Raw genomic sequence first — 57,671 nt, 5'->3', positions numbered from 1 at the left:
GTGACACTGCACGCAGAGTGAGTACTGAAGGTCTGCAGGCGCTGAATTTCCGCCTGGTATTTGCCGGCTATCATCCAGCCGATGCGCACACCCGGTGACAAGGTCTTGGAGAAGCTTGAGCAGTAAATCACCCTCCCCAGCCGGTCGAAGGACTTGAGCGCCTTGGTCCGCCCTACTTCGAACATCAACTCGCCGTAGACGTCGTCTTCAACCACCTGGATATCGAAATCCGAGGTCAGCCGCAGCAGGTTTTTCTGCCGCTCCTCGGGCATGGTGCCGCCCAGTGGATTGCTCAGCCGTGAGGTCAGCACCAGGGCCTTGATGGACCATTGATTGGCCGCCAGTTGCAAGGCTTCAAGACTGATGCCGGTGGCCGGATCACTGGGAATTTCGATGACTTTCAAACCCAGCAGGTCGGCAAGTTGCAGCAACCCGTAATAAGCCGGTGATTCGGCGGCTATCAGATCGCCGGGCCGGGTCAGCACCCGCAGGGCCATCTGCAGCGCATCCACGCAGCCGTGAGTGATGACCACTTCTGACGGGTCGACCACTACACCGGCGTCGCGCATGCGGATCGCGACCTGCCTGCGCAAGGGTTCGAAGCCAGGGCTGAACATGTAACTGAAGGCCCGTGGGCTGTGAAAACGCGTGACCTTGGCCAGCTGCTGATGCAGCGCGCGCACCGGCAAGTAATCCACATGAGGCACGGCAGCCCCTAGGGCGAATACGCCTTCGCGGCGCGACTCTTCGAGCACTTGCTGGATAATGCTGCTGCGTGTGACCAGGCCGGGCCGCTCGACCCGCGCGATATCCGGGGTGGACGCTGTCAGCGCGGGCGTTTGATGGACGTAGTAGCCGGATTGAGGACGCGCCCGGATCAGCCCCTGGTCTTCAAGGTTCGCGTAAGCCTGCAATACAGTCGCATGGCTGACGTTGAGCTGCGAACTCATTTTGCGAACGGACGGCACACGCTCGCCGGGCTGATACACACCACGGCGGATGTCTTCGGCCAACTGCTGAGCGATACGCTGGTAGAGCAAGAGATTGGTCATGACACAGCCTCGAAAAGACCGGTGATTTATTATTTTTGAAAATACAGATGCGTAATAACCGGCACAGATCGGAAGTGTACGGGAACAGTTTGAAGACAGGCCAGCATTGATGGCTGCTGAGTGAAAATAAACGCGGGCAGAAACGCCATAATCAATGCGATTAAAGACAAAAAAGCCCGAGGCCGTTTCCGGCATCGGGCTTTTCATCGTCTATTTATCAGCGAGCTGCGCCCAGCTGACCTTTTTCGTCCGAGAAAACGATCTCGACACGCCTGTTTTGCGCGCGGCCCCGCTCGGAGGTATTGGCATTCACAGGAAACTCCTGGCCATAGCCTTCGACCTGAATGCGTTTTTCGTCGATGCCCAGGTCCATCAGCACATCAGCGACTGCTTGCGCCCGGTCTTTCGAGAGCTTCAGGTTTTCCTGACGATCGCCCGTGCTGTCGGTATAGCCTTCGATGCGGACCACTCGGCGCGGATTGATCTGCAGAAACTGCACAACCTTGAGAATGGTACGGCTGGCCGAGTTTTTCAGCTCGGCATGTCCGGCGTCGAACAGCACATCGCCCAGGGTCATGACCAGCCCGCGGTCGGTTTCGGTGGTGGCCAGGCTGAGGATCTGATCCTCCAGCCAACGGCCCTGCTGCTGGGCGCTGGCCAACTTGGCTTCGCGCAGTGCCAACTGCATACGCTGACGTTCCATGTCCATTTTCGCCAGACGCTCCTGACTCAGCATCAGGTTGCTGTGCTCACGCGCGATCTCGCTGTAGCGGCTGCTGAGGTAGGCGTAGTGAGCGACATCGGCGCCACTCCCCAGGTAACTGGACAGACGCTCGGCGCGAGCCAGCGATTCACCCGCACGAATGACATCCTTGGGTGCACTGCGCAGCACATCGGTATCTTCCTTGACCTTCTGGAAGTCGGCACTGGCCTGCTGCAACGCCTGGCCGCTGTCCTGGTGACCGGCACAACCATAAAGGCCAGCCGCACCCAGCAACAGACACACACTCAGGACACGCGGAATACGCTTCATTGCGCCTCCCCCAGCTGCTTGCGCAAGCGATTGAGGCGGGTATTCAACTGATTGACCTGCTCCTGGCTCTTGAGGGTCAACACTCGCGCTTCAGCCAGGCGCGCATCAAGCTCGGCCTGCTCGGCTTTCATACGCGCGTCCTTGTAGGCATGGCTTGCCATGGAAGCGCGGGCTTCGGCAAACCCTGCCTGAGCGACTTCCATCTCGGGTTGATCATCACTCGCGCCGACCGCCTTGGCCTGCTCCAGCGCCTGCTCGGTCAGCTTGAACTGCTCGGTTGGTACCGGATCACTGGCGCAACCGGCCAGCGTGGCGACTGCCATGACGGCAATTGAAAAACGAATACTCACAAAAACATCCCTACTTGTTGGGTGCGCTGGCGCTGGCGGGTTGCAACAGTTGGGCTCTCCACAACTCCAGGTTGTGCCTGATGACATCGCCCGCAAGGCCAGAGGCGGCCGATTCTGTCATCTTTTTCGCCAGCTGTCCGCGCAACCATGGTTCATTGCAGGCCGAGTTGAACGACAAGGCCAGATAGAAACCCGGCGTATCGACCGGTAGAGGCTGTGCCGTCAGGTCGTTGGAAAGACCCAGCGTCTGCACCATGACCATACCGGCATAACGCCCGGCAAGCACGTAATCCACCTCACCCAATGCCAGCTTCTGAAAGGCAGGTGTGAGTGCGGGCAGGCGCTCCAGGGTCAGATTCTGTCTGGCCAGCACCTCGAAGGAAGGCGTCAGGCGGGTCTTTTCCGACATGGCGCCGGGATGGCCCTGCAGCTCGCTCACGGCGTTGAACGGCACGCTGTGATCGTGACGCGTCCAGACCATGATCTCGTTCTGCACGATCGGCGGATGAATGTAATCCAGCGCTTCGAGTTGTGCGGCATTCAATGGCGCGTCAGCCAGCAGGTCCATGCGCCCGGTGCGCACCTCTTCGAGCGCCTGACTGCGCTTGCCGCCATACAGAAATTCGACCTTGATACCCAGCTCGCCTGCCGCCTGGGTGAGCAGATCGGCATTGGCCCCCATCAGATGGCGCGGATCCTGGGGATCACGCCACAGATACGGCGGCGCGTCCGGACTGCCGGTCACGATCAGACGCTCGCACTTGCCTGCGGCGGATGCCAGCGTCGGCAGCGTGATCAGCCCGAGGAGAAGCGAAGACAGCAGCCGGGAATGCACCATGAAAAGTCCTTTTGATACGCAATAAAAAACCCGCTTCATCCAGGCAGGCGCACCGTAAACCGCTGGTGCGCAAACCCCGAATGGAACGGGTTCTCTTTATAGTGGAAGCGCGTGGCTTAAACCAGCTTCTCCAGCTCGGGGATGGCTTCGAACAAGTCAGCCACCAGACCGTAATCGGCGACCTGGAAGATCGGCGCCTCTTCATCCTTGTTGATCGCAACGATCACCTTGGAATCCTTCATACCGGCCAGATGCTGAATGGCGCCGGAAATACCGACTGCGATGTACAGCTGAGGAGCAACGATCTTGCCGGTCTGACCGACCTGCATGTCGTTGGGTACGAAACCGGCATCGACCGCAGCTCGGGAAGCACCCACTGCCGCACCGAGCTTGTCGGCCAGCGTGTACAGGTGCCTGAAGTTGTCGCCGTTCTGCATGCCGCGACCACCGGAAACGACGATCTTGGCCGCGGTCAGTTCCGGACGATCGGATTTGGCCAGTTCTTCACCGACGAAGCTGGACTTGCCGGCATCGTGAGCAGCCGACACCGCCTCGACAGCGGCCGAGCCACCCTCTGCAGCCACCGGGTCGAAGCCGGTGGCACGTACGGTAATGACCTTGACCGCAGCCGTCGACTGTACGGTGGCGATGGCATTACCGGCATAGATAGGACGAGTGAAGGTGTCAGCGGAAACCACCGAAACGATCTCGGAGATCTGATCGACATCCAACTGAGCAGCGACGCGCGGCAGGATGTTCTTGCCATTGGACGTTGCCGCAGCCAGAACATGGCTATGGCCTGCAGCCAGCTCCACGACCAGCGGTGCGATGTTTTCAGGCAGTTGGTGCGCGTAGGCTTCGTGGTCGGCCACCAGCACTTTCGTCACACCGGCAATTTTGGCGGCGGCGTCGGCAACGGCGCTCACGCCGGACCCGGCCACCAGCAAATGGATGTCACCGCCGATCTTCTGGGCAGCAGCAAGGGTGTTGAGCGTAGCCGGGGCTACGGTCGCGTTGTCGTGTTCAGCGATAACCAGGATCGTCATTTAGATTACCTTCGCTTCGTTTTTCAGTTTCTCGACCAGTTCGGCCACCGACTTGACCTTGATGCCGGCGCTGCGTGCAGCCGGCGCTTCAACCTTGAGGGTCTTGTTGGTCGAGGCCGTGGAAACGCCCAGCGCCTCCGGGGTCAACACTTCGAGCGGCTTTTTCTTGGCCTTCATGATGTTGGGCAGTGAAGCGTAGCGTGGCTCGTTCAGACGCAGGTCCGTGGTCACGATGGCTGGCAGGCTCAGGGAAACGGTCTGCAGGCCGCCGTCGATTTCGCGGGTCACGGCAACCTTGTCACCGGTCACTTCAACCTTGGATGCGAACGTACCCTGCGGGTAGCCGCTCAACGCAGCCAGCATCTGGCCGGTCTGGTTGTTATCACTGTCGATGGCCTGTTTGCCAAGGATCACCAGCTGTGGCTGCTCCTTGTCGACCACGGCCTTGAGCAGCTTGGCCACGGCCAGAGAAGTCAGCTCCTCGGCGGACTCGACCAGCACGGCGCGGTCAGCACCCAGCGCCAGGGCGGTACGCAGTTGCTCCTGAGCCGTGGTCGGACCGATGGTGACGACGACGATTTCGGTGGCTACACCCTTCTCTTTAAGGCGAACAGCCTCTTCAACGGCGATTTCGCAAAACGGGTTCATGGACATTTTGACGTTGGCAAGATCGACGCCGGAGTTGTCCGCCTTGACGCGAACCTTGACGTTGTAGTCGACCACTCGTTTGACAGCTACAAGAACCTTCATGGATTCCTCACTCTCCGGTGAAAAGAAGTCGCCCGGCGGCACCAGGCGATCGATATGTGTCCTCAACAAGCAATCGCAATGCGTGCAGGCCACCCGGACGACTTTAAAAAGCCATATAAAAGCCGGGAGTCACCCGTCAAGCAGCGGCTGGGTGTGTAAAATGCGCCGTGCGACGTTGACCTGTTGCCTGCAGCGCGTCTGCCTGATGCCTTTTGAGAGATTGCCCGCAATCCGGAAACCTCGTTTCAGCCTACGGCAAACGCAAAACCGCCCGTATATTGACCGCAACGCCTTTTCCGGTCAATACGCCAAATCGGCCAGTTCCGAGTCTGGTGTCTTTGATTTATCTGGCCTGCGGCCGATTCAAACAAACGTTTGTATTGGACCCGCGCAGTGGTGTAGATATAATGCGAACCATTAAAAGACGGGACGGTTCAATACCTCCATGCGTCGGCCTGCAGCGACCAAAAAAGCAGTGCCCATAAAAACACCGTGAGCCTTGAGAGTAGGAGATAGCCTGTGGAACGCGAATACATGGAATTCGACGTCGTTATCGTCGGAGCCGGCCCGTCCGGGCTTTCTGCCGCTTGCCGCCTTAAACAGAAGGCCGCTGAAGCTGGCCAGGAAATCAGCGTCTGCGTGGTGGAAAAAGGCTCCGAAGTCGGCGCGCACATCCTCTCCGGTGCCGTATTCGAGCCCCGCGCGCTGAATGAACTGTTCCCCAACTGGCAGGAACTGGGCGCTCCGCTCAACACGCCGGTCAAGCGCGACGACATCTATGTGCTGCGCGATGCTGAAAAAGCTCAGAAAATACCGGACTTTTTCGTCCCCAAGACCATGCACAACCATGGCAACTACATCATCTCGCTGGGCAACCTGTGCCGCTGGCTGGCTCAGCAGGCTGAAAACCTCGGTGTCGAAATCTATCCTGGCTTTGCCGCTCAGGAAGCGCTGTTCGACGAAAACGGTGTAGTGCGCGGCATCGTCACCGGGGATCTGGGTGTCGACCGCGAAGGCAATCCGAAGGAAGGCCTGTACACCCCCGGCATGGAACTGCGCGCCAAGTACACGCTGTTCGCCGAAGGCTGCCGTGGTCACATCGGCAAGCAGCTGCTCAAGCGCTTCAACCTCGACGACGAAGCCGACGTGCAGCATTACGCTATCGGCCTCAAGGAAATCTGGGAAGTCGACCCGGCCAAACATGAACAAGGGCTGGTGGTGCACACCGCAGGCTGGCCGCTGGACGATGCCAATCCGGGCGGCTCGTTCCTGTACCACCTGGAGAACAATCAGGTAGTGGTCGGCCTGATCGTCGACCTGTCCTACAGCAACCCGTACCTGTCGCCGTTCGACGAGTTCCAGCGCTACAAGCACCACCCGGTCGTCAAGCAATACCTGGAAGGCGGCAAGCGCATCAGCTACGGCGCCCGCGCGATTGCCAAGGGTGGCTTGAACTCCCTGCCGAAAATGGTCTTCCCCGGCGGCGCGCTGATCGGCTGCGATCTGGGCACGCTGAACTTCGCCAAGATCAAGGGCAGCCATACGGCCATGAAGTCGGGCATGCTGGCCGCCGATTCGGTGGCCGACGCGCTGCTGGCCGGTAAGGAAGGTGGCGACGTGCTGACTTCCTACGTGGATGCCTTCAAGGCCAGCTGGCTGCATGAAGAACTGTTCGCCAGCCGCAACTTTGGCGTGGCGATCCATAAATATGGCGCGATCAAGGGTGGCGCATTCAACTTCATCGATCAGAACATTTTCGGCGGCAAGCTGCCGTTCACGCTGCACGACACCAAGCCGGATTACGCCTGCCTCAAGCTGGCAGCCGACTCGAAGAAGATCGATTACCCGAAACCCGACGGCAAGCTCAGCTTCGACAAGCTCAGTTCGGTGTTCCTCTCCAGCACCAATCATGAAGAGGAACAACCCTGCCACCTGAAGCTGACCGATCCGAGCATCCCGATCAGCAAGAACCTGCCGCTGTACGACGAGCCGGCTCAGCGTTACTGCCCGGCTGGCGTGTATGAAGTCATCACCAAGGAAGACGGCGAGAAGCGCTTCCAGATCAACGCGCAGAACTGCGTGCACTGCAAGACCTGCGACATCAAGGACCCGTCGCAGAACATCACCTGGGTAGCACCGGAAGGCGCTGGCGGACCTACTTACCCGAATATGTAATGAGCCGCAGCAAGCCTCAATAGAGAAAGCCCCTTTCGGGGCTTTTTTTATTCAGGCAGGGACACGCAGATTGCTGCTCTCCTCCCCCGGGCTGCGCTCGAAGTAGCGCTTGTATTCACGACTGAACTGCGACGCGCTTTGATAGCCGACCTTGAGCGCGACCTGCGCCACCCCCAGGCCCTCGGCCACCAGCAATTGCTGAGCCTTGAGCAGGCGCAGACGCTTGAGGTATTGCACCGGCGACAACAGCGTGCTGCGCTTGAAATGCTCATGAAAGGTCGACGTGCTCATGTTCGCGCAACTGGCCAGCGTGTCGACGTTCAGTGCGTGATCATAATGCTCATGCAGGTAGGTCACCGCAGAAGCAATTCGTGCGAACTGCCCCTGCTGCTCGACCAGCGCACGCAAAACCCCTGACTGCGGTCCACGCAGCGCGCTATACAGCACCTCGCGAATCCGTGCCTGGCCCATGGCCTGACACTCCAGCGGATCATGCAGACAACGCAGCAGACGCTCGACACTGTCGCGCATGCTGTTGTCGATACGCACCGAGGTCATCGATTCCGGCGTCTGCACCTGACTCTCCTGGCCGGTGACCGGGCCCATCGCCTGCACCAGCTCACCGAGCAATACCCGGTCGATGGCCACTGAAACGCCGTAAAGCGGCTTTTCCGGAGTAGCGAAGGTTTCACACTTGAACGGCACAGAGAGCGCCTGAATCAGGTAATGCCCGGTGCCGTATTCGAACGTGCGCGGCCCCAGGCACGCGACCTTGCTGCCCTGTACCACGATCATCAGGCTTGGCTCGTAGATCTGCGGGCTGCTGGCGACATAACCAAACGCCGAAAGCACACGTACCTCCGGCAACGGCGTCGCGACAAACCCCGGGCGCAACGCCAGCGGCTGGATCAGGGACACAAGGGTGGCATTGCCATCCAGCACAACAGGTAAGTTCATGAGCACCGCCTGACAGAGAAACAGACAGTCATATCATCGCAGATTTGCGCCTCAGCGCCGACCCCGAACTATCAGACCGGAGGAATAGGCATGAAACACGGAGGATTCACCATAGCCGCGAAGGGCCCGTATCAGGACAATGGTTCGCCTCTCTTCCGTCACACCTTGCGAGGTCAAACATGTACACAGCTATCGGTTACGCCGCACAGTCAGCTACCGCACCCCTCGCCCCGATGACCTTCGAACGTCGCGCTCTGCGTGCCGACGACGTTGCCATCGAAATCCTTTATTGCGGCGTCTGCCACTCCGATATTCACCAGGCACGCAACGAATGGGGCATCGCCGTCTACCCGCTGATGCCGGGCCATGAAATCGTCGGTCGTGTCACTGCCACCGGCAGCAGTGCAACCCAGTACCAGGTCGGTGACATGGTCGGTGTCGGCTGCATGGTCGATTCGTGCCGCGAATGCTCGGCTTGCAAATCGGACCTCGAGCAGTATTGCCTGGAAGGCCCGACCATGACTTACGCCACGCCAGACCGCGTGGACGGCAGCAACACCATGGGCGGTTACTCGAACAGCATCGTGGTCGCCGAGCACTTTGTCGTGCGCGTCCCGGAAAAACTCGATCCGGCCGCCGCTGCACCGATTCTCTGCGCAGGTATCACCACTTATTCGCCGCTCAAGCACTACGGCGTCAAGGCTGGCGACAAGGTCGGCATTCTGGGCATGGGCGGCCTGGGCCATATGGGCATCAAGTTCGCCAAGGCCATGGGCGCTGAAGTGACCCTGTTCACTCGTTCCGCCGCCAAGGCGCAGGAAGCGCGTCGCCAGGGCGCCGATCATGTGATCGTATCCACCGACGCTGAACAGATGAAGGCTGCTGCCGGGCACTTCGACTTCCTGCTCGACACCATTCCGGTCCAGCATGACCTGAACCCCTACCTGGAAACCCTGCGTTTCGATGGCGTACATATCCTCGTCGGCCTGATCGAGCCGGTCGAGCCGCCGGTACATGCAGCCAATCTGGTGATGAGCCGTCGCGTGCTGGCCGGTTCGTTGATCGGCGGTATCGCGGAAACTCAGGAAGTACTGGATTTCTGTGCCGAGAACGACATCACCTGCGACATCGAGATGCTCGATATTCGCAACATCAACGAAGCCTACGAGCGCATGCTGGCCGGTGACGTGAAGTACCGCTTCGTGATCGACATGGCCACGCTGAAGGCCTGATCGACTGCCGATCAGCCGCCGAGATCGGCCGAGAGTTCCGCTGCGATGGTTTTGATCAGCGGAACCAGCTCGGCCATCTTCTCCAGCGGCATGTAGGGCACGGTACTGGCGACACTGATGCCGGCAACGATCTGTTTGCTGGCATCACGTACCGGCGCTGCAACACAACGGATCGACGGTTCGTTGTCCTCCAGATCGAATGCATACCCCCCTTGTACATACTCCTCGCGCCGCGCCTTCAACTGCTCCCAGGTTTGCTGCTCATGAGCAGGCCATAGCGGATTTCTACCTGTGCTCGGCATGCTGATTTCATACAGCCGTTGCCACTCGGACTGAGCACTGTCCAGCAGCAGCGCCTTGCCGATACCGGTGCGCACCAGCGGCATCCGATGCCCGACCCGCGAACGCATTTCCGGACCATTGCGACCGGGATTCTTGTGCAGATAGAGCACGTCGTCCCCTTCCCGCACTGCCAGATGCACGGTATCGCCGGTCAGCTCCGACAAGCGATCCAGATACGGCCGGGCGAGCATCGCCAGGGGCACCTCTTCACGCGCCTGAAACCCCAGCTCGATCAATTTCGGGCCAAGCAGATAGCCCACCTGAGGAACGACCCGCAGGTAACGCTCCTCGACCAGGCAACTGGCCAGGCGGTGCGTGGTACTGCGCGTGGTGCCGATCAGCCGGGCGATCTCCTTGAGGTCCCGTGCGCCACCGGCAACCGCCTGCACCACCCCCAGCCCGCGCAGCAAGGTCTGAGTCCCGGTGGGTACGGAATCCTTGCCGATGATTTTTTCAGGGGTGATCGAATCGTTGTGCATGAGAGGCCTTGCTCGGATCAAAAGGGTTCGGATCGAAAACCGGCGGCATTATCGCCGCCTGAGTCCAGAGGCGTCGACATCAGAGCTCGATACGCTCCACTTTCCCTACCAGCAGGATGTAGGACAGCGCGCCCAACAGTGCCAGGGCCGAAATGTAGGTGATGGCAGGCGCGAACGAGTCTCCCGATGCCAGAAAGCCGATCACGATCGGGGTGGCGATGGCTGAGAGGTTGCCGATGAAGTTGAACGTGCCACCGGTCAGGCCCAGCAGGCGCGCCGGTGCCAGGGTCGAGACCAGCGACCAGGTGATCGACGCCAGGCCGTTGCCGAAGAACGCCAGCGCCAGAAAGGTGATCACCAGCGGCGTCGAGTCGACGAAGTTGGCACCGATGATCGAGGTCGAGATCAGCAGCCCGGCAATGATTGGCAGCTTGCGCGCAAAGCCTACGCTATGCCCGCGGCGGATCAGCCAGTCGGAGAAGAAGCCCGAGCACAACACACCGACAAACGCGGCGAGGAACGGCAACGACGCCAGCAGGCCGGACTTGATGAAGTCCATGCCCCGGTATTTCACCAGGTAGGTCGGGAACCAGGTCAGGAAAAACCACAGCGTGGAGTTCAGGCAGAACTGCCCCAGGTAGATGCCCCACAGCTTGCGTTTGCTCAACACAATGCCCAGGTCCAGCCAGCTGAACGCCTGCTTCTGTTTTTCGACATCCTTCTGGATGTCCACCAGCCCGCCGCCCTCCTGGATCAGCTCGATTTCCTGCTGATTGACGCCTTTGAAATCACGTGGCTCGCGATACACCGTGTACCAGATCAACGCCCACAGCACGCCGACTCCCCCTGTGGCGACAAACACCATGTGCCAGCCGTAGTGCGCCTGCAACCAGGCCAGCACCGGGGTCAGAAACGCCAGGCCGACGAACTGCCCGGAGGTATAGACGCCGATGGCAGTGGCCCGCTCGCGCTCGGGAAACCAGGTGGTGACTACGCGGCTGTTGATCGGATAGGCAGGTGCTTCCAGCGCGCCGACCGCCATGCGCAGTACGAACAGGGCGATGAAGCTGGCGGCGAAGCCGAGCATGATGGTCGCGATGGACCACAGCAGCAGGGCTGCGGTGTAGAGAATGCGTGGTGGCACGCGGTCCACCAGCCAGCCACCGGGCAGTTGCATGGCGGCGTAGGTCCAGCCGAACGCAGAAAAGATCAGCCCGACATGCACCGGGTCAAGGCCCAGTTCGGAGGTCAGCGCTGGTGCGGCAATCGACAGGTTGCTGCGGTCCAGGTAGTTGATCACCACCGTGATGAACAGCAGCACCATGATAAAGAAACGTTTGCGGGACGGCGTCACCAGGGATGCCGCACCCTCCAGAGTTCGAGTGCGCATGGAATGTAGCCTCTTGTTGGATTTATTGAGGTCTGTGTTTCGATATAACTGAGCTGAAGGCACGCCGGTTCTCGTTCCCGCGCAGAGCGCTCATCGTTATGCACCAGTGCGCTTTTGATTCTGGCCAAAGGCCGTGGGAGCGAACGTGTTCGCTCCTACGCCCTGCGGGCAGAAGCCTGAACGCCCATTTTCCGGGCTCTTCAGGGCTTATGTATGGCGAAGAGCGCAGGGCGCCGAAACGATGGTTAGCGGAGTTGTTGTTCTACCACTCTGCAAAACTGCCATCCGCATGCCGCCAGATCGGGTTGCGCCAGCGGTGGCCGATGGCGGCGCGTTCGATGACGTACTCTTCGTTGATCTCGATGCCCAGGCCGGGGCCGTTGGGGATCTTGACCATGCCTTGGTCGTAGTCGAAGACTTCCGGGTGCTTGACGTAATCGAGCAGGTCGTTGCTTTCGTTGTAGTGAATACCCAGGCTCTGCTCCTGGATGAAGGCGTTGTAGCAAACCGCGTCCAGTTGCAGGCACGCTGCCAGCGCGATAGGCCCCAGCGGGCAATGCAGCGCCAGCGCGACGTCGTAGGCTTCGGCCATGTTGGCGATCTTGCGGGTTTCGGTAATGCCACCGGCATGCGAGGCATCGGGCTGGATGATGTCGACGTAGCCTTCGCTCAACACGCGCTTGAAGTCCCAGCGCGAGAACAGCCGTTCGCCCAGCGCAATCGGCGTACTGGTCAGCGGTGCCAACTCCTTCAGTGCTTCATAGTTCTCGCTGAGCACCGGTTCTTCGATGAACATCAGCTTGTAAGGGTCCAGCTCCTTCATCAGCACCTTGGCCATTGGCTTGTGAACCCGGCCATGGAAGTCCACACCAATGCCGACATTCGGCCCAACGGCATCACGCACAGCGGCCACGTTGGCCAGCGCCAGGTCGACCTTGTCGAAGGTGTCGAGAAACTGCAGCTCTTCGGTGCCATTCATTTTCACCGCAGTAAAACCGCGCTCTACCGCCTCCTTCGCGGCGCGCGCCGTATCGGCGGGCCGATCACCGCCAATCCACGAATAGACGCGAATCTTGTCACGCACCTGACCGCCGAGCAGGTCACTGACCGACACCCCCAGCGCCTTGCCCTTGATGTCCCACAACGCCTGATCGATGCCGGCCAACGCACTCATGTGGATCGCGCCGCCGCGGTAGAAGCCGCCGCGGTACAGCACGGTCCAGATGTCCTCGATGTTGCGCGGGTCCTTGCCGATCAGGTAGTCGGAAAGCTCTTCCACCGCGGCAGCAACCGTGTGCGCGCGGCCTTCGACCACTGGCTCGCCCCAGCCGACAACGCCCTCGTCGGTCTCGACCTTGAGGAAGCACCAGCGCGGCGGAACGATGAACGTGGTGAGTTTGGTGATTTTCATGGGTGCGGTTTCTCTTGTTGATTCTCTTGTTGGATAGCGGCTGCTGCACGGCGGCGTCTGCTGCGCCGTTCAGTCTGCAAGCGCTGCGCTGTGCTGCTTCCAGGCCGCCACATAAGCCTGGGCACGCTCGGTGACATCTGCGACGCTCATGCCGGGTTTGAACAACCCGGAGCCCAGGCCAAAACCCTTCACGCCGGCGTCGAGAAATACCTTCATGTTGTCCGGCGAAATCCCCCCGACCGGCAGCAGAGTCGTGCCCTTGGGCAGGACAGCCAGCCACGCCTTGACCACCGCCGGCGACATCTGCTCGGCAGGAAACAGCTTGAGCACATCAGCGCCTTCGGCCAGCGCGGCAAAGGCTTCGGTCGGCGTCGCGACCCCTGGCGACAGGAACAGCCCGGCCGCCTTGGCCGCACGCAGCACCTTGGCATCGCTGTGCGGCATGACAATCACCTGCCCGCCGGCGTCCTTGACCTGAGTCACCTGTTCAGCGGTGAGCACGGTGCCAGCACCGATCAGGCAATCGGCAGGCAACTGCTGACGCAACAGGCGGATGCTATCGAACGGTTGCGGGGAGTTGAGCGGCACTTCGATGACCCGAAACCCCGCCTCGTACAGCACATCGCCCATGGCAGGCGCTTCTTCGGGGCGCAGGCCGCGCAGAATCGCGACCAGACCATTTTCTTTCAATGCTTGCTTGAGCATGTCAAACCTCTCGAATGTGTTGGGACGAGCGGCGCGCGATCAGGCCGGCCTGAACGGCGACCTGCCAGAGGCCGCGCTCGGTCGCCTGCTCGGCCAATGTCACCCCGGGAAAGCCACAAACGGCCAGCCCGCGCGCATAGCGCGTGCACAGCGAATCGCTGCCGATGAGGATCACCGCAGGCAATTGTTCGTGGTTGTGCAGATGCAGCCTGGCGATGGCGCCCAGTTCATGGCCAATCAACAGGCCGGAAAGATAGTCAGGTTGCGCACTGGCAGCCAATTGCCCGGTCAGGCCGAGCGTTCGTGTGCTGAAAATCGTCGACAGCGACCCCGCAGAGCCCGCGTCGGACAGGGCAATCGACAAGCCGCGGTCAAACGCCTGCTCGTCGAACGCCTCCGAAGGCTGCATGGTGCGTCCCAGAATGGTGTGCGCGCAGAGCGCGGCGTAGACCTCGCCGGTCATGAAGGTATCGAAGTGAACGATGCGACCCCGTTCTACCTGCACCCATTTGGAGTGGCTGCCGGGCAGACCGATCAGCAGAGGCTGGCTGCCCTGCCCGTCTTCGCGCCCTGCCAGCACACCCAGCACCTGGGTTTCTTCGCCACGCATGACGTTGGGCAGGGTCGAGCGCTGCAGGACGCCGGGGATGATGTGCACCGTCACGCCGCGCACGCTGCGCACCGTCTGCAACGCTGCGCTCAGCTCATTGACGCTGGCCGGCGTTTCCCGGTAGGCCGCCTCACGCCAGCCCTGTGCGCTGCCGACCATGCCACAGGCAATCACCAGCAGGTCCGGCTGGGCATCGAGCCAGTCGCCGCACGCCTGGTCAAAGGCCAACTCGAAACCGTCACTGCAGAACTGCCCCGCGATCAGCCGCGGCGTGGTCGGCAACTGCATGATGCCCGCGCTCAATGCGCGCTGTTCCAGTACCCGGCCGTGTTCGCCAAGTCGATAAGCACGAAGTGAGGTTGTCCCCCAATCGAGCGCGATCAATTGCGCCTGCATTGCGTCACCTGTTGTTTTTTTGGAAGTGAGTGCAGGACGACTATAAACCTGTTGTTACACTTATCTCAATATGTAAATTTCAATCCCATATATAGGGATAAAAGGCGATCAATCAAAAGTATCAGGCATTAAAAAACCCGCCTTCCTTTCGGAAAGCGGGTTTGCTGTAAAACCGAGCCTCAACGCTCCAGCAGGATTCTCAGCATGCGACGCAGCGGCTCCGCAGCGCCCCACAACAGCTGGTCACCCACGGTAAAAGCGCCCAGGTACTGCGAACCCATGTTCAGTTTGCGCAAACGCCCCACGGGAATGCTCATGGTCCCGGTCACCGCCGTCGGGCTCAGCTCATGCATGCTGGCTTCGCGATTGTTCGGCACCAGCTTGACCCACGGGTTGTGCTGGCTGATCAACCCTTCGATGTCCGCAATCGGCACATCCTTATTGAGCTTGATGGTCAGCGCCTGACTGTGGCAGCGCATGGCGCCGATGCGCACGCAGATGCCGTCCACCGGGATCGGGCTCTTGAAGCGACCGAGGATCTTGTTGGTCTCGGCCTGGCCTTTCCACTCTTCGCGGCTCTGGCCGTTTGGCAGCGCCTTGTCGATCCACGGGATCAGGCTGCCCGCCAGTGGCACACCGAAGTTCTCGGTAGGGAACGACTCGCTGCGCATGGCTTCAGCCACCTTGCGGTCGATATCCAGAATGGCGCTGGCCGGGTTGGCCAGATCATCGGCCACCGAGGCATGCACCGCGCCCATCTGCCTGATCAGCTCACGCATGTTCTGCGCGCCGGCGCCGGAGGCTGCCTGATAGGTCATGACATTCATCCACTCGACCAGACCGGCATCGAACAGGCCGCCCAGCCCCATCAGCATCAGGCTGACGGTGCAGTTGCCACCGATATAGTTCTTGGTGCCCGCGTCCAGTTGCTGGTCGATAACCTTGCGGTTGACCGGATCCAGCACGATGACCGCGTCATCCTGCATGCGCAGGCTGGACGCCGCATCGATCCAGTAACCCTGCCAGCCCGCTTCGCGCAGCTTGGGGAACACCTCATTGGTGTAGTCGCCACCCTGGCAGGTCAGCACCACGTCCAGGGTTTTCAGCTCGTCGATGCTGTAGGCGTCTTTCAGGGGCGCAACATCCTTGCCCACCGAAGGCGCCTGGCCACCGACATTGGAAGTAGTGAAGAACACCGGCTCAATGAGATCGAAGTCCTGCTCTTCCCGCATCCGCTGCATGAGCACGGAACCGACCATGCCACGCCAACCGATCAGACCTACACGTTTCATCGCAACTACACCTTGAATAAAAGTGGGACCGCCGCTCTGCGCGTACACAGCAGGCGGCGGGCCAGAGAGATTACAGATTCCGCAGCGCGGCGACTACCGCATCGCCCATTTCCTGCGTACCGACTTTGACTTTGCCTTCCGACCAGATGTCGCCGGTGCGGATACCCTGATCCAGAACCAGGCTGACAGCCTTTTCGATGGCGTCGGCCGCATCGGTCAGATTGAAGCTGTAACGCAGCATCATCGACACCGACAGAATGGTCGCCAACGGGTTGGCAATGCCTTTGCCGGCGATGTCCGGCGCCGAGCCGTGACATGGCTCGTACATGCCCTTGTTGGCCGTGTCCAGCGAGGCCGACGGCAGCATGCCGATGGAGCCGGTGAGCATCGACGCCTGATCGGAGAGGATGTCGCCGAACAGGTTGTCGGTCACGATCACATCGAACTGCTTGGGTGCACGCACCAGTTGCATGGCGGCATTGTCGACGTACATGTGGCTCAGTTCGACTTCAGGGTAATCCTTGGCGACCTGCTCGACGATTTCACGCCACAGCTGGCTGGACGCGAGTACGTTGGCCTTGTCCACCGAGCAGAGCTTCTTGCCACGCACCATGGCCATATCGAAACCGACCCTGGCAATGCGGCGGATCTCGCTTTCGCTGTACGGCAGCGTGTCGTAGGCCTGACGCTCGCCATTATCCAGCACCCGCGTACCGCGTGGCGCACCGAAGTAGATACCACCGGTCAGCTCGCGAACGATCAGGATATCCAGGCCGGCGACGATTTCCGGCTTCAGGCTCGACGCGTCGGCCAGTTGCGGATACAGGATCGCCGGACGCAGGTTGCCGAACAGGCCCAGTTGCGAACGGATTTTCAGCAGACCGCGCTCAGGACGGATGTCGCGCTCGATGGTGTCCCATTTCGGGCCGCCGACTGCACCGAGCAGCACGGCGTCGGCCGCACGGGCACGATCCAGGGTTTCATCGGCCAGCGGCACGCCGTGCTTGTCGATGGCCGCGCCACCGATCACGTCGTGGGTCAATTCAAACCCCAGTTGATACTTTTCGTTGGCCAGCTCCAGCACCTTGACCGCTTCGGTCATGATTTCCGGACCAATACCATCACCTGGGAGAATCAGAATCTGCTTGCTCATAACATCCTCGATTTTGTGCATCGGCGTCTTTGACAACGCCTGCTTGAAACGCTCAATACCACAGAAAATTTAGCGTCCGGCCAAAACACTTTTGCCAGCAAGGCGCAATTGCACCTTACTGGCAAACATGCAGCATCCGCTGTTGATCGATCAGTCGCGGAACAGCCATGGCTGGCTGGCGCGGTGCCTGCTCTCGAAACCGGCGATTGCCTCAGCGTCCATCAGCGTCAGGCCAATGTCATCCAGGCCATTGAGCAGGCAATGCTTGCGGAACGCATCGATTTCGAAGCTCAGGACCTTGCCATCCGGACGGGTCACGGTCTGCGCCTGCAGATCGATATTCAACTGATAGCCGGGCGTGGCTTCCACCTGCTTGAACAGTTGATCGACGTCTTCTTCGGACAGGATGATCGGCAACAAGCCGTTCTTGAAGCTGTTGTTGAAGAAGATGTCCGCGTAGCTCGGCGCGATGATTGCGCAGAAACCGTACTCTTCCAGTGCCCACGGGGCGTGTTCGCGGCTGGAGCCGCAGCCGAAGTTTTCCCGGGCCAGCAGCACGCTGGCACCCTGGTAACGCTCGTGGTTGAGGACGAAGTCAGGGTTCAACGGACGCTTGGAGTTATCCTGGTAAGGCTGCCCCACGTCCATATAACGCCATTCATCGAACAGGTTCGGGCCGAAGCCGGTGCGCTTGATCGACTTGAGAAACTGCTTGGGAATGATCTGGTCGGTGTCGACATTGGCACGATCCAGAGGAGCGACCAGGCCATGATGCTGGGTAAAGGCTTTCATACGGGACTCCTCAGTGCTGGATCAGGTCGCGAACATCGATGAAACGGCCATTGACCGCAGCGGCAGCGGCCATTGCCGGGCTCACCAGATGCGTCCGGCCACCGGCCCCCTGACGACCTTCGAAGTTACGGTTGGAAGTCGACGCGCAGTGCTCGCCGGACCCCAGGCGGTCCGGATTCATCGCCAGGCACATGGAGCAGCCCGGTTCGCGCCATTCAAAGCCAGCATCGATGAACACCTTGTCCAGCCCTTCCTTCTCGGCCTGCTCCTTGATCAGCCCCGAGCCCGGCACCACGATGGCCTGCTTGATGGTCGCGGCCACCTTGCGGCCCTTGGCAACATCGGCCGCAGCACGCAGGTCTTCGATACGCGAGTTGGTGCAGGAACCGATGAATACCCGGTCCAGCTGGATATCGGTAATCGGCTGATTGGCTTTCAGGCCCATGTACTTGAGCGCACGCTCGATGGAGCCACGCTTGACCAGATCCGGCTCCTGCGCAGGGTCCGGCACGTTCTGATCGACCGCCAGGACCATTTCCGGCGAAGTGCCCCAGCTGACCTGCGGCTTGATCTGTGCGGCATCCAGCCTGACCACGGTATCGAACACAGCGTCCGGGGCGGACACCAGGTCCTTCCAGGCTTCGACAGCAAGGTCCCACTCCGCGCCCTTGGGTGCGAACGGACGGCCTTTGACGTACTCGACGGTCTTCTCGTCGGTGGCCACCATGCCGACCCGGGCACCCGCTTCGATGGACATGTTGCAGATGGTCATACGGCCTTCGATCGACAGGTCGCGAATCGCGCTGCCGGCGAACTCGATGGCGTAACCGTTACCGCCTGCCGTGCCGATCTTGCCGATCACCGCCAGAACGATGTCCTTGGCCGTCACGCCGAAGGGCAATTGCCCTTCGACCGACACCAGCATGTTCTTCATTTTCTTGGCGACCAGGCACTGGGTGGCGAGCACGTGCTCGACCTCGGAAGTGCCTATGCCGTGGGCCAGCGCACCGAAGGCGCCGTGGGTAGAGGTGTGCGAGTCGCCGCAGACCACGCTCATGCCTGGCAGGGTTGCACCCTGCTCCGGGCCGATCACGTGGACGATGCCCTGGCGCGGATCATTCATCTTGAATTCGGTGATGCCGTACTCGTCGCAATTATCGTCGAGGGTCTGCACCTGCAAGCGCGACACCTGATCCTCGATGGCACCGATGCCACCCTTGCGTTCGGCCGTGGTCGGCACGTTGTGGTCAGGCGTGGCGATGATCGAGTCGATCCGCCACGGCTTGCGCTTCGCCAGCCGCAGACCTTCGAACGCCTGCGGCGAGGTCACTTCATGGATGATATGGCGGTCAATGTAGATCAGCGCCGAACCGTCGTCGCGCTGTTTGACCAAATGCGAATCCCAGAGCTTGTCGTAGAGCGTTTTCCCGGCCATCGGACGTACTTCCTCATCAGCTTGTTTCTATGCCTTGGGCAATCGTTGCGATGACCCCTTGGCTTGTGCGGTCATCCTATGGAATATGCTTAAATAACTCAAATTCATAATTTTCATACTTTGGATAACCAACTGGAATCCGACCATGGACCTGGCCAACCTCAATGCCTTTATCGCCATCGCTGAAACGGGCAGTTTCTCCGGGGCAGGCGAACGCCTTTACCTGACCCAGCCGGCCATCAGCAAACGCATTGCCGGTCTGGAGCAGCAACTCAACGTACGCCTGTTCGATCGCCTGGGCCGCGAAGTCAGTCTGACCGAGGCCGGACGCGCCCTGCTGCCGCGCGCCTACCAGATTCTCAACGTGCTGGATGACACACGCCGGGCCCTGACCAACCTGACCGGGGAAGTCACCGGGCGGCTGACTCTGGCGACCAGCCACCACATCGGCCTGCACCGTTTGCCGCCGATATTGCGCGCCTTTACCCGCACTTATCCGAAGGTTGCACTGGACATCCAGTTCCTGGATTCGGAAATTGCTTATGAAGAAATTCTTCACGGGCGCGCCGAGTTGGCAGTCATTACACTGGCGCCCGAGCCGCATACGCTGATCCGCGCCGTGCCCGTCTGGGACGATCCGCTGGATTTCGTCGCGGCCCCCGAGCACCCGCTGGCCAACAGCGGCCCGATGAAGCTGGAGGATATTGTGCGCTATCCGGCGGTATTTCCCGGCGGTAACACGTTTACCCATCATATTGTCAGCGGATTGTGCGAGGCTCAGGGCCTCAAGCCCAACATCGCGATGAGCACCAACTATATGGAGACCATCAAAATGATGGTTTCCATCGGCCTGGCCTGGAGCGTTCTGCCGCGCACCATGCTCGACGAGCAGGTGGCGCGCATCCCGCTGCCGGGCGTACAGCTCAATCGCCAGCTAGGCTACATCCTGCACACCGAACGCACGCTCTCAAATGCGGCACGGGCATTCATGAAACTGCTCGATGCGCAGACACAGTGAACAGAGGCTGCAGCAGGCCGCAGGCAGATCGCTCTGGCCGCCCTATCGATCAAAGGCTCGGATAACATGCCCAACCCACCGGATAACGCCGTGCCGAATGTTGCCGCACAGTCGGTCTCTGCCAGGCTGCCGCTGACAGACGCAGAGCGGATCCTGCAGGAAACCCGTGATCGCCTGGAGCTGGCACTGGAACTGGCGCAAATGGGTACCTGGGATCTGGATATCGTCCGCAACCGGCTGCAAGCCTCGGCACGCGCGGCGCTGCTGCACGGCATGCCGGCACTGCCCTTCAATGAGTCTGGCGGGCAGTTCTTCGGCAGCCTGCCCGGCGAAGAACGCCGCCGAATGCGCGCGCTCTATGCCGCGGCGCTCGAAACCGGGCAGGACTGCCTGCAAGTCACTTACCGGTTCCGGCTGAAAAACGGCACGTCACGCCTGCTTGAGAGCCGCGCGCGGATTTACCGGGATGAACAGGGCCAGCCCGTCAGGCTGTCCGGCACACTGCTGGACATTACCCAGCAGTGTGCTCAGGTCGCACTGGAGGCCAGCGAGGAGAAATTTGCCAAGGCGTTTCATTCAAGTCCCGACTCGATCACCATCACTGAAATCGACTCGGGCCGCTATGTCGAGGTCAACGATGGCTTCAGCCGCCTGACCGGTTTCAGCGCCCAGGAAGTGCTCGGCCGTACAGCGCATGAAGTCGGCATCTGGACCGACACCTTGCAGCGCGAACACATGCTTGAAGAACTGCGCCAGAAAGGCCGCGTGCATCATCGTGAAATGAACGGGCGAGACAAGCACGGTGCGCCTCTGGTGCTGGATATATCGGTCGAGTTCATCACCCTGAACAACACCGCCTGCCTGCTGATGAATGCCCGCGACATCGGCGAACTCAAAAATGCCCAGGCGCAGATCCAGCACCTGGCTTATCACGATCCACTGACCGGGCTGCCCAATCGCGCGCTGCTGCTCGACCGCCTCAGCCAGCAAGTGTCGCTGCTCCAGCACCAGAATCTGCGCGGCGCCCTGTTGTTTCTCGATCTGGACCATTTCAAGCACATCAATGACTCGCTTGGCCACCCGGTAGGCGACAGCGTTTTAAGCATCATCGCCGCGCGCCTGGAAGCCAGCGTGCGCCAGGAAGACACCGTGGCACGCCTCGGCGGCGACGAATTCGTGGTATTGATCTGCGGCCTGGAAGGCTCGCAGGACGAGGTCACCCGGCAAGTCCGGGAGCTGGCCGACAACCTGCGCAACCTGCTGGCCGAGCCGATGTTTCTCGACGGCCATCGTCTGCAGGTCACGCCGAGCATCGGCGTGGTGCTGATTCCGGATGATGGCCTGACCCCGGCCGATCTGCTCAAGCGCGCCGATATTGCCCTGTATCGGGCCAAGGATTGCGGGCGTAACGCTTCACAGTTTTTCCATGTATCCATGCAACAGGCCGTCAGCCAGCGCCTGCGCCTGGAAAATGACTTGCGCCTGGCGCTGACCCGCAACGAATTTCACCTGCACTTCCAGGCCCAGGTCGACTGTCGTAACGAATACATCACCGGGGCCGAGGCCCTGCTGCGCTGGCAACACCCCGAATACGGCCTGCTGGCGCCCGATCAGTTCGTGCAGATACTTGAAGAAAGCGGGATGATTCTGGAGGTCGGCAGCCATATTCTGAACGAGGCCTGTAAAACCGGTGGCCTGCTGTTAAAGCAAGGGCTGATCCCGGAAAACAGATTCCTGATGGGCGTCAATATCAGCCCGCGACAGTTTCTGCAGCACGATTTCATCGAGCGCGTGGAACGCAGCCTGACCCTGCATCAGTTGCCTGCATCCATGCTCAAGCTGGAAATCACCGAAGGTATCGTCATCCAGAACCTGGACGACACCATCCTCAAGATGCTCAGCCTCAAGGCACTGGGCGTCAGCTTTGCGATGGACGACTTCGGCACCGGCTACTCGTCCCTGACCTATCTCAAGCGCTTACCGGTGGATACGCTGAAGATCGACCAGTCCTTCGTCCAGGACGCTACCAGTGATCCCAACGACGCAGAAATCATCCGTGCCATCGTCGCCATGGCGCAGAGTCTCAACCTGAACGTGATCGCTGAAGGCGTTGAAACCTCAGAGCAGTTGGCGTTTCTGGAAAAAGTCGGCTGCTACACCTATCAAGGCTATCTGTTCAGCGAACCGCTGCCAGGCCCGCAGTTCGAGTCCCTGCTGGAGCTCAGGGGGCCTGCGCAGCAAACCGCACATCAGGACTGAAAAAAGGAAGGCGCCCCGCAGGCGCCTTCCCCGTTACATGCCGCTGACTCAACATCACCTGTCGGATCAGTTTTCCAGCGCTTTTTGGCTATTGAGCGGAATGCGTTTTGGTTTCGCTTCTTCCGGCACGTTGCGCACCAGGTCAATATTCAGCAGACCGTGAGACAGATCGGCCCCTTTGACTTCGATATTGTCCGCCAGCCTGAATGACAGCTTGAATTCACGCCGGGCAATACCCTGATGCAGATACGTCACGTTTTCGGCTTCTTGCTCGCGCTTGTTGCCGATCACGGTCAGCACACCTTTTTCAACCTGCAACTCGAGATCCTGCTCTTGCATGCCTGCTGCAGCAATCACGATTCGATAATGGTCATCGGTGTGCCGCTCGACGTTGTAGGGCGGATAGCCGCTGGTTGTCTCATTTCGCGCCGCCGACTCGAAGAGGTCGTTGAAGCGGTCGAATCCCACTGAGTTGCGAAACAGTGGAGCCAGAGAAAATGCAGTAGCCATAACAATTCTCCTGTTTATCAGCGAGTGGTTTACGCGACCCGTGTTCGGCATCGCTTGATCACCAAAGTAGGGACAGCCATTCGCTTTTCAAGAGACTTTTTTCAGGATTTTTTTGGCCGTTCGTCGGGATCAGCTTCTGGGTAAGCAACCGGGCGCGCAACCCAGCAATACGCTGATGCGATTGCAGTCGGTTTCGCGGCGCAATGTATTGAACATGAGAGTCGCCTCGGGGTAGCTTTTGGTCAGCAGCACCAGCCACTGCTTGAGCCGGCCCGGCGCCTGAATCAGTGTCATCTTCGCCAGACAGTCCTGCCAGAAGACCCGCAGCATCGGCTGCAACTCGTCCCAGGTCATGGGCACGACCTCTTCGCCCTTCTGCGCTGCAGCGATCTGCCGGGCCAGATCAGGACGCGCCACCAGACCGCGACCGATCATGATGTCCCGCGCACCGCAGATTTCACGGCAACGGCGCCAATCCTCAACGGTCCAGATTTCCCCGTTGGCGACCACCGGGACATTGACCACTTCCTGGATGCGCGCAATCCACTCCCAGTGCGCGGGAGGCTTGTAGCCGTCGACCTTGGTGCGCGCATGAACGACGATTTGCTCTGCCCCGCCGTCAGCCAGCGCTCTGGCGCAGTCCAGCGCGCCATCGGTGTTTTCGTACCCCAGGCGCATCTTGGCGGTAACGGGGATAGGTCTGGGCACGGCACGGCGCACCTGGCTGACGATCGAGTGCAGCAGTTCCGGCTCCTTGAGCAGGATTGCGCCGCCCCGCGAGCGGTTGACGGTCTTGGCCGGGCAGCCGAAGTTGAGGTCCAGCACGGGTGCACCCAACTCGCAGGCGAACGCGGCGTTTTCGGCCAGGCACACCGGGTCAGAGCCCAGCAACTGAAGGCGCAACGGCGTGCCTGCGTCAGTTTTCGCGCCCTGGTGAAATTCCGATGCGTACTTGTAGAAGTAATGCGCTGGCATCAAACGCTCGGACACCCGGATGAATTCGGTCACGCACCAGTCGATGCCGCCGACTTTCGTCAGCACATTACGCAGGATGTCGTCGACCAACCCCTCCATGGGCGCCAGAGCAATTTGCATGGTTCACACTCGAAAAAAAGTCCGGCAGTTTACTGCCCGGCGTGCGGATTGGGAACGGCGCTGTCAGAGATGGCTGCGCCATAGCCCTCGATGAACTCGGCAGGCATACGCTTGGGCTTACCAGTGGACAGTTCGATGCAGACAAAGGTGGTTTGCGCGCGCAGCAAGGTCAGGTTGTCGGCAGGACGCTTGAGCTGAAAGCAGCGGGTCATTTTCAGGCGGCGATCCCAGTCGACGATCCAGGTCGCCAATTGCAGCTCGTCGTTCTCGTAGGCGCTGGCGAGGTAGTCGATCTCATGCCTGACCACCGCCATCGCCCGATCCAGACGCCGGTATTCGGTAAGGTCCAGCCCGAGGAACTGCGAATGACGCCAGGCACAGCGCTCCAGCCAGGACACATAGACCGCGTTATTGGCATGCCCCAGCCCGTCGATGTCTTCGGCGGCGACGTTCAGATCGATGACAAACGGCGTTGCCCGGTCCCAGACCATGCGTGCTCCTGCTTGAGTGGATGTAATTGGCGGGAGTGTAGCGGGTCATGGCGCGCGTTCACACGCGTTGGCATGAAAAGCGCCCCTCCGAACGCCTTTTGCTCTTCACGCTACAGCGCTCAGAGTCATACACAAGTCTGGATAAGCCCGGATAAAAGGCCTGAAACCGTACGTGCAGACTGGACACAGACCTGTGGGAGTGAGCTTGCTCACGAAGACGATGCATCCAACCCCTATTTCCTGGGGGCTATACCGGCCTATTCGCGAGCAAGCTCGCTCCCACAAGATTTGTGTATAACCAAGAGGGCTGCAGCGCGAGGATGTAGTTCGCGGCGCACTGCGTTGCGAACGCATAGAGGACGCGGAGTGTCCTGAACGGCATGCCAACGCAGTATCGGCACGAGAGTCGGTTACAGTTGAGTGTGGCAATAGATAAAAACAGAAAGGAGGGATTTTCAAACCCTGAAAAAACAAAAGGGCCATTCAATAATCGAATGACCCTTGGTCCCGCAGAGCGGGAAATCGTGGCGTCCCCTAGGGGACTCGAACCCCTGTTACCGCCGTGAAAGGGCGGTGTCCTAGGCCACTAGACGAAGGGGACGCAAAACCTTCAGTCAGGTTCATCGAACGATGAACCCTGGCAAAATTGGTGGAGCTTAGCGGGATCGAACCGCTGACCTCCTGCATGCCATGCAGGCGCTCTCCCAGCTGAGCTAAAGCCCCGGATTTACGCCTCTCGGCGGAGATCAACCTTCCGGCATCCCTCGGTGAAACTGGCGTCCCCTAGGGGACTCGAACCCCTGTTACCGCCGTGAAAGGGCGGTGTCCTAGGCCACTAGACGAAGGGGACAAAACCTTCTTGCAAAACAAACGGTCGCTGGATCCGCTTGTTTCACATCATTTCAGAGCAGTGTAGCAGCACTCTGAAATGCTAAATTTGGTGGAGCTTAGCGGGATCGAACCGCTGACCTCCTGCATGCCATGCAGGCGCTCTCCCAGCTGAGCTAAAGCCCCACATCAGTGGACGGGGCGCATATTAAGCGTGAGTGACAGGGCTGTCAAATTTATTTTCTACAATTTGCAAAGTTTTTTGTCGGTAATACAACCACTTACCTTTCAACCCCCGGAAAACCGGGGGCGATTCACAGGAACAGGTAATGCCTCAGGCAATCGAGCCCAGCAGCTTTTCCCATTCCTTGTTTTCTTTCTTGGAAACGCCGCCCAGCAAATCGAGGGCCTGACGCAGGCGGAAGCGAGTCAGGTCCGGGCCGAGGATTTCCATCGCATCGGTCACCGAGACCGAGTTGGCCTGACCGGTGATCGCAGCGAACATCAATGGCATGGCGTCTCGCAGCTTGAGCTCAAGATGCTCGACCACGGCCTGAATGCAGCCCATGATCCGGTCCTTCTCCCACTGACGCAGCGATTCCAGCTTCCACAGGATCAACTGAATCACCTGGCGCACCTGCTCCGGGGACAGCTTCTTGTGTTCGAAGAGCTTCACATCAGGCGTGACGCCACCTGCAAAGAAGAAGCCGGCCAGCGGTGCAACCTGACTGAAGGTCTCTACCCTGCCCTGCACATGCGGTGCGATCTTCATCATGTAGTCAGGGTTCAGCGCCCAGGTCTTCAGACGCGAGGCAAACTCCTCGACCGGCAGATCACGCAGCCATTGGCCATTGAGCCAGGACAGCTTTTCTATATCGAAGATCGGCCCGCCCAGCGAAACACGCGACAGGTCGAAGTTGTCGACCATCTCCTGCAAGGAGAACTTCTCGCGCTCGTCAGGCATCGACCAGCCCATACGCCCCAGGTAGTTGAGCATCGCCTCGGGCATAAAGCCCATGCGCTCGTAGAAGGTCACCGACGTGGGGTTCTTGCGCTTGGACAGCTTGCTCTTGTCGGGGTTACGCAGCAGCGGCATGTAGCACAGCTGCGGCTTGTCCCAGCCGAAGTATTCGTACAGCAGGATCAGTTTGGGTGCCGATGGCAGCCATTCTTCGCCGCGCAGTACGTGGGTGATGCCCATCAGGTGGTCATCGACGACGTTGGCGAGGAAGTAGGTCGGCAGGCCGTCGGTCTTCATCAGGACCTGCATGTCCATGCGGTCCCACGGGATTTCGACTTCGCCACGCAGCATGTCAGGGACGACGCAGACGCCTTCGGTAGGCACTTTCATGCGGATCACGTGTGGCTCGCCGGCGTCCAGGCGGCGCTGGACTTCTTCCTTGGAGAGCAGCAAGGCGCGACCGTCATAGCGCGGGGTTTCGCCCTTGGCCTGCTGTTCGGCGCGCATCTGGTCCAGCTCTTCGGCGGTGCAGAAGCACGGGAAGGCATGGCCCATGTCGACCAGTTGCTGCGCGTATTTCTTATAGATGTCGCCGCGCTCGCTTTGGCGGTATGGGCCATGCGGACCACCGACGTCGGGGCCTTCGCTCCAGTCGATGCCCAGCCAGCGCAGTGCGTCGAAGATCTGCTGTTCGGACTCGCGGGTAGAGCGCAGTTGATCGGTGTCTTCAATGCGCAGGATGAACTCGCCGCCGTGCTGTTTGGCAAAGCAGTAGTTGAACAGCGCGATGTAGGCCGTGCCGACGTGGGGGTCGCCTGTGGGCGATGGCGCGATGCGGGTACGAACGGTGGTCATGGAAAATCCCGAATTAGGTCGATCAAGCGCGGAATGTTAACAGGCCGGGGGCATGAGGCTCCAGCAACAAAGGCAATTGCCCGGACGCCTCTCGTTTCGCAAGCTCCGCGTCCGGAGTTGTAAACAAATTCAGCTGATTATCGTGCCAGTGCTCCGCGTGGGCATGCAGTTCGTGACGCTCTGCGTCACACGGCGGTTTTTCTTTGTCAGGTAAATGGGGGTTCGACTCAGGTCACCTTTTCGCCCCTCGGCGAGTCACTTCGAAGGGGCCAAAGTGACCAAAGCCCCCTGCTCCGTTTCCGGCCCGACTTCGTCGGGATCCTTCGCCCTGACACTGATCCGGGGGTCGCCGCACCGGCATGAGAGGTGGCGTGTCCAATGCTTCAAACCGCCAGCAACCGCTCGCGCAGTTTGCCGATTTCGTCGCGCATTTGTGCGGCGGCTTCGAATTCCAGGTCGCGGGCCAGTTGGTACATTTTTTCTTCCAGTTGGCGAATGCGTTTGTTGATCTCGCTCGGCGAGCGCAGTTCGTTTTCGTAGCGGGCGTTTTCTTCGGCGGCTTTGGCCATGCCTTTGCGTTTTTTGCTGCGCGAGCCGGGGACGGTGGCGCCTTCCATGATATCGGCGACGTCCTTGAACACACCTTTGGGGGTGATGCCATGTTCCAGGTTGAACGCCAATTGCTTCTCGCGTCGCCGCTCGGTCTCGCCGATGGCGCGCTCCATCGAGCCGGTAATCCGGTCGGCATACAGAATCGCCCGACCATTGAGGTTACGTGCCGCCCGGCCAATGGTCTGGATCAGCGAACGGTCGGAGCGCAGGAAGCCTTCCTTGTCGGCATCGAGAATTGCCACCAGCGACACTTCCGGCATGTCCAGGCCTTCGCGCAGCAGGTTGATGCCCACCAGCACATCGAACGTCCCCAGGCGCAGGTCGCGGATGATTTCGACACGTTCCACCGTATCGATGTCCGAGTGCAGGTAACGCACGCGCACCCCGTGGTCGCTCAGGTAGTCGGTCAAATCCTCGGACATGCGCTTGGTTAGCGTGGTGACCAGCACCCGCTCTTCCAGCGCGGTGCGCTTGTGGATTTCCGACAGCAGATCATCGACCTGGGTCAGCGCCGGACGAATCTCGATCTGCGGGTCCACCAGGCCGGTCGGACGCACCACCTGCTCGACGATACGCCCGGCGTGCTCGGCCTCGTAGTTACCCGGGGTCGCCGAGACGAAAATGGTCTGCGGGCTGATCGCCTCCCACTCGTCGAAACGCATCGGGCGGTTATCCAGTGCCGATGGCAGACGGAAGCCGTACTCGACCAGGGTTTCCTTACGCGAACGGTCACCTTTGTACATCGCGCCGACCTGCGGCACGCTGACGTGGGACTCGTCGATCACCAGCAAGGCATCCGGTGGCAGGTAATCGAAAAGGGTTGGCGGCGGCGCACCGGAAGGACGGCCCGACAGGTAGCGCGAGTAGTTTTCGATACCGTTGCAGTAGCCCAGCTCCAGCATCATTTCCAGATCGAAACGGGTGCGCTGCTCCAGACGCTGAGCTTCCACCAGTTTGTTCTGGCTGCGCAGGTATTCGAGGCGCTCCTGCAGCTCGACCTTGATCCCTTCCATCGCCTCGATCAGCGTCTCGCGCGGGGTGACGTAGTGGCTTTTCGGGTAGAAGGTGAAGCGCGGCAGCTTGCGAATCACCTCGCCGGTCAGCGGATCGAACGCCGACAGGCTCTCGACCTCGTCATCGAACAGCTCGACCCGGATCGCTTCCAGATCGGATTCGGCCGGGTAGATATCGATCACATCACCGCGCACCCTGAACGTCGCACGGGCAAAGTCCATGTCGTTACGGGTGTACTGCAGGTCGGCGAGGCGGCGCAGCAAGGCACGCTGATCGAGTTTGTCGCCACGATCGATGTGCATGACCATGCGCAGATAGGTTTCCGGACTGCCCAGGCCGTAGATGCACGACACCGTGGTGACGATGATCGCATCCTTGCGCTCCAGCAGCGCCTTGGTCGCGGACAGACGCATCTGTTCAATGTGGTCGTTGATCGAGGCATCCTTCTCGATGAAGGTGTCGGACGACGGCACGTAGGCTTCCGGCTGGTAGTAGTCGTAGTAGGAAACGAAGTACTCCACGGCGTTGTTCGGGAAAAACGCCTTGAATTCGCCATACAACTGCGCCGCCAGGGTCTTGTTCGGTGCCAGCACCAGCGTTGGACGCTTGATCTGGGAAATCACGTTGGCGATGCTGAATGTCTTGCCCGACCCGGTCACCCCGAGCAGGGTCTGGTGCGCGAGCCCGGCGTCGATCCCTTCGACCAGTTGGCGAATGGCCTCGGGCTGATCGCCGGCTGGCTCAAAGCGGGTAACGAGCTGGAACTCGGACATAACTGACCTCTTAAATGGTGCGCGTGTGACGGGGTTCGCGTGAAACCTTCCGCGACCTGACCGCCTCGACGGCACAACTGGAAATATTCGTCGGCGCATAACGGCGCGCAACGACGAAATCATCGCAAACAGCCGTTCCCGCCGGGAAGCAGGCGTGCGATGTTTTGAAGTGATGGCTAATAGATGGAGTCATATATCAGCCTTTCAAGGCACGCACTTAAAGCATTGAGGTTTTAACCGAACGAACGTTCTACAAATATGCGCAAAAACCTGTAAAAAACCCGCCCTGCACTGTCGATCACCGAGGGGATGCTCTCTATACTACGCTCAGTTTGCGCACCGCTTTGGCGCATCGAGCCTCAGCGTGTCCCCTTCCCACTCTTCACCAAGAGCCGCCGCACCATGAGCCTGTTTTCCGCTGTCGAAATGGCACCCCGCGATCCGATCCTGGGTATCAACGAAGCCTTCAACGCCGACACCCGCAGCACCAAGGTCAACCTTGGCGTAGGCGTCTACTGTGATGAAGACGGGCGCATTCCCCTGCTGCGCGCCGTGGCCGAAGCCGAAAAGATCCGCGTGGCCCAGCATGCGCCGCGTGGCTACCTGCCGATCGACGGTATTGCCGCTTACGACCAGGCCGTGCAAAAACTGTTGCTGGGCGCTGATTCGCCGCTGATCGCCTCGGGCCGTGTGCTGACCACCCAATCGGTCGGCGGCACCGGCGCACTGAAGATCGGTGCCGACTTCCTCAAGCAGTTGCTGCCCGATGCCGTCGTCGCCATCAGCGACCCGAGCTGGGAAAACCACCGCGCGCTGTTCGAAACCGCAGGCTTTGCGGTGCAGAACTACCGCTACTACGACGCTGCCACCCACGACGTGAACCGTGCCGGCATGCTCGAAGACCTGCACAACCTGCCGAACAACTCGGTAGTCGTGCTGCACGCCTGCTGCCACAACCCGACCGGTGTCGACCTGAGCCTGGATGACTGGAAAAAAGTGCTGGAAGTGGTCAAGGCCAAGGGCCACGTACCGTTTCTGGACATGGCCTATCAAGGCTTCGGTCAGGGCATTCAGGAAGATGCCCTGGCAGTGCGCCTGTTCGCCGAGTCGGGCCTGACCTTCTTCGCCTCGAGCTCGTTCTCCAAATCACTGTCGCTGTATGGCGAACGCGTCGGCGCGCTGTCGATCATTACCGAATCGAAGGAAGAAACCACTCGCGTCCTGTCCCAGGTCAAGCGCGTGATCCGCACCAACTATTCCAACCCGCCGACCCACGGTGCGATCATCTCCGCTGCGGTGCTTAACGACCCTGCGTTGCGTGCAATGTGGGAAGAGGAACTGGGCGAAATGCGTCTGCGCATCCAGGGCATGCGCAAGGCGATGGTCGAGCGCCTGGCTGACAACCCGGCCGGTCAGGACTTCAGCTTCGTCGCGCGCCAGTGCGGCATGTTCTCCTACTCCGGTCTGACCGCCGAACAGGCCCAGCGCCTGCGCAGCGAGTTCGGTATCTACGCGCTGGACACCGGGCGTATCTGCGTGGCCGCGCTGAATCAGAAGAACATCGACGTGGTGTGTGACGCGATCAAAAAAGTGCTCTGACTGCGCTGAAGCGCACTGGTAGAAGCGAACCTGTTCGCGAAGGCTGTTCTCCGGTCGATGCATCTCATGCAACGTACGGGCCTTTCGCGAACAGCGCTTATCCAATAGCCTTGCACGCAGCACTTCCCACTGCATCACCATTCGGCAACTGAATCGAACGATCCCCATTGCTACCCCTCGAAACTGTGTCAGAACATTTTCTGAAACCGATATCGAGGTACTCATGTCTATCGAACCGCAACGTCAGAAAGAACCGACGCCAAATCAGGACGCACCTGCCAGCCCGGGCCCGGACCGCAACGATCCGGCAATCGAGCCGCAAGTCGGGGACGTAAAACCCGAGACTGAAAAGGGCAATGGCCAGAGCCAGGGCCAGACGCCTTCCCCAAGTCAGTCACAGACTCAGTCGCAGGGCCAGTCAACCAGCGACAGCGCCTACGTGCCTGACCATGAGCCGGAAGAAAAAACCGAGGATTTACGCAATCATCAGCCCACCACTGGCGTTGACGCCGATATCGACACACCGGGCGGCTGATTACCGATAAGCGCATTTGGGCCGCATGGCCCAAACGCTTTTCTTGCCTCTTTCAGCGATCAGGCTCCTCGCTTATCACCTGCACCTCATACGCAGGATCAGCCTTGATCTGCTGTTCAGTGAACGGCAACGCCTGCCATTGTTTTTTTGAAAATGCTTCAGTCTGGTCGCTTGAATGGGCTGACTGTGGATTGCTCGACTCAGAGAACGCCAGTAAACCCTGCGCCCTTGGGCCGTGCTCGTCGAACGTCACCACCTGCAGGTAGCTGGTGCCACTGACCACCTCGCGCTTGCCGTCCTTGCCTGCCACGGTCTGCATGGCGTTGTAGATGCCAAGCCCGGCCGGACCACCGTGAATCGGGATCTGCTTGCCGCTGATGCTGGACACCTGAATGTCGCCCCATTGACTGCTTGCCGAGAGGCCTGCCTTGGCCACTTCATCCACTGCGGCCCGCATGGCGGCGCGCAATGCAGTGGCGACCTGCGGGTTCTCAATCGCCAGCCCGCCCGGCGTGTGAACCGGGTCCCGCGGGTCGAACGCAACACGCCAGCGCGAGGCAACAGCCTGCATGGACGTCACGATTCTCTGGAAGTACACGAACCCGATGCCACTGTTCAGGTCAGCGCGCCCGTCCCAGGCTTTCAGTGCGGTACACAGCGGCGTCAGCCGCGCAGCATCATCACCCAGATCCGAGGCACAGAACCTGAGCAGATCCGGCAGCACTTGCCTGGCCTGATAGACCTCGTTGTCCATGACCATCGCTTGCAGGTTCTCAACGCTGATCTTGCCCGCCTTCTTCAGGCTGCCCAGCCGATCCAGCGCAAAACGTGCTCGCTGCCCCAGCGGCTGGCTGTCCTCGCTGATCAGCGGCGAAAAGTCCTTCAACGGCGCAGCCGGATTGACCATCCAGGCCGAGTCGTTGGAGTGCTGCACGAAGTCGGTCCGCAATAACTGCGGCTGACGGGAAGAGGGATAGATACCGGCCTGTGCCGCCTCTGCGGAAACCTCCCAGTTGCATTCACTGCGCGAGCCGTCGAGCACGATCAGTTCCGTGCCGATGCGCGGATCACTGCATCGGGCAAGCCTGACGGCGTCGACGTTTGGCACCACCGAGAGGTTCATGTACAGCGCCTGCCCCCGCGCATCGACTGCCAGGGTGTTGACCCACGGGATGCCCTGGATCTTGCGCACCGAATCCTGAAACGCCTTGAGGCTGTCAGCCTTGTCCATTGCATACCACTGCTGCAACACACGGTCGTTTTGCAGATTGGCATCACGCAGGCTGAAGGCAAACTTTTCGTCCCAGTCCAACTTGCCCGGCCACTGCACCACCGGACCGAACCTGGACGAATAGACAATGCGTGGCACCGACTTCAGGCTGCCATCGGCTTGCTTCACGTCGACACTCACCTGCTGCTTGTCCATGGCAACCGATTTGCCATCCAGCAGGTAACGGGTGGAATCCTTCGGGTCGAGCTGCAGGCGATGCAGCGTGAAGTGTTTCGACGTGTCGACGGTATGGCTCCAGGCCAGATGCTGATTGAAGCCGATATTGATCAGCGGCAGGCCCGGCAAGGCTGCGCCCATCACGTCGAGCTTGCCGGGAATGGTCAGGTGCATTTGATAGAAGCGCAGGCCGCCAGCCCATGGAAAATGCGGATTGGCCAGCAGCATGCCGCGCCCGTTGGCCGATAGCTCGCGCCCTATTGCCACGGCATTGCTGCCGCGCTCCAGAGCAAACCGCTGGTTGCGCGCAGCAGCCAGTTGCAGCGCCTGAACCTGCTGAGCATTTACCTGCAGTGGCTTTTGCAGCGCAGGCGGCGTAGCACCGGCCAGCGCTTCGGCGAACTGCCCCACGCCCCCCTCTACCAGCAGGCGACGGGTCAAGCGCACCAGATCATCGGTACTGATCGGCCGAACCCACTCGGCCGCACAGGGCTGCGGCAGGCCCTTGGCCTTCTGCTCATCGAGCGAGCGGTTGTAACCGGCGACATAGCCCTGCATCAACTGGCGAATCTCCAGCGGCTGCGCATTCCAGAAATCCGCCAGTGCCTGCGGCGTATTGAGCCACTGGAACAACAGGTCGCTGGCCATATTGTTGCGCTGCTCAAGGGTCGCCTTATCGGGGCCAAAATAGCGCGAGCGCTGGCCGTTGACGGTGACGATCTCATTGGCCAGCAGGCACAGGTTGTCCTGCGCATAGGCATAACCGATGCCGTAACCCAGACCGCGCTCATTGGCGGCAACGATATGCGGCACGCCAAAACCGGTCCGCCGGATCTCGGCACTGGCCGCCTGTTTTCCAGGCTCAACCAAGGCTTGCGCAGGGAAAATCACAGCGAACGAAAGACCTGCAAACACAAAACCGCACAGGGGTCTGGACATAATCACGCTGACTCCAACTCGACAAGACGACCCGAATTAGCCGCTCCCGTTAAACGAAGCACGGACGCTGATGTTTAGCCGAAGCGGGTAACCCGTGATCAACGCTAAATTCCTGCTGGCATGCCTCGTTTAAAGGGCAGCTCTCGTGGCCGTCGTTCACCGACCGACTGATCTCCCAGCGCAGGAATCTGCATGAAACGCTCTCGACATCCTCGCAGCGCCCTCCTGGTGGCGCTGTGCCTGTTCCCGGTCATTGCCGTATGCGCCTGGCAGATCCTGCCCGACGGCAAAAGCAGCGCCGCGACCGTGACGGTGACCCGCGGCACGATCGAAAACAGCGTCACGGCGCTCGGTACCCTGCAGCCGCGCAGTTACGTGGATGTGGGCTCGCAGGCCAGCGGGCAGATCATGAAAATCCATGCCCAGGTCGGCGATCAGGTCAAGGAAGGCGACTTGCTGGTCGAAATCGACCCTTCGACGCAAAAGGCCAGACTCGACGCCGCACGCTACGCCATCGATAACCTCAAGGCGCAATTGCAGGAGCAGCGTGCGCTGCACGAACTTGCAGAACAGAAGCAGCAGCGCCAGAAGCGCCTCGCCGCAGGCGGCGCCACACGGGCCGAGGACGTTCAGGCTGCGGAATCGGAATTTCGCGCCACCCAGGCACGGGTCGACATGTTCAAGGCGCAGATTCTCGAAGCTCAGGCCGCGCTGCGCAGCGACGAAGCAGCGCTGGGCTACACCCGTATTTTCGCGCCCATGAGCGGCACAGTGGTCGCCCTCGATGCACGTGAAGGCCAGACGCTGAACGCGCAACAACAGACCCCGCTGATTCTGCGCATCGCCCGCTTGTCACCGATGACGGTCTGGGCCGAGGTCTCGGAAGCCGATATCGGCCATGTCAAACCCGGCATGACTGCCTATTTCACCACCTTGAGCGGCGGCAACCGGCGCTGGAGCAGCACCGTGCGGCAGATCCTGCCGGTGCCGCCCAGGCCGCTGGATCAAGCCAATCAGGGCGGCGGCAGCCCGAGCAGTTCGCGCAAGAACGGCGGTGGCCGTGTGGTGCTGTACACCGTGCTGCTGGACGTGGATAACAGCGATCAGGCGCTGATGGCAGAAATGACCGCACAGATATTCTTCGTCGCCGAAAAAGCCGAGAACACCCTCACCGCGCCACTCGCGGCGTTGCGAAACGGGGCGCAGGCCGATCGGCAGACCGCCTTGGTGCTATCTGCCAATGGTGAGGTGCAGAACCGTGAGGTGCGCACCGGCATCAGCGACCGCCTGCGCGTGCAGGTACTCGACGGGCTGAATGAAGGTGAGCGCCTGCTGGTGCCCGCCTCTGTCGGCAGCGGAGGCTGAATGCGCACGCCGCTGATCGACCTGCGAGGCATCCGTAAATCCTACGGCGGAGGCGACAGCCCACGGGTCAACGTGCTGCGCGGCATCGATCTGTCGATTCATGCCGGTGAGTTTGTGGCGATTGTCGGCGCTTCCGGGTCCGGCAAGTCGACGCTGATGAACATCCTCGGCTGCCTGGACCGCCCGACCTCGGGCGAATACCTGTTCGCCGGGGAAAACGTCGCCGAACTGGGCAGCGACGAGCTCGCCTGGCTGCGCCGTGAAGCGTTCGGGTTCGTGTTTCAGGGCTATCACCTGATTCCGTCCGGCTCGGCACAGGAAAACGTCGAGATGCCGGCAATCTACGCCGGGACGCCCGCCGCAGAGCGTCATGCGCGGGCCGCCGCCCTGCTTGACCGACTGGGCCTGGCGTCGCGCACCGGCAATCGACCGCATCAGTTGTCCGGCGGCCAGCAGCAACGGGTTTCCATCGCCCGCGCCTTGATGAATGGCGGGCACATCATCCTCGCCGACGAGCCCACCGGTGCGCTGGACAGCCACAGTGGCGCGGAGGTGATGACCCTTCTGGACGAACTGGCCAGCCAGGGCCATGTGGTGATCCTCATCACCCATGACCGGGAAGTGGCGGCGCGCGCCAAACGAGTCATCGAGATCAGCGATGGGCTGGTGATCAGTGATACGGCTCGAGATGCTTCTGACGTGCAGCGCTCAGTCAATCCGGGCACGCTGCAGGCGGTCGACCTGCGCAAGCGCCTGAGCGAGGGCAGCGGCAGCCACGGCGCCTGGCAAGGCGAGCTGCTCGAGGCGGTTCAGGCGGCGTGGCGCGTCATGTGGATCAATCGCTTCCGAACCGCGCTGACCCTGCTGGGCATCGTCATCGGCGTGGCGTCGGTGGTGGTGATGCTGGCCGTCGGCGAAGGCAGCAAGCGTCAGGTCATGGCGCAGATGTCCTCGTTCGGTTCCAATATCATTTACCTCAACGGCAAGGCGCCCAATCCGCGCGCGCCCAAAGGCGTCATCACCCTGGAGGAAGTCGCCGCGCTGGGCCAGTTGCCCGAGGTGAAAATGATCATGCCGGTCAACGGCGGCCAGGCCGGGGTGCGCTACGGCAACGTCGATCACTCCAGTTACGTCGGCGGCAATGACACGCACTTTCCGGCGATCTTCAACTGGCCGGTGGTGGAAGGCAGTTATTTCAGCGAAGCGGATGAACAGAACGCAGCCGCCGTCGCAGTGATTGGCTACAAGGTTCGCCAGAAACTGTTCGGCGAGCATAGCGACCCTGTCGGCCAGTACATCCTGATCGAAAACGTGCCTTTTCAGGTGGTCGGCGTGCTGCAGGAAAAAGGCGCCACGTCCGGCGATCTGGACAGCGACAATCGCATCGCCATCCCCTACTCGTCGGCCAGTATCCGCCTGTTCGGCACGCAGGACCCCGAGTACATCACCATCGCCACCCGTGACGCCAACAACGTCAAACAGGCCGAAACAGCGATCCGCGACCTGCTGCAACAACTGCATCACGGCAAACAGGATTACGAACTGACCAACAACGCCGCGATGATCCAGGCCGAAGCACGCACCCAGAACACCCTGTCGCTGATGCTCGGCTCGATTGCCGCCATTTCGTTGCTGGTCGGTGGTATCGGCGTGATGAACATCATGCTGATGACAGTGCGCGAACGCACCCGTGAAATCGGCATCCGCATGGCCACCGGTGCGCGACAGAGCGACATCCTGCGGCAGTTTCTCACCGAGGCTGTGATGCTTTCCGTGGTCGGCGGGCTGGCCGGTATCGTGCTGGCGCTGGGCATGGGCGCAGCGCTGTTGCTGAGTAAGGTGGCCGTTGCGTTCACCCTGCCGGCTGTGGCCGGGGCGTTTGCCTGCGCCCTGATTACCGGCGTGATCTTCGGCTTCATGCCGGCCCGCAAAGCTGCCCGCCTCGACCCGGTCGCGGCCCTCACCAGTGAATGATCGATCAATGAAGCCTAGCCTTTGCGTTTTGACTGCCTGCCTGTTGCTGAGCGCCTGCCAGACGCCTGCTCCGCCGCCGGACAGCGGCATCCAGCCACCGGCAAGCTGGGCGTTTGCCGCAAACGCCGCCGCACAGCGCAGTGATATCCGTTGGTGGCAGCAGTTCGGCAGCCCACAGCTGAATCGTCTGATCGAACAGGCCAGCCTTGATAGCCATGAAGTCGCTGCAGCGATGGCACGGGTTCGTCAGGCACAGGCAAGCGCCATTATCGGCGGCGCGCCCTTGCTCCCGGAACTGGCCTTTGACCTGCGCGGCGAACGTAACCGGTTCCTGCGCAACAGCGACCGCAAGGCCAACCCTTCCGACGACAACAACACCAACAACTTCACCAGCGACCTGACCGCCAGCTATGAGGTGGATTTCTGGGGAGGTATCGCAGCGGGACGCGACAGCGCACTCCAAGGGCTGCGCGCCAGCCAGTTCGATCAGGCGACCGTGGAGCTGACCCTGCTGGCCAACGTCGCCGATCGCTATGCGCAAACCCTGGCGGCGCGCGAGCAAGGGCGGATTGCCGAACTGAATCTGGCCAACGCCCAAGACGTACTGCGCCTGGTGCAAACCCGCTATGAATCGGGCTCAGCTACCGCCCTCGAGCTGGCGCAGCAAAAAAATCTGGTTGCGGCCCAGCAGCGTGAACTGCCCCGCGTTCAGCAACTGGCCAACGAGCAGTTGATCACCCTGGCAGCCTTGCTCGGTCAGCCGGTGCAGAATCTGCACCTCGCGGATCAGCCCTTCGACACCCTGAACTGGCCGGACATCGGCCCCGGCCTGCCCAGCGAACTGCTGACCCGCCGCCCTGATCTGGCCAAGGCCGAGGCTGACCTGGCGGCGGCACAGGCCAATGTCACCGTCGCCCGCGCCGCCATGCTGCCAAAACTGACCCTGAGCGCCCGGCTCGGCACCGAAAACACCCGCGCCGAAGACTGGCTGCGCGCACCGTTCAGCAGCCTCGCTGCCGGGCTGATCGGACCGATCTTCAACAATGGCCGTCTGGCTGCCGAGCGTGACAAGGCCACAGCGCGTCAGGAAGAACTACTGGAAACCTATCGCGGCGCGATCATCGACAGCTTCGCCGACGTGGAAAAAGCCCTGAACAGCATTCGCGGCCTGGATCAACAGCGCTACTGGCACGAAGAAGAACTCAAACAGGCGCAAACCGCCTTCCGCATCGCCCAGAGCCGCTACCAGGAAGGCGCCGAGGACCTGCTCGCCGTACTGGAAACCCAACGCACCCTTTACCAGGCACAGGACGTAAGCGTGCAGTTGCGGCTGGCACGGGTGCAGGCGAGCATCGCGCTGTACAAAGCGCTGGGCGGTGGCTGGCAGGTGCGCTGAGCGGGCTTCAGGCCCGCTATTCCTCAAACTTGCGCTTTGCCCCCGTCTACACACATCTCGATACCCGCAATGAAACTGCTGTCGTCGCAGGCAAGAAACAGCGCGGCCGCGGCCACTTCCTCAGGGCGGCCAAGACGGCCCAGTGGAATACCTCTGATCAGCGCTGCTTTCATTTGAGCGACGTGCTCTTGCGCAAGCCCTTCCAGGCCCATGATCGGCGTGTCGATCGGGCCCGGGCTCAGTGTATTGACGCGAATACCTCGACTTTGCAGCTCGGCTGTCCAGGTTCGGGCAAACGAGCGTATGGCTGCCTTTGTAGCGCTGTAAGTGCTGCAGCCCGAAACGCCCCTGTTGGCGGCAATGGACGAATTCAAGATGATCGAGCCGCCGTCGTGCATCAACACCAGTGCCTTTTGCACGCTGAACAACAGGCCTTTGACGTTGGTATCAAAAAACCTTGTCGTAGTGCGCCGCATCGACGCCATCGATGGATTGCATTTCCATAATGCCGGCGTTGGCGAAGAGCACGTCAATGCAGCCTTTCTCGCGCCTGACCACTGCGTAGAGTCGGTCCAGATCGTCAAGACTGGACACATAGCCTTGTACGGCTGTCACGTTACGACCTATACGTGCAACGGACTCGTCCAGCTCGGGCTGACGTCTACCCGTGATAAACACATAGTCGCCCTCTTCCACAAAACGCTGGGCGGTCGCAAGACCGATGCCGCTGCTGCCGCCGGTAATCATCGCAATTTTGCCTTGAAGCCTGCTCATGATGATGCTCTCGAAAAGGTGAAAGTCAGCGAGTACCCACCGGGCACTCGCTGCATGATCTACGGCATGGATCAAATTATTCAGGACTTGCCAGTGAGCAGACTGCCCAAGCGCTCCCCGATGATCACGCACGGGGCCATGGTGTTGCCGGTGGTTACTCGCGGCATGATCGAGGCGTCCGCGACCCTCAGATTGTCGATGCCATAGACGCGCAATTGCGCGTCCACCACCGATAACTCATCAATACCCATTCTGGCCGTACCGGACTGGTGCCAGACGGTCGATGCGGTGTTGCGCACGAACGACTCCAGATCCTTGCGGTTCATCTTTCCGGGCATCACCTCACGGCGTACAAACGGGCGCAGGGTCGAGCTGTTGCCGATCTCTCGGCAAAATTCGACTGCACGCACCAGCGCCTGCAGATCTTCGGGTTCGGCAAGCGCACCGCTGTCGATTCTCAGTGCGTCCCGGTGCCCGCCGCCAGACAACGTGATCGAGCCACGGCTTTTGGGCCGTACCAGCCCCGGCAACAAAGACCATGCGCTGGCCGGAGGGTTGAACGTCGCCTGCGCTTCAAACGAGGCAATGGGCATTTCAGCGAGAAAGGTCTGGATGTCGGGTACATCGAGCGCCGGATCACTCTTCCAGAAGAACGTCGATTCCCCGGCGTTGTTGCGCGCCGCATGAGCCTGTTCGTATTCCCAGATGCACCCCGAGACCATGATGTGGTCCTGATAATTCTGGCCGACACCCGGCAGATTCTCTAGCGGAGCGATACCATGCCGAACCAGTTGCTGCGCATCGCCGATTCCGGACAGCATCAACACCTTGGGTGTGTTGATGGCACCCAGTGACAGCACGACTTCCTCTCGTGCTCTGAAACTCATGATCCTGCCTTCATGAATGACCTCGACCCCGACCGCTCGCTTGCCTTCCAGCAACACGCGCAATACATGGGTGTGGGCCAGGACCGTCAGGTTGGGCTGCGCCATCAGCGGGTACACATAACTGCGAAAAATCGAACGGCGACGACCGTTTTCCAGACACATATTGACCAGTGCCGCGCCACCCGCGCCCTCCATCATCGCGCCGTTCTGGTCATCGAAAACAGGCATTCCGAGCTCCGCCACCGCTCCCAGCATGGCTGGTGCAATCGGGTTGGGATCAGGCGCAGGCTGCACGAAGACCAGACCGCCCGTGCCTCTGCGCAGTGCGTCTGGCGTACCCTGCCAGTTCTCGATACGTCGATAGGTGGCGAGTGTCGATTGATAATTCCAGGCCGGATCACCTGATTCGCTGGCAAAGTGGTCCCAGTCACTGCTGTGCCCGCGCGCCCAGACCATCACGTTGATCGAGGATCCACCGCCCAGCACCTTGCCCATCGACAAGGGAATGGCCCGGTTATTGAGGTGCGGGTTGGGTTGTGCCTGAAACTGCCAGTCGCGCTCGCTGCCCAGGTTGGTGAACCAGATACTGGCATCGGTAACACTGGGCACATCATCGGTGCCGCCTGCCTCCAGGAGCAGAACACTGACGTCGGGATTCTCTGCCAGACGCCGCGCAACGACCGACCCGGAGGTGCCGGAGCCACACACGATGTAATCGTAAGCGCCCTTCAGACTGGCTTTCAGTCGCCGCTGATTGTCTTCAACACGACGTGCAAAGTCTGCAGTGTCGGTTGCGCCGGTATAACTTTCCATAAGAGTGCCTTTGTAAAACTTCCATGAATTGACGGCGCAAAACTGCCGGGGCCAATCGCGAAAGATGAATAACGGTGGGCTGTGACCGATGCGTCAGCGCAGCAGCCATTGAGATGAATCAGTCACTGAATGACAGGATCGATTCTAGGGCGCAGACGGCGTATCACCGTTACCTGCAAGGCGCGTGAGGGATGTCCACAAGGCGCTTTCAACTGATAAGGCGAGAGCAGAAGTTGCTCAGTTGAAAATAGCCCGGACATGCGAGGGGCAAATACCGAACTGTGCCCGGTAGGCGCGACTGAAATGCGCTGCCGTGGTGAAACCGCACTGCCAGGCAACGTCCTGAACACTTGGCCGAAGCGTGCGGGTCGAACTGAGCAATTGCTGTGCGTGTTGCAGGCGGATATTCCAGACATCACGCATCACCGTCGTCTCCTGACTCCGGAACAAGCGTTGCAAGTGCTTGACTGAAACATGCACGGCACCGGCAATGGCCGCGCAGTCGAGTTCGGTGTCACTCAAACGCGTGTAAATGTAACGTCTGGCGCGCAACAGCACGACATCAGTGCTGCGCGAAACTGCCTTGTCGCCGTGGCCGCCCAGCATGGCGTCAATCAGCTCCAGCAATTGTCTGCCCATCAACTCGCGTATGACCAAGCCAGGGGCCGCCTGTTGCTGCGCGATGCAGTGGATCAGGTCACGGGCTGCGCGTATGTCTGCCGACTCCATGTCGGCAACCATCAGCCCCGGCAACGAATGCCTCAGGCCCCGATCGCGCAAACTGGACTTGGGAATGCGCAATACGGTCATTTGCCCATGCTGGGTAAACGACTCCTGAAAGGATTGCCCGGGATCGATGAAGAACATGCTGCCAGCCATGAAGCGATGTTGCTTTCCGGCTTCGTCGATATCGACATACCCACCGGTCATAAGCTTCAGATAAAGCCATTCCCCCTGCCAGCAATCCTGTTCTTCTCCAACCGGGATCAATACCAGAGATTTCAGATCAGCCTGCGTGACACCAATAGCCCCCAGGCTCCAGCTTTGCGCTGTGGAGTTGCCTGACAGGGTTTTATCGAACTCACAGTAAAGCCCGTGATGCTTCAGCATGACCTCAGACCAGTTGCCACCGGCATCGGGGCCCAGATCAAAGTGAATGTTGTTCGCGTCAAAAATTCCGGGTGTCATGAAAGGTGTTCTCGAGGGCGCAAGCAAGGAAGGGATGAGAAACGGCCGAACATCCAGACAGCTTGCGACCTGGCGCCACCCTACGCCTTTTGTTCGAGAATCAGGGGGGCATTCATGAAATATCCGACAGAGCGGAGTGCGTCAGGCTCTGTACGAAAAGTCGGCGAGCGAAGGTCAGGCAAGGCAAAAACAGGCGAGGAACGGCCGGGGTCGCGTTCGACTCTACGTGTTGTAAATGAGCATTCCGATTGGACTCGCATCCGAGCCTGTTTTTAACGCAGCATCACCGAGCGCAGCCACTTTTCGTACAGAGCCTAGGAGCCAGCGCTGCTCAAAACCACCTCTCCGGCAGCAGATTCCGTGCATACCAGGGCCGGCGCGGCACGCGACGTAGCAGGTTGCTCAGTTTGTCATCGGCCGCGAACGTGATGCGCAGCGCCAGCTTCATGACTTCCGGGTCCATTTCCATGGTCGTGCCTGCAGTCTGGCCGGGCACTGTGCTGCAACCGTGCGTTTCAGGCCCCAGCCACGGGTCGCTGACATTCACCCAGCGGCCTGGCGCAAACCACGGCACGCCGTTGACTTGCAGGCGCTTCACTTCGCCCGGATGAAAGCGCTCGTGGGCGCGGAACCAGTCCTCAATGCGGTCGTCAATCCAGCCATGGAACATCCAGAACACCGGGTTCACGTGCGATGAAAACGGGTCGGCAAGAAAGTCGTTTTCCGGCTCGAACCAGCGCTCGGCAAAATCATCCGATCGACGTGCCATCGGCACCGGCTGCCCGTTGGCCGGGTCGCGGGCCACCGAGGCCCAGCGCATGTGCAGCCAGTCGTGCAGTTCCAGTTCGACCTGCGAACCAAACTGGCCCAGGGTCAGCTTCGACAAAAAGCGCGGATCGCGATACTGCGATTCCCAGACCTGAAAATGCGTATGAAACGTCTCGTGGCTTTTGATATCGCTGACCAGCTGTGTGTATTCCTCGTCACCATGCGCCAGCCAGTTGGGCGGTAGCGAACAGCCGTCGTGATTGTCGAAATAGCGGGCAAAGCCCAGGCGGTCGCGTTCCAGCTCAGGCTGCGGCAGCGGAAAACGTGGCCAGGACGGCAAGTCCTGAATCCTGCGTGCCTGGATCAGCATGTGCCGGTGCATATAAAAGAAGTCTTCACCCGAGCCGTTGCGGTCCTTGTGCGGGCCACGCGCATCGCGCTCATGGTCACGCGGTCCCGGCTGCCAGCCGATGCCGCGCAGGGCGTTACGCTTGTCTTCGGGCAATTTGTGCCACTTGTCTCGCGAGGCATGCCAGAGCTGATGGAACAGACGATGCTCCCTGGAAACCAGCCAGGCCAGAAACGGCGGACTCAGGCCCACCCTTTCCCGCGCTTCTGGAAACACCTGTTTGATCGCGATCAGACGGTTTTCCAGTTCCGGGAGGGCCAGCGGTCGGTCAAGACGTTCGATACGCCCGCTCAGGGTGCCGCTGCCGGCGTTACCGAACGCGCCCCAGACTTCATCGAGGGTCAGGCTGAATTCGTAATCCGGGTTGTCGCTGTGCGGATCATTGCCGGCATGGCCGTCCATGACCCGCAGGTAGAGTCTTGCGGCATTGGCCGGTTGCAGATGGCCAATCACCCGAAAGCGCGGCAGCGCATCGCCGCGCAATTGCCCGGCCGTGTCGATATAGCCGCGCAGGCCGCGACCACGCGGGGCGATGTCGAGAAACATTTCCAGGCCTTCGAGCGGCGCACCGCTCAGTCCGGCATCACGCCCTTCGAAGCGCAGAGTCCACACACCGCGCAGCTTGTCGGCCAGGCGCTGGGTGGCGGTATCGGCAGGCCCCGCCGTCGCTTCGCCCGGCGTTTCCGGCATATCGACCCGGGTGAGTTCCCGATGCGCGTAATACGCTGCCGGAACTGCCGCACCGGTCAGCGCCAGACCCGCTATGAACCCTCGTCGAGAAATCGTCATTACCCTACCTGTTCCAGCCCCGAGACAGCCGTTATCCAAGCTAGAACGTAAACCCGGCAGACAAATTTAGCGCTGCACACACATCCATGAGCCCGCGCTAAATTTCTCGGTGATCCGCTCGTTCTCCACCAGATAGCAACAGCCGTCGCAGGCTGCGCAACGGTTAACCACACGAGACGGAAATGACAAGACCGCGTTGGAAAAAAGCTCTCTTCATCGGCCTGCCACTGGCCCTGGCGATCAGTGCAGGTACGGGCTTTCTGGCCTGGAATTACTGGTCGCCAGCAGGCTACCCGGTCAAGGTCATGCAGCAGGCCGACGACCTGCAGGAGCGGATCATTTCCTTCGACAGCCACATCACCGTGCCGATGAAATTCGGCAGCGAGGGCAACGAAGCCGACAAGGACGGCTCGGGGCAGTTCGACCTGGTGAAAGCCGCGCGCGGACGCCTGTCCGGTGCAGCGCTGACGGTATTCGGCTGGCCGGAGATCTGGAACGGCGACAACGCCCCGCATCGTCCGACACCCGGTTTCGTCGACGAAGCACGCCATCAGCAGGAAGTGCGCTACCGGATCATCAGCGGGCTGGTGCGCGATTTCCCCAATCAGGTCGGCATCGCCTACACCCCGGACGACATGCGCCGCCTGCACGGCGAAGGCAAGTTTGCGATCTTCATCAGCATGCTCAACGCCTACCCGCTGGGCAATGACCTGAGCCTGCTGGACCACTGGGCGGCACGCGGCATGCGCATGTTCGGTTTCAGTTATGTCGGCAATAACAGCTGGGCCGATTCTTCACGTCCCCTGCCCTTTCTCAATGACACGCCCGACGCTCTGGGCGGCCTGTCGGAGATCGGCAGGCAGGCCGTGCAACGCCTCAATGACCTGGGTGTGATCATCGACGTGTCGCAGATGTCGAGCAAGGCGCTGCAACAGGTCAGCGAGCTGAGCCGCACGCCGATGGTCGCCTCGCACTCGGCGCCGCGTGCGCTGGTGGACATCCCGCGCAACCTCAGCGACGAGGAACTGCAGCTCATCAAGCGCAGCGGCGGTGTGGTGCAAATCGTGGCGTTCCCAGCCTATTTGAAGCCGCTGACCCAGAAAACCCAGAACAAGCTCAATGCGCTACGCAAGGACTTCGACCTGCCACCGCTGCCGAACCTGGCCATGGCGCTGATGCCCGGCGACCCGATCATCACCGTCTGGCCGGAGCAACGCTTCGGCGCCTATGCCAGCAAGCTGTACGCGATTCTCGAGGAGGAGCCCAAAGCTACGGTCAAGGATTTCGTCGACGCCATCGATTACACGGTCCGCAAAATCGGCATCGACCATGTCGGCATCAGCTCCGACTTCAACGATGGCGGTGGTGTGAAAGGCTTCAACGATGTCAGCGAAATCCGTAACGTGACGGCCGAATTGATCGAGCGCGGCTACGCCGAAGCGGATATCACCAAGCTCTGGGGCGGCAACTTTCTGCGCGTCTGGGAGCAGGTTCAGGCGGCTGCCCGTCCGGATGTGAAACACATGAATCTCTCAAACGCCGCTACCCGACCCTCAGGCGCAGACGCTCATGACTGATCGCAGAACCTTTCTCAAACAGGCCGGAGTGCTGGCCGCAGCCCTGCCACTGGGCTCCGGCCTGGCAACAGCGGCCATGACGCCAGCCACTCAGCCGGCCTCCACGGATAAATGGACGCGCCTGAAACAATTGTTCAATCAGGACCCGGACTACGTTCACCTCTCGAATTTTCTGGTCACTTCGCACCCCGCACCGGTTCGCCAGGCCATCGAACAGCATCGCGCGCATATCGACCGCAATCCCGGTCTGGCCATGGACTGGGATCTGGGAGAGACCGAGCGCCGCGAACACGAGGTTCGCGTCTGGGCGGGCAAGTACCTGAAGGCCCAACCCGGCCAGATTGCCCTGACCGGCAGCACCACTGAAGGCCTGGCGATCATCTACGGCGGTATTCATGTGCGCCCGGATCAGGAGATTCTGACCACCGAACACGAGCATTCCTGCGTCCGCGACATCCTGAAATTCCGCCAGCAGCGCGACGGCACGCAGGTTCGCAAGATTCGCCTGTTCAAGGACCCGGCTACCGTCTCGGTCGACGAAATCATCGGCTCCATCGCGCGCAGTATCCAGCCGAAGACGCGCGTGCTGGGCATGACCTGGGTGCAGTCCGGCAGCGGCGTGAAACTGCCCATCGGGGCCATCGGCGATCTGGTCGAGGAACACAACCGCAACCGTGACGACCAGGACCGCATCCTCTATGTGGTCGACGGCGTGCATGGCTTTGGCGTCGAGAACCTCGACTTCCCGGAGATGAAGTGCGACTTCTATGTCGCCGGCACCCACAAGTGGCTGTTCGGTCCACGCGGTACCGGCATCGTCTGCGCCCGCTCGGAACAGGTCAAGGACCTCACGCCGCTGATCCCGACGTTCTCGGAAGCCACCGGTTTCAGCACGATCATGACGCCCGGCGGCTACCACTCGTTCGAACACCGCTGGGCGTTGAACGAGGCCTTCAAACTGCACCTGCAACTGGGCAAGGCCGATGTGCAGGCACGTATTCACCAGCTCAACAGTGACCTCAAGCAGCGCCTCAAGGCCCAGCCCAATGTCGAGCTGGTGACGCCCATGGATCCTGCGCTGTCGGCGGGCTTCAGCTTCTTCCGGCTCAAGGGCCAATCGTGCGACGACGTGGCGGCCTGGCTGATGAAGCAGCGCATGGTCGTTGACGCGGTGAGTCGCGACGTCGGCCCGGTGGTGCGCACCGCGCCGGGGCTGCTGAACAGCGAAGCCGAAATCGATCGCTTCATGACGCTGCTCGCCCGACGCGCCTGACACGCCTGCACCGTTCACCTGTTTTCCGTTCTCCATCGAGACCCGTCATGAAAAAAACATTGCTGCCCCTGTCCGCCCTGCTCGGTCTGTTGCTATGCGGTACCACCCTCGCCGCCACGCCCGCGGCAGCGCCCGCGCCCGGAAAAGTGTTCAAGGACTGCAAGGACTGCCCGGAAATGGTCGTGCTGCCTGCGGGCACCTTCACCATGGGTGCGCCCGAAGAGGAACTGGGTCGTCAGCCGGACGAAGGCCCGCTGCACGACGTGACCTTCGCCAAACCCTTCGCCATCAGCCGTTTTCAGGTGCTGAGCGGCGAGTGGAATGCCTATATCAAGAGCTCCGGCTACACGATGCCGGATGGCGATACCCGGCCAGGCCGCGAGTGCAAGGCCGGCAAGCCGCGCTACCCGCTGAGCCCGCGTCAGCCTGCAGTGTGCATGGACTGGAACGAAGCCAAGGCGTATGTCGAATGGCTGTCGAAAAAGACCGGCAAGTCCTACCACATGGTCAGCGAAGCCCAGCGCGAATACGCGGCACGCGGCGGCAGCAAGGGTTCGTTCCCGTTTCCGATGGACGAAGGCAAGCCCTACAGCATCGCCAAACATGCCAACACTTACGGCCCGGAAGACGGCTTCAGCTACACGGCACCCGCTGGCAGCTACAGCCCCAACGATTTCGGCATCTACGACGCCCACGGCAATGTCTACGAATGGACTGCCGATTGCGAGACCAGCAACTACAACGGCGCGCCCACCGATGGCAGCGCATGGCTGGCCGGTGATTGCACCTGGAAGATGATTCGCGGCAATGACTGGACCGAAGCGCCGATCTTCTCGCGCTCCGGCAACCGCAACAGCCGCCAACCGGATGTAAGGGGTGACTGGCTGGGTTTCCGGGTCGCCCGCGACCTCTGACCGATTTCATGCGCACCCTCGGCCGGCGATAGCCCACGCCGCACTCACGGACACTGACGAGACACACCATGACCCGCACAACTGAAAGCCTCGCCCGGGAAACCCTGAGAATCCTCAAGCCATTCTGGTGGCTGGTGGCGCTATCGACCGTGCTGGGGATTGTCAGCGGCCTGAGCGTCACAGGGCTGCTGGCCACCATCAACAACGCGATGAACATGCCCGGCGGGCCGGACACGCAGACCGCGCTGCTGTTCGCCGGATTGTGTGTGCTGACCCTGGCGTGCTCGACCCTGTCCAACCTGTCGACCAATTACGTCGGCCAGCGGGTCGTCGCCAACCTGCGCCGCGAGCTGGCAGCCAAGGTGCTGGTCGCGCCCATCGAGCAGCTGGAACGCTATCGCGCGCACCGCCTGATCCCGGTGCTGCTCAACGACGTCAACACCATCAGCACCTTTGCCCTGTCGGTCGCGCCGATGGTGATTTCGTTTACCGTCACCCTCGGCTGCCTGACCTATCTGGCCTTGCTGTCCTGGCAGATTCTGGCGCTGACGGTACTCACCGTGGTGCTCGGCACCGGCGCGCAATACCTGGCGCATGCGTTCGGCATGCGCAGCATTCTGGCCGCGCGCAACAGCGAAGACGAATTGCAGAAGCACTACCAGGCGCTGTCCGCAGGCGCCAAGGAGCTGCGCATCCAGCGCAAGCGTCGTCAGCACATGCTCGACGAGAAGATTCATGGGGCCACCGAACACATCTGCCGCTCGAACATTCGCGCTGCCAATATCTTCGTCAGCGCGGAAACCTTCGGCTCGATGCTGTTCTTCGCGGTGATCGGCATGGCCATCGCCTTTCAGGCGCTCTGGCCGACGACCGAAAAGACCGTACTGGGCGGCTTCGTGCTGGTGATGCTGTACATGAAAGGCCCGCTGGAGCGCCTGATCACTGCCCTGCCCGGCATCAGCCGTGCGCAGATCGCCATGCGCCGCATTGCCGAGCTGTCATGGAAATTCTCCAGCCCCGAACCGCACCTGCTGGTCAGTGACCGCCCGACGTCGCTGCCCAGCATGCACACGCTGGAGCTGCACAACCTGCGCTATGACTACCCGCCCGTCGAGGGCAGCGATGCCTTCCACCTCGGCCCGGTCGACCTGAGCATCAAACAGGGCGACATCGTGTTCATCGTCGGCGAGAACGGTTGTGGCAAGACCACGCTGATCAAGCTGCTGCTGGGACTGTACACCCCGCAACAGGGTGAGATCCGCCTCAATGGCCAGCCCGTCAGCGCGGAAAACCTGGATGACTACCGCCAGCTGTTCACCACGATTTTCGCCGACTACTACCTGTTCGACGAGCCGTTGCAGGGGCAGGCCGCGCTGCCGCAGGACGCGGGCAAATACCTGGAGCGCCTGGACATCGCGCACAAGGTCAGGATCGAGAACGGTGCCTTCACCACCACCGATCTGTCGACCGGTCAGCGCAAGCGCCTGGCCCTGATCAATGCGTGGCTGGACGAGCGGCAGGTGCTGGTGTTCGACGAGTGGGCCGCCGATCAGGACCCGGCGTTCCGTCGCGTGTTCTACACCGAACTGCTGCCGGAACTGAAGCAGCAGGGCAAGACCATCATCGTGATCTCCCATGACGACCGCTATTTCTACGTCGCCGACCAGTTGGTGCGGATGCAGGCCGGGCAGATTCAGGTCGAACAGGTTCGCAACGAAACCCGCGATAAAACCATTACGGCGTGATTCACTCGCACCTGAAACGCCCCGCCCGGCCCGTCCGCGAGCGGGGCTTTTTTTGCCTGGCCGCTCCGCGCCACCCTCAATTGCTAGCCAAGCGCCATCTTTTTTCGTGGATTGTGAAAAAAACATTAAATAAACGTTATTCGCTTTCGTTCTCATTAACAGCGAATTGCGCGCCCAGCCATCTCTCGCGCAACGCCCCATAAAAAAAGTGGCTCACGCCTGCCCGGTCGACGGCTGGACCCGACTGCGCAGGCCTGAACGACGCTCCCAATCTCCTTGCCGATACTCACTGGAAAGAGCCAATTCATGCACAACCCGTCACGACTCACCCCGCTCAGCAAAGCGTTGATGCTCAGTCAGATGTTCCGCTCCCGGCCATCCATGGCGGCCATGGGTCTTGCGCTGTGCATGCCGGTCGCCGGTCAGGCACAGGAAACCGTCGCAGACGATTCGAACACCACAGGCACCGTCAATCTGGCCCCGACTGCAATCGACTCGCATTACCTGGGCACGACCACCGACGGCACCGGTTCCTACACCACCGGCGCAGTGAGTATCGGCAAGGGTGCACCGCAATCGCTGCGCGAAACACCGCAATCGGTGAGCGTGGTGACTCGGCAAGTCATGGATGACAACAACCTCACCAGCCTCAGCGACGTGCTGGAAGACACCCCGGGTATCACTTTCCAGTACCGCAACTTCGGCGGTCACGTGTACACCTCGCGCGGCTTCTCGCTGCTGGCGGAAAGCTTCCTGGTCGACGGCATTGGCGGTCAGGGCTATCAGATCACCGGCTGGATGCAGCCGGACATGGCCATCTACGACCGTGTGGAAGTGCTGCGCGGCGCGTCAGGGCTGTTGGTCGGTGCCGGGCAGCCCGGCGGCGCGGTCAATCTGGTGCGCAAACGCCCGACTGCCGATAACAAATTCTCGATCACCACCCGCGCCGGTTCCTGGGACCAGTACCGGGTCGACCTGGATGGCAGCGGCAAGCTCAACGATTCGGGCACCCTGCGCGGGCGCATGGTCGCGGCCTACGATGACAGCGGCTCCTATCTGGATGGTCGCGACAGCCGCACCCCGCTGCTGTACGGCATCGTCGAAGCCGACCTGAGCGATGACACCACCCTCACCATGAGCCTGCGACGTCAGGAACAGGTCATCAACGGCTACTCGATCTATGGCCTGCCACGCTACAGCAACGGCCAGTCGCTGGGCCTGTCGCGCTCGACCAACCTGGCGCAGAAGTGGAATCGCCATGAAAGCGACATGACCGAGGTGTTCACCGAAGTCGCGCATCGCTTCAATGAGGACTGGACCAGCCGGACCTCGCTGACCTATTCCCAGGGTGGCTTCGATCAGAACATTGCCTACGCACGGGGCGCAGTGAATCCCGTGACGCTGGCGGGCTCCAACTTTCAGGGCACGCTGTTTCGCAAGGACGAGGTCGACAGCGTCGGTCTGAACAGCCAGCTGGAAGGCAACTTCAACGCGTTCGGCCTCGAACATCAGGTGACCCTGGGTGCCGACTGGTCGAAGCAGAACGCCAACACGCATCAGGCGACCGTGACCAGGCGCACCGCCGTCAACGTCTTCGATGTCGATCAGAGCGCTTTCGCCAAACCAGCCCGTCCAGCCTGGCAAACCGACATCGACACCACCGAAGAACGCGCGGGCCTGTACGCCAACACGCGCATTCACCTGAGCGAACCGTTGAGCGTGGTGCTTGGCACGCGCCTCAGCTGGTATGACTACAAGTACGACGTCAAAACCGGTGCGGCAAACAGTTACGAATCCAAGCAGACTCAGGAATTCACGCCGTTCGCGGGCGTCATCTATGACATCAACGACAGTTGGTCGTGGTACGCCAGTTATGCCGACATCTTCACGCCACAGGCCAACTACGTCTCCGCTGGCGGCTCGCCACTGGACCCGGCCATCGGCTCCAACTACGAAACCGGCTTCAAGGGTGAGCTATTCGACAAGCGCATGAACCTGTCGATGGCGCTGTTCTACATCAAGCAGAAAGATGTGGCCGCCGTTGATGTGAACACCACTGAACTGTGCCCTACCAGCTCCGACGGCTCCTGCTACCTGCAGGACGGCATCAGCCGCAGCAAGGGCGTCGATGTCGAGGCCAGCGGTGAGGTGTTACCGGGGCTGCAAGTGTTCGGCGGTTACACCTACAACATGCTGCGCAACAACGGTGATTCGGATGTGGCTTACGAAACACCGAAACACATGCTGCGCCTCAACACCAGCTACAACCTGCCGGGTGCCTGGAACCGCCTGACCCTGGGCGCCGGTGTGTCGGCGGATTCGGGTTACGAAGTGCCGTCCAACAAAGAGCTTGGCGTGGCCGGTCGGGCCATCTGGGATGCCAGGGCGTCGTGGAAACTGGACGAAAACTGGAAGGTGTCACTCAACGCCGAAAACCTGTTCGACCGCAAGTACTACACCACCTCGATCGCCACCGATCGCTCCAACGTCTACGGCGAACCGCGCAGCTACGTCCTGACCTTGCGGGGAGATTTCTGATCTAAGTAAACGATAGGCGTGATTCTAGCGCCTACGCTCTGCATTCAGCGTTATATACAAGCCCGCTTTTGATTCTGGCCGAAGGCCGTGGGAGCGAACTTGTTCGCGAAGACTGTAGTTCAGACGATGCATTTTTGGACAACATACTGGCCCATGAGCGTTCGAGCGAGCGGAACGCTGGGGGCCGGGACACTCCGCAAACATCTGCATACCACCAACTCCACCGCAAATGCATTATCCTTCGCCATTGATCTCAACGAGCCATCCCTCCCATGCAAACATCCTCCAGCCGTCTGCGCACAGGCCGCGTGAAAACGCTCGGCCTGCGTCTGGGCAGTGTGGGGCTGGTGCTGGCGTTGAGTGTCCAGGGACAGGCTCTGGCGGAGGAGTTCGAGTTCGATATCCCGGCCCAGACACTGAGCAGTGCCCTGAAGGAATTGGGCCGCCAGTGCGATCTGCAAATCCTCTACAACCCCGACGACCTGAACGGCAAGCTCAGCAGCCCGGTGCACGGCAGGCTGACGCCCGAACAGGCCGTCGCCGACCTGCTGAAAAAGGCCAACGTAGCGCACAGTCTTGAAGACAACACCCTGACCCTTGGCGCTGCTGCCTCCGCACAAACCATGAGCCTCGGGCCGGTGGCGATAAAGGGCGATTCGTTCGGCATCACCACCGAGGGCAGCGGCGCGTATTCGGCCACCGGCGTGAGCATCAACAAGACCGCTCAGTCGCTGCGCGAAACGCCGCAGTCGGTCACCGTCATGACCCGCCAGGTGATGGACGACAAAAACCTCACCGGCCTCGACGAGGTGATGGCACAAACGCCCGGCATCACCTTTTCCCAACGCAATTTCGGCTCTCATGTCTTCAGTTCGCGAGGCTTTGCGCTGGAGGACGAGAGTTACATCATCGATGGCGTGGCTGGTCAGGGTTACAGCGTGACCGGCTGGATGACCCCGGACATGGAAATCTACGACCGCGTCGAAGTGCTGCGCGGCGCGGCCGGTCTGCTGATTGGCGCAGGCAACCCCGGTGGCGCGGTCAATCTGGTCCGCAAGCGCCCGACCGCCCTGCCGCAGTTCTCGATTACCACCCGCGCAGGCAGTTGGGACAACTACCGGGTCGACCTGGATGGCAGCAGCAAACTCAACGATTCCGGCAGCATCCGCGGGCGTTTTGTAACGTCCTATGAAGACCGCGGCTATTTCACCGATGGTCTGCAGAAAACCGCGCCGCTGTTCTACGGCATCCTGGAAACCGACCTGAGCGAAGACACCACCCTGACCCTGGGCGTACGTCATCAGAACGCCGACACCCAAGGCTTTTCGATCTTCGGTCTGCCCCGCTACAGCAACGGCAAGGCCATCGACCTGCCGCGCTCGACGTCGCTGGCCCAGGACTGGAACCGCCACCAGACCCGCACTGACGAAGTGTTCAGCGAGCTGGAAACCCGCTTTGACGAAAACTGGAGCGGCACACTGTCGGCAACCCGCTCCGAGGGTGCTTTCGATCAGAAGGTGGCCTACGCACAGGGCGCCATCGACCCGGCGACGCAGAGCGGTTCCCGACTGGTCAGAACCCTGTTTCGCTCGGACGATATCCATAGCGATGGCATCGACGCGCACCTGGACGGCCGGTTCGACGCCTTTGGCCTGAGTCACCAGTTGACCGTCGGCGGTAATGGGTCCGAACAGAAACGCGAGTCGCGCTATGCCACGGTCAACGCCAATCAGCCGCTGGCTATCTTCAACCCCGACCACGACGCGATTGCCGAACCTGTGCGCCCGGCCTGGCGCCGTACCGACTACAGCGACAAACGTTATGGCCTCTACAGCAACCTGCGTCTGAGCCTGACGGAATCGTTGAGCCTGGTGATGGGCGGCCGGGTCAGCAGCTATGACTATCAGACCACATCCGCAGGCGTAACCCGTCGCGCGCAGGAGGACAACCAGGTCACGCCGTTTGCGGGGGTCATCTACGACCTCAACCGGGACTGGTCGTGGTACGCCAGTTACACGGATATTTTCCTGCCGCAAAGCGCCTATCGAACGGCATCAGGCACGCTGCTTGATCCGGCCATCGGCGCCAGCCACGAAACCGGAATCAAGGGCGAACTGTTCGACAAACGTCTGAACGTGTCACTGGCGCTGTTTTATGTGAAGCAGAAGGACGTAGCCGTCGAGGATGACGCTAACGCCGGCCAGTGCCTGAGTAATGATGCCTATGGGACCTGCTACCTGAACGGTGATATCCGGCGCAGCAAGGGCGTCGACATGGAAATCAGTGGCGAGCCGTTACCGGGATTGCAGACCCTCGCCGGGTACACGTTCAACATCACCCGCGGCAGTGACGGACAGTCCATTTCAGCAGAAACACCCCGGCATATGCTGCGCCTGACCAGCAGCTACACCCTGCCCGGCGCCTGGCGTCGGTTGAGCGTCGGCGGCGGGGTTTCGGCGCAGAGCGGCTACTCGGAACACCAGTCGACCCAGCCCATCGATAACGCTGGCCGGGCCATCTGGGATGCCCGGGTCGCGTGGAAAATCGACGAACACTGGTCGGTGGCGCTCAACGGCAACAACCTGCTGGATCGCAAATACTACAAGGCCACCGGCGACATCGACCGCGGTAACTATTACGGCGACCCGCGCAACTACGTCCTGACCCTGCGCGGTGATTTTTAAGCGACGCTTGCCCCTCGCGATCAACAGCGGACACCTATCGTTCCTCACGCTCCGCGTGGGAATGCCGTTCGTGACGCTCTGCGTCACAATCGATACCGCGCCACGCACTCAAGAGAGGACGCAGAGCGTCCAGAAAGGCATGCCCACGCTGGAGCATGGGCACGATGGTGCTCTTCAAAACGCGTCTCATCCCTCACACTCAAGCCCTGACCCTATCGTCCCGTACGCGCCAGCCAAGACACCCATCGCTCCTCGCACTCCAGCCCGGACACCTATCATTCCTCAAGCTCCGCGTGGGAATGCCGTGCGTGAAGCTCTGCGTCACAATCGATACCGCGCCACGCACTCAAGAGAGGACGCAAAGCGTCCAGAAAGGCATGCCCACGCTGGAGCATGGGCACGATGGTGCTCTTCAGGACGCGTCTCATCCCTCACACTCAAGCCCTGACCCTATCGTCCCGTACGCGCCAGCCAAGAAACCCATCGCTCCTCGCACTCCAGCCCTAACACCTATCGTTCCTCACGCTCCGCGTGGGAATGTCGCTCGTGACGCTCTACGCGCGCCACGCACTCAGAGAGGACGCAGAGCGTCCAGAAAGGCATGCCCACGCTGGAGCATGGGCACGATGGTGCTCTTCAGGACGCGTCTCATCCCTCACACTCAAGCCCTGACCCTATCGTCCCGTACGCGCCAGCCAAGACACCCATCGCTCCTCGCACTCCAACCCGGACACCTATCGTTCCTCACGCTCCGCGTGGGAATGCCGTTCGTGACGCTCTGCGTCACACCAACCGCTCGGCAAGCCCCTGCAAAAATGCTTCAGCGATCACCAGGTTGTCGTGTCGTTGATCAATCGTCGTCGAGCTGCGCAGTCCGTTGACCGAGCACTGTTCCAGCAGCACTGCTTCAGCCTTGGCAATCTGCCCCGGTTTGCGGCTTTGCCCTGCCCACCAGCAATCGGCCTTTACATTGAGATTCTTCAAGGTAAACGCCTGGCTGAGTTTCGCGTTGGCTTCCAGCAATGTGTAACCGGTTTCGATTTCGTCCTGCACCGCAATGTCCTGGAACATGCTGCGCAGGTTGTCGACGTTCATTGCGTGTTGCAGCGCGATCTGCTCGATCACTCGATCAATCACTTCACTCTCCCCGGTCACCGACTGCCGGGCCGTTTCGATCAGGTCGACAATGGTCTGCTCCTGCAAGCCCGGCACAAAGGCCTGCAGGCTCTTGATCAGGCCGCGGTAGTAGTTTTCGCCCTGCTGCTGCGTGGTGACGTGCGGGTCCTCCTCGACCCATTCCATGCCAGCCGATGTCGGTAGCTGGGTGTCGACCAGCCCGAGAAAGCTCACCACCTCGCCAGCGCGCTCCAGCACATGCGCGACCTCAATGGCCAGCGCGCCACCCATCGACCAACCCAGCAGGTTGTAAGGCCCGTGTGGCTGGGTCGTGCGGATCAGCTCGACGTAGTAGTCGACCATGTCCGGCCACGACGTATCGAACCAGCCCGGCACCACATAGGCCTTGTTGACCAACCCGTAAACCCGTCGGCTGTCGCCCAATTTGCCCGCCAGCGGGTAATACGAATACGTGCCACCACCGCCTGGCGGCAGGCAGAACAGTGGCGCATGCGTCGAGCCATTGGCGTTCATGGCGATGACCGCCGATTTGACCCTGGCTTCATCCGCACGCATGAAATCAGCCAGCTCGCCCAGGGTCTGCAGCAACAGCAAGTCATGCAGCTTGATGGAGATATCGAACGTCTCGCGAATCCTGCCCGCCAGTGAAACCGCCAGCAGCGAGTGCCCGCCCAAGGCAAAAAAGTTGTCGTTGAGCCCGACCCGTTCGACGTGCAACACCTGCTCCCACAACTCAGCAAGACGCTGCTCGAATGCAGTGCGCGGCGCCACGTAACCCTGCTGTGAGCGGGCCACGTCCGGCTTAGGCAGTGCTCTGCGATCCAGCTTGCCATTGGCGGTCAGTGGCATCGAATCGATAAATACGAAGTAGCCCGGCACCATGTAATCCGGCACATGAGCCTTGAGATGAACCTGCAGACGCTCGCGCAGAACGTCCGGCGCCTCAGCGGCATCGGTCGGCACCACATAAGCGACCAATTGCTTGCCGGACGCCCCGTCGATGTCGATCACCGTGGCTTCGCGCACGGCGGCATGCTCATGCAGACGCGCTTCGATTTCGCCCAGC

General features: G+C 60.8%; 41 protein-coding genes, 4 tRNA genes and 1 pseudogene (1 of these 46 running past the window's edge). 15 read left to right on the top strand and 31 right to left on the bottom strand.

Translation table 11 applies throughout. The annotated features are described in order from the left end of the window. The 6 genes from LCH65_RS11380 to LCH65_RS11355 form a co-directional block, all read right to left on the bottom strand. Positions 1-1,052, bottom strand: the 5' portion of a protein-coding gene (locus LCH65_RS11380) for a PLP-dependent aminotransferase family protein (protein ID WP_226439481.1). Its footprint begins 379 nt before the window's first position; the window shows 1,052 of its 1,431 coding nt (coding positions 1-1,052); it begins with the start codon at positions 1,050-1,052; the stop codon falls past the left edge of the window. A gap of 217 nt (positions 1,053-1,269) precedes the next feature. After that, positions 1,270-2,085 (bottom strand): OmpA family protein, encoded by an 816-nt coding sequence (locus tag LCH65_RS11375; protein ID WP_044308403.1) that lies wholly within the window; start codon positions 2,083-2,085, stop codon positions 1,270-1,272. Beyond that, the gene (locus tag LCH65_RS11370) at positions 2,082-2,435 is read right to left on the bottom strand and encodes a DUF4398 domain-containing protein (protein ID WP_003433112.1); all 354 of its coding nucleotides are present in this window, start codon (positions 2,433-2,435) and stop codon (positions 2,082-2,084) included. The genes LCH65_RS11375 and LCH65_RS11370 overlap by 4 nt, the downstream gene beginning before the upstream one ends. A 10-nt stretch (positions 2,436-2,445) precedes the next feature. Further along, the gene (locus LCH65_RS11365) at positions 2,446-3,273 is read right to left on the bottom strand and encodes a transporter substrate-binding domain-containing protein (RefSeq protein ID WP_226439480.1); all 828 of its coding nucleotides are present in this window, start codon (positions 3,271-3,273) and stop codon (positions 2,446-2,448) included. Between the two features lie 116 nt (positions 3,274-3,389). Then, entirely contained in the window at positions 3,390-4,319 is a 930-nt protein-coding gene (locus LCH65_RS11360) for an FAD-binding protein (protein WP_003366683.1), read from the bottom strand. After that, positions 4,320-5,069, bottom strand: a complete 750-nt coding sequence (locus LCH65_RS11355; protein ID WP_003366681.1) for an electron transfer flavoprotein subunit beta/FixA family protein — start codon at positions 5,067-5,069, stop codon at positions 4,320-4,322. A 519-nt stretch (positions 5,070-5,588) separates the two neighbouring features. On the opposite strand from LCH65_RS11355, the gene LCH65_RS11350 reads away from it, so the two are divergent. Then, positions 5,589-7,244 carry an electron transfer flavoprotein-ubiquinone oxidoreductase gene (locus LCH65_RS11350; RefSeq protein ID WP_003366679.1) on the top strand — a complete coding sequence of 552 codons (1,656 nt, stop codon included), beginning with the start codon at positions 5,589-5,591 and terminating at the stop codon, positions 7,242-7,244. A gap of 51 nt (positions 7,245-7,295) precedes the next feature. Here LCH65_RS11350 and LCH65_RS11345 read toward each other — a convergent pair whose 3' ends face one another. After that, on the bottom strand, positions 7,296-8,201 hold the full coding sequence (locus LCH65_RS11345; RefSeq protein ID WP_226439479.1) for an AraC family transcriptional regulator: 906 nt from the start codon (positions 8,199-8,201) through the stop codon (positions 7,296-7,298). A 179-nt stretch (positions 8,202-8,380) separates the two neighbouring features. Here LCH65_RS11345 and LCH65_RS11340 point away from each other — a divergent pair, with 179 nt between their 5' ends. Further along, on the top strand, positions 8,381-9,433 hold the full coding sequence (locus tag LCH65_RS11340; RefSeq protein ID WP_003366675.1) for an NAD(P)-dependent alcohol dehydrogenase: 1,053 nt from the start codon (positions 8,381-8,383) through the stop codon (positions 9,431-9,433). 11 nt (positions 9,434-9,444) lie between these two features. Here the strand turns inward: LCH65_RS11340 and LCH65_RS11335 are convergent, their stop codons facing one another. The 9 genes from LCH65_RS11335 to leuC all read right to left on the bottom strand — a co-directional run bounded on the left by LCH65_RS11335 (position 9,445) and on the right by leuC (position 19,438). Then, positions 9,445-10,254, bottom strand: a complete 810-nt coding sequence (locus LCH65_RS11335) for an IclR family transcriptional regulator (RefSeq protein ID WP_058415978.1) — start codon at positions 10,252-10,254, stop codon at positions 9,445-9,447. A 79-nt stretch (positions 10,255-10,333) separates the two neighbouring features. Beyond that, the gene (locus LCH65_RS11330) at positions 10,334-11,644 is read right to left on the bottom strand and encodes an MFS transporter (RefSeq protein ID WP_044308408.1); all 1,311 of its coding nucleotides are present in this window, start codon (positions 11,642-11,644) and stop codon (positions 10,334-10,336) included. Positions 11,645-11,906: 262 nt separating this feature from the next. Beyond that, the gene (gene dgoD, locus LCH65_RS11325; protein WP_003366667.1) at positions 11,907-13,055 is read right to left on the bottom strand and encodes a galactonate dehydratase; all 1,149 of its coding nucleotides are present in this window, start codon (positions 13,053-13,055) and stop codon (positions 11,907-11,909) included. 69 nt (positions 13,056-13,124) lie between these two features. After that, positions 13,125-13,760 carry a 2-dehydro-3-deoxy-6-phosphogalactonate aldolase gene (locus LCH65_RS11320; RefSeq protein WP_226439478.1) on the bottom strand — a complete coding sequence of 212 codons (636 nt, stop codon included), beginning with the start codon at positions 13,758-13,760 and terminating at the stop codon, positions 13,125-13,127. 1 nt (position 13,761) lies between these two features. Next, positions 13,762-14,766 (bottom strand): 2-dehydro-3-deoxygalactonokinase, encoded by a 1,005-nt coding sequence (locus tag LCH65_RS11315; RefSeq protein ID WP_226439477.1) that lies wholly within the window; start codon positions 14,764-14,766, stop codon positions 13,762-13,764. A gap of 179 nt (positions 14,767-14,945) precedes the next feature. Further along, positions 14,946-16,058 (bottom strand): aspartate-semialdehyde dehydrogenase, encoded by a 1,113-nt coding sequence (asd, locus tag LCH65_RS11310; protein ID WP_002552957.1) that lies wholly within the window; start codon positions 16,056-16,058, stop codon positions 14,946-14,948. 70 nt (positions 16,059-16,128) lie between these two features. Continuing rightward, positions 16,129-17,211, bottom strand: coding sequence for a 3-isopropylmalate dehydrogenase (gene leuB, locus LCH65_RS11305; protein ID WP_003366657.1), 1,083 nt, complete (start codon positions 17,209-17,211; stop codon positions 16,129-16,131). A 150-nt stretch (positions 17,212-17,361) separates the two neighbouring features. Then, complete coding sequence (leuD, locus tag LCH65_RS11300; protein ID WP_003366655.1) at positions 17,362-18,003, bottom strand: 3-isopropylmalate dehydratase small subunit; 642 nt, start codon at positions 18,001-18,003, stop codon at positions 17,362-17,364. 10 nt (positions 18,004-18,013) lie between these two features. Beyond that, the gene (leuC, locus tag LCH65_RS11295) at positions 18,014-19,438 is read right to left on the bottom strand and encodes a 3-isopropylmalate dehydratase large subunit (RefSeq protein ID WP_226439476.1); all 1,425 of its coding nucleotides are present in this window, start codon (positions 19,436-19,438) and stop codon (positions 18,014-18,016) included. A gap of 145 nt (positions 19,439-19,583) precedes the next feature. Between leuC and LCH65_RS11290 the strand changes: the two genes are divergently transcribed. Both LCH65_RS11290 and LCH65_RS11285 read left to right on the top strand, forming a co-directional pair. Continuing rightward, positions 19,584-20,456, top strand: a complete 873-nt coding sequence (locus tag LCH65_RS11290) for a LysR family transcriptional regulator (protein WP_003433130.1) — start codon at positions 19,584-19,586, stop codon at positions 20,454-20,456. Between the two features lie 66 nt (positions 20,457-20,522). After that, entirely contained in the window at positions 20,523-22,715 is a 2,193-nt protein-coding gene (locus LCH65_RS11285; RefSeq protein ID WP_003433133.1) for a GGDEF domain-containing phosphodiesterase, read from the top strand. Positions 22,716-22,781: 66 nt separating this feature from the next. Here the strand turns inward: LCH65_RS11285 and LCH65_RS11280 are convergent, their stop codons facing one another. The 9 genes from LCH65_RS11280 to uvrB all read right to left on the bottom strand — a co-directional run bounded on the left by LCH65_RS11280 (position 22,782) and on the right by uvrB (position 29,854). Beyond that, the gene (locus tag LCH65_RS11280; RefSeq protein ID WP_003316521.1) at positions 22,782-23,225 is read right to left on the bottom strand and encodes an Hsp20 family protein; all 444 of its coding nucleotides are present in this window, start codon (positions 23,223-23,225) and stop codon (positions 22,782-22,784) included. A 129-nt stretch (positions 23,226-23,354) separates the two neighbouring features. Continuing rightward, positions 23,355-24,320 carry a tRNA-dihydrouridine synthase family protein gene (locus LCH65_RS11275; protein WP_054081902.1) on the bottom strand — a complete coding sequence of 322 codons (966 nt, stop codon included), beginning with the start codon at positions 24,318-24,320 and terminating at the stop codon, positions 23,355-23,357. Positions 24,321-24,349: 29 nt separating this feature from the next. Further along, positions 24,350-24,811, bottom strand: coding sequence for a thioesterase family protein (locus tag LCH65_RS11270; protein ID WP_054081903.1), 462 nt, complete (start codon positions 24,809-24,811; stop codon positions 24,350-24,352). Between the two features lie 525 nt (positions 24,812-25,336). Further along, positions 25,337-25,412 (bottom strand) — tRNA-Glu (locus tag LCH65_RS11265). A gap of 46 nt (positions 25,413-25,458) precedes the next feature. Next, positions 25,459-25,534: transfer RNA gene (locus tag LCH65_RS11260), tRNA-Ala, on the bottom strand. Positions 25,535-25,585: 51 nt separating this feature from the next. Continuing rightward, positions 25,586-25,661, bottom strand: a tRNA-Glu gene (locus LCH65_RS11255). An 88-nt stretch (positions 25,662-25,749) separates the two neighbouring features. Continuing rightward, positions 25,750-25,825 (bottom strand) — tRNA-Ala (locus LCH65_RS11250). Positions 25,826-25,973: 148 nt separating this feature from the next. Beyond that, on the bottom strand, positions 25,974-27,455 hold the full coding sequence (gene gltX, locus LCH65_RS11245; RefSeq protein ID WP_003433142.1) for a glutamate--tRNA ligase: 1,482 nt from the start codon (positions 27,453-27,455) through the stop codon (positions 25,974-25,976). 383 nt (positions 27,456-27,838) lie between these two features. Beyond that, positions 27,839-29,854, bottom strand: coding sequence for an excinuclease ABC subunit UvrB (gene uvrB / locus LCH65_RS11240; RefSeq protein ID WP_003366641.1), 2,016 nt, complete (start codon positions 29,852-29,854; stop codon positions 27,839-27,841). 402 nt (positions 29,855-30,256) lie between these two features. On the opposite strand from uvrB, the gene LCH65_RS11235 reads away from it, so the two are divergent. Together LCH65_RS11235 and LCH65_RS11230 are read left to right on the top strand one after the other, a co-directional pair. Continuing rightward, complete coding sequence (locus LCH65_RS11235) at positions 30,257-31,453, top strand: amino acid aminotransferase (protein ID WP_003366639.1); 1,197 nt, start codon at positions 30,257-30,259, stop codon at positions 31,451-31,453. 223 nt (positions 31,454-31,676) lie between these two features. Further along, positions 31,677-31,988, top strand: coding sequence for a hypothetical protein (locus LCH65_RS11230; RefSeq protein WP_003366637.1), 312 nt, complete (start codon positions 31,677-31,679; stop codon positions 31,986-31,988). Positions 31,989-32,040: 52 nt separating this feature from the next. On the opposite strand, the gene LCH65_RS11225 is transcribed toward LCH65_RS11230, so the two are convergent. Continuing rightward, a complete protein-coding gene (locus LCH65_RS11225) occupies positions 32,041-34,374 on the bottom strand; it encodes an acylase (RefSeq protein WP_226439475.1) in 2,334 nt (777 codons plus the stop codon). A gap of 192 nt (positions 34,375-34,566) precedes the next feature. Between LCH65_RS11225 and LCH65_RS11220 the strand changes: the two genes are divergently transcribed. Genes LCH65_RS11220 through LCH65_RS11210 form a run of 3 tightly spaced genes read left to right on the top strand, consistent with a single transcriptional unit; the run spans position 34,567 to position 39,109 of the window. After that, on the top strand, positions 34,567-35,739 hold the full coding sequence (locus LCH65_RS11220; RefSeq protein WP_226439474.1) for an efflux RND transporter periplasmic adaptor subunit: 1,173 nt from the start codon (positions 34,567-34,569) through the stop codon (positions 35,737-35,739). Beyond that, on the top strand, positions 35,740-37,713 hold the full coding sequence (locus LCH65_RS11215) for a MacB family efflux pump subunit (protein ID WP_226439473.1): 1,974 nt from the start codon (positions 35,740-35,742) through the stop codon (positions 37,711-37,713). It abuts the gene before it with no gap. A gap of 7 nt (positions 37,714-37,720) precedes the next feature. Beyond that, a complete protein-coding gene (locus tag LCH65_RS11210; protein WP_226439472.1) occupies positions 37,721-39,109 on the top strand; it encodes an efflux transporter outer membrane subunit in 1,389 nt (462 codons plus the stop codon). 23 nt (positions 39,110-39,132) lie between these two features. On the opposite strand, the pseudogene LCH65_RS11205 reads toward LCH65_RS11210, so the two are convergent. From LCH65_RS11205 to LCH65_RS11190, 4 genes and pseudogenes are all read right to left on the bottom strand, one after another. After that, positions 39,133-39,883: pseudogene (locus LCH65_RS11205) on the bottom strand (SDR family oxidoreductase). Positions 39,884-39,963: 80 nt separating this feature from the next. Continuing rightward, the gene (locus tag LCH65_RS11200; protein WP_003366627.1) at positions 39,964-41,583 is read right to left on the bottom strand and encodes a GMC family oxidoreductase N-terminal domain-containing protein; all 1,620 of its coding nucleotides are present in this window, start codon (positions 41,581-41,583) and stop codon (positions 39,964-39,966) included. Between the two features lie 237 nt (positions 41,584-41,820). Beyond that, positions 41,821-42,771: an AraC family transcriptional regulator gene (locus LCH65_RS11195; RefSeq protein WP_226439471.1), complete on the bottom strand. Its 951-nt coding sequence runs from the start codon at positions 42,769-42,771 to the stop codon at positions 41,821-41,823. A gap of 331 nt (positions 42,772-43,102) precedes the next feature. Next, positions 43,103-44,737 (bottom strand): PvdJ/PvdD/PvdP-like protein, encoded by a 1,635-nt coding sequence (locus tag LCH65_RS11190; RefSeq protein ID WP_226439470.1) that lies wholly within the window; start codon positions 44,735-44,737, stop codon positions 43,103-43,105. A 182-nt stretch (positions 44,738-44,919) separates the two neighbouring features. Between LCH65_RS11190 and pvdM the strand changes: the two genes are divergently transcribed. The 6 genes from pvdM (at position 44,920) to LCH65_RS11160 (ending at position 55,468) form a co-directional block, all read left to right on the top strand. Continuing rightward, positions 44,920-46,314 (top strand): pyoverdine-tailoring dipeptidase-like protein PvdM, encoded by a 1,395-nt coding sequence (gene pvdM, locus LCH65_RS11185; protein ID WP_060708903.1) that lies wholly within the window; start codon positions 44,920-44,922, stop codon positions 46,312-46,314. Next, the gene (locus LCH65_RS11180) at positions 46,307-47,587 is read left to right on the top strand and encodes an aminotransferase class V-fold PLP-dependent enzyme (RefSeq protein ID WP_065350141.1); all 1,281 of its coding nucleotides are present in this window, start codon (positions 46,307-46,309) and stop codon (positions 47,585-47,587) included. The genes pvdM and LCH65_RS11180 overlap by 8 nt, the downstream gene beginning before the upstream one ends. 47 nt (positions 47,588-47,634) lie before the next feature. Next, positions 47,635-48,501 (top strand): formylglycine-generating enzyme family protein, encoded by an 867-nt coding sequence (locus LCH65_RS11175; RefSeq protein ID WP_046719683.1) that lies wholly within the window; start codon positions 47,635-47,637, stop codon positions 48,499-48,501. Positions 48,502-48,569: 68 nt separating this feature from the next. Then, positions 48,570-50,246, top strand: a complete 1,677-nt coding sequence (locus LCH65_RS11170; RefSeq protein WP_003433157.1) for a cyclic peptide export ABC transporter — start codon at positions 48,570-48,572, stop codon at positions 50,244-50,246. Positions 50,247-50,552: 306 nt separating this feature from the next. Continuing rightward, positions 50,553-52,784, top strand: coding sequence for a TonB-dependent siderophore receptor (locus LCH65_RS11165; protein WP_046719684.1), 2,232 nt, complete (start codon positions 50,553-50,555; stop codon positions 52,782-52,784). 272 nt (positions 52,785-53,056) lie between these two features. After that, on the top strand, positions 53,057-55,468 hold the full coding sequence (locus LCH65_RS11160) for a TonB-dependent siderophore receptor (RefSeq protein ID WP_054081914.1): 2,412 nt from the start codon (positions 53,057-53,059) through the stop codon (positions 55,466-55,468). A gap of 783 nt (positions 55,469-56,251) precedes the next feature. On the opposite strand, the gene LCH65_RS11155 is transcribed toward LCH65_RS11160, so the two are convergent. Next, the coding region (locus LCH65_RS11155; RefSeq protein WP_226439469.1) for a thioesterase domain-containing protein at positions 56,252-57,671 on the bottom strand (1,420 nt) is incomplete at its 5' end.

Source organism: Pseudomonas sp. MWU16-30316, from assembly GCF_020515645.1.
In the GTDB taxonomy this organism is placed as follows: Bacteria; Pseudomonadota; Gammaproteobacteria; order Pseudomonadales; family Pseudomonadaceae; genus Aquipseudomonas; species Aquipseudomonas cerasi.
Note: the sequence above shows the minus strand (reverse complement) of the source record. Positions and strands in the feature narration are given on the sequence as shown.

Bases quoted from the DNA above. Each gene is read 5' to 3' on its own strand.
- LCH65_RS11175 (WP_046719683.1), top strand. From the start codon at position 47,635: ATGAAAAAAACATTGCTGCCCCTGTCCGCCCTGCTCGGTCTGTTGCTA.
- LCH65_RS11335 (WP_058415978.1), bottom strand. From the start codon at position 10,254: ATGCACAACGATTCGATCACCCCTGAAAAAATCATCGGCAAGGATTCC.
- LCH65_RS11365 (WP_226439480.1), bottom strand. From the start codon at position 3,273: ATGGTGCATTCCCGGCTGCTGTCTTCGCTTCTCCTCGGGCTGATCACG.
- LCH65_RS11230 (WP_003366637.1), top strand. From the start codon at position 31,677: ATGTCTATCGAACCGCAACGTCAGAAAGAACCGACGCCAAATCAGGAC.
- LCH65_RS11355 (WP_003366681.1), bottom strand. From the start codon at position 5,069: ATGAAGGTTCTTGTAGCTGTCAAACGAGTGGTCGACTACAACGTCAAG.
- dgoD (WP_003366667.1), bottom strand. From the start codon at position 13,055: ATGAAAATCACCAAACTCACCACGTTCATCGTTCCGCCGCGCTGGTGC.
- LCH65_RS11280 (WP_003316521.1), bottom strand. From the start codon at position 23,225: ATGGCTACTGCATTTTCTCTGGCTCCACTGTTTCGCAACTCAGTGGGA.
- LCH65_RS11165 (WP_046719684.1), top strand. From the start codon at position 50,553: ATGCACAACCCGTCACGACTCACCCCGCTCAGCAAAGCGTTGATGCTC.
- LCH65_RS11180 (WP_065350141.1), top strand. From the start codon at position 46,307: ATGACTGATCGCAGAACCTTTCTCAAACAGGCCGGAGTGCTGGCCGCA.
- LCH65_RS11190 (WP_226439470.1), bottom strand. From the start codon at position 44,737: ATGACGATTTCTCGACGAGGGTTCATAGCGGGTCTGGCGCTGACCGGT.
- LCH65_RS11160 (WP_054081914.1), top strand. From the start codon at position 53,057: ATGCAAACATCCTCCAGCCGTCTGCGCACAGGCCGCGTGAAAACGCTC.
- LCH65_RS11170 (WP_003433157.1), top strand. From the start codon at position 48,570: ATGACCCGCACAACTGAAAGCCTCGCCCGGGAAACCCTGAGAATCCTC.
- LCH65_RS11285 (WP_003433133.1), top strand. From the start codon at position 20,523: ATGCCCAACCCACCGGATAACGCCGTGCCGAATGTTGCCGCACAGTCG.
- LCH65_RS11345 (WP_226439479.1), bottom strand. From the start codon at position 8,201: ATGAACTTACCTGTTGTGCTGGATGGCAATGCCACCCTTGTGTCCCTG.
- leuD (WP_003366655.1), bottom strand. From the start codon at position 18,003: ATGAAAGCCTTTACCCAGCATCATGGCCTGGTCGCTCCTCTGGATCGT.
- LCH65_RS11195 (WP_226439471.1), bottom strand. From the start codon at position 42,771: ATGACACCCGGAATTTTTGACGCGAACAACATTCACTTTGATCTGGGC.
- pvdM (WP_060708903.1), top strand. From the start codon at position 44,920: ATGACAAGACCGCGTTGGAAAAAAGCTCTCTTCATCGGCCTGCCACTG.
- LCH65_RS11225 (WP_226439475.1), bottom strand. From the start codon at position 34,374: ATGTCCAGACCCCTGTGCGGTTTTGTGTTTGCAGGTCTTTCGTTCGCT.
- LCH65_RS11270 (WP_054081903.1), bottom strand. From the start codon at position 24,811: ATGGTCTGGGACCGGGCAACGCCGTTTGTCATCGATCTGAACGTCGCC.
- leuC (WP_226439476.1), bottom strand. From the start codon at position 19,438: ATGGCCGGGAAAACGCTCTACGACAAGCTCTGGGATTCGCATTTGGTC.
- LCH65_RS11315 (WP_226439477.1), bottom strand. From the start codon at position 14,766: ATGCAGGCGCAATTGATCGCGCTCGATTGGGGGACAACCTCACTTCGT.
- gltX (WP_003433142.1), bottom strand. From the start codon at position 27,455: ATGACCACCGTTCGTACCCGCATCGCGCCATCGCCCACAGGCGACCCC.
- LCH65_RS11290 (WP_003433130.1), top strand. From the start codon at position 19,584: ATGGACCTGGCCAACCTCAATGCCTTTATCGCCATCGCTGAAACGGGC.
- LCH65_RS11215 (WP_226439473.1), top strand. From the start codon at position 35,740: ATGCGCACGCCGCTGATCGACCTGCGAGGCATCCGTAAATCCTACGGC.
- LCH65_RS11360 (WP_003366683.1), bottom strand. From the start codon at position 4,319: ATGACGATCCTGGTTATCGCTGAACACGACAACGCGACCGTAGCCCCG.
- LCH65_RS11235 (WP_003366639.1), top strand. From the start codon at position 30,257: ATGAGCCTGTTTTCCGCTGTCGAAATGGCACCCCGCGATCCGATCCTG.
- LCH65_RS11340 (WP_003366675.1), top strand. From the start codon at position 8,381: ATGTACACAGCTATCGGTTACGCCGCACAGTCAGCTACCGCACCCCTC.
- LCH65_RS11330 (WP_044308408.1), bottom strand. From the start codon at position 11,644: ATGCGCACTCGAACTCTGGAGGGTGCGGCATCCCTGGTGACGCCGTCC.
- LCH65_RS11320 (WP_226439478.1), bottom strand. From the start codon at position 13,760: ATGCTCAAGCAAGCATTGAAAGAAAATGGTCTGGTCGCGATTCTGCGC.
- LCH65_RS11275 (WP_054081902.1), bottom strand. From the start codon at position 24,320: ATGCAAATTGCTCTGGCGCCCATGGAGGGGTTGGTCGACGACATCCTG.
- LCH65_RS11210 (WP_226439472.1), top strand. From the start codon at position 37,721: ATGAAGCCTAGCCTTTGCGTTTTGACTGCCTGCCTGTTGCTGAGCGCC.
- LCH65_RS11200 (WP_003366627.1), bottom strand. From the start codon at position 41,583: ATGGAAAGTTATACCGGCGCAACCGACACTGCAGACTTTGCACGTCGT.
- LCH65_RS11375 (WP_044308403.1), bottom strand. From the start codon at position 2,085: ATGAAGCGTATTCCGCGTGTCCTGAGTGTGTGTCTGTTGCTGGGTGCG.
- LCH65_RS11220 (WP_226439474.1), top strand. From the start codon at position 34,567: ATGAAACGCTCTCGACATCCTCGCAGCGCCCTCCTGGTGGCGCTGTGC.
- leuB (WP_003366657.1), bottom strand. From the start codon at position 17,211: ATGAGCAAGCAGATTCTGATTCTCCCAGGTGATGGTATTGGTCCGGAA.
- uvrB (WP_003366641.1), bottom strand. From the start codon at position 29,854: ATGTCCGAGTTCCAGCTCGTTACCCGCTTTGAGCCAGCCGGCGATCAG.
- asd (WP_002552957.1), bottom strand. From the start codon at position 16,058: ATGAAACGTGTAGGTCTGATCGGTTGGCGTGGCATGGTCGGTTCCGTG.